At 61.7% G+C, this 57,671-nt stretch carries 42 protein-coding genes and 2 pseudogenes (2 of these 44 running past the window's edge); 27 read left to right on the top strand and 17 right to left on the bottom strand.

The features are described 5' to 3' along the window. A protein-coding gene (locus tag NQL71_RS22175) for a hypothetical protein (RefSeq protein WP_274643298.1) crosses the window boundary here: on the top strand, positions 1-94 show its 3' end. 185 nt of this gene lie to the left of the window's left edge; the window shows 94 of its 279 coding nt (coding positions 186-279); its start codon lies off the left edge, out of view; it ends in the stop codon at positions 92-94. 27 nt (positions 95-121) lie between these two features. Here NQL71_RS22175 and NQL71_RS22170 read toward each other — a convergent pair whose 3' ends face one another. After that, a complete protein-coding gene (locus NQL71_RS22170; protein WP_274643297.1) occupies positions 122-8,770 on the bottom strand; it encodes a glycoside hydrolase family 94 protein in 8,649 nt (2,882 codons plus the stop codon). A gap of 275 nt (positions 8,771-9,045) precedes the next feature. Between NQL71_RS22170 and NQL71_RS22165 the strand changes: the two genes are divergently transcribed. After that, complete coding sequence (locus tag NQL71_RS22165; protein ID WP_274643296.1) at positions 9,046-9,981, top strand: LysR family transcriptional regulator; 936 nt, start codon at positions 9,046-9,048, stop codon at positions 9,979-9,981. Here NQL71_RS22165 and NQL71_RS22160 read toward each other — a convergent pair. Together NQL71_RS22160 and NQL71_RS22155 are read right to left on the bottom strand one after the other, a co-directional pair. Next, a complete protein-coding gene (locus tag NQL71_RS22160; protein ID WP_046815096.1) occupies positions 9,966-10,412 on the bottom strand; it encodes a GlcG/HbpS family heme-binding protein in 447 nt (148 codons plus the stop codon). The two genes, NQL71_RS22165 and NQL71_RS22160, sit on opposite strands and share 16 nt — an antisense overlap. Before the next feature lie 11 nt (positions 10,413-10,423). Then, positions 10,424-11,773: a metal-dependent hydrolase family protein gene (locus tag NQL71_RS22155; RefSeq protein ID WP_046815114.1), complete on the bottom strand. Its 1,350-nt coding sequence runs from the start codon at positions 11,771-11,773 to the stop codon at positions 10,424-10,426. Positions 11,774-12,032: 259 nt separating this feature from the next. On the opposite strand from NQL71_RS22155, the gene NQL71_RS22150 reads away from it, so the two are divergent. Next, entirely contained in the window at positions 12,033-12,419 is a 387-nt protein-coding gene (locus NQL71_RS22150) for a nuclear transport factor 2 family protein (RefSeq protein WP_274643295.1), read from the top strand. Between the two features lie 544 nt (positions 12,420-12,963). Here the strand turns inward: NQL71_RS22150 and NQL71_RS22145 are convergent. Beyond that, entirely contained in the window at positions 12,964-14,121 is a 1,158-nt protein-coding gene (locus NQL71_RS22145; protein WP_248686875.1) for an alpha/beta hydrolase family protein, read from the bottom strand. 60 nt (positions 14,122-14,181) lie between these two features. Continuing rightward, entirely contained in the window at positions 14,182-15,144 is a 963-nt protein-coding gene (locus NQL71_RS22140) for a LysR family transcriptional regulator (RefSeq protein WP_046815099.1), read from the bottom strand. Positions 15,145-15,401: 257 nt separating this feature from the next. On the opposite strand from NQL71_RS22140, the gene NQL71_RS22135 reads away from it, so the two are divergent. From NQL71_RS22135 to NQL71_RS22075, 13 genes are all read left to right on the top strand, one after another. After that, entirely contained in the window at positions 15,402-16,340 is a 939-nt protein-coding gene (locus NQL71_RS22135) for a VOC family protein (protein WP_046815100.1), read from the top strand. 15 nt (positions 16,341-16,355) lie between these two features. Further along, on the top strand, positions 16,356-16,766 hold the full coding sequence (locus NQL71_RS22130; RefSeq protein ID WP_274643294.1) for a Rieske (2Fe-2S) protein: 411 nt from the start codon (positions 16,356-16,358) through the stop codon (positions 16,764-16,766). Positions 16,767-16,853: 87 nt separating this feature from the next. Further along, on the top strand, positions 16,854-17,978 hold the full coding sequence (locus NQL71_RS22125; RefSeq protein WP_274643293.1) for an FAD-dependent oxidoreductase: 1,125 nt from the start codon (positions 16,854-16,856) through the stop codon (positions 17,976-17,978). Positions 17,979-18,022: 44 nt separating this feature from the next. After that, entirely contained in the window at positions 18,023-19,720 is a 1,698-nt protein-coding gene (locus NQL71_RS22120) for a DUF1302 domain-containing protein (protein WP_077182556.1), read from the top strand. Between the two features lie 12 nt (positions 19,721-19,732). Continuing rightward, positions 19,733-21,121: a DUF1329 domain-containing protein gene (locus NQL71_RS22115; RefSeq protein ID WP_248686876.1), complete on the top strand. Its 1,389-nt coding sequence runs from the start codon at positions 19,733-19,735 to the stop codon at positions 21,119-21,121. Positions 21,122-21,182: 61 nt separating this feature from the next. Next, positions 21,183-22,286: a YCF48-related protein gene (locus NQL71_RS22110; protein WP_248686877.1), complete on the top strand. Its 1,104-nt coding sequence runs from the start codon at positions 21,183-21,185 to the stop codon at positions 22,284-22,286. Positions 22,287-22,290: 4 nt separating this feature from the next. Then, positions 22,291-24,756, top strand: a complete 2,466-nt coding sequence (locus NQL71_RS22105) for an efflux RND transporter permease subunit (RefSeq protein ID WP_274643292.1) — start codon at positions 22,291-22,293, stop codon at positions 24,754-24,756. Further along, a complete protein-coding gene (locus tag NQL71_RS22100; protein WP_274643291.1) occupies positions 24,746-25,996 on the top strand; it encodes an MFS transporter in 1,251 nt (416 codons plus the stop codon). The genes NQL71_RS22105 and NQL71_RS22100 overlap by 11 nt, the downstream gene beginning before the upstream one ends. A 13-nt stretch (positions 25,997-26,009) precedes the next feature. Further along, complete coding sequence (locus NQL71_RS22095) at positions 26,010-26,591, top strand: cupin domain-containing protein (RefSeq protein WP_274643290.1); 582 nt, start codon at positions 26,010-26,012, stop codon at positions 26,589-26,591. Further along, entirely contained in the window at positions 26,588-27,571 is a 984-nt protein-coding gene (locus NQL71_RS22090; RefSeq protein WP_274643289.1) for a fumarylacetoacetate hydrolase family protein, read from the top strand. Before NQL71_RS22095 ends, NQL71_RS22090 begins: the two co-directional genes overlap by 4 nt. A 10-nt stretch (positions 27,572-27,581) precedes the next feature. After that, positions 27,582-28,586, top strand: coding sequence for an NAD-dependent epimerase/dehydratase family protein (locus NQL71_RS22085; RefSeq protein ID WP_046815110.1), 1,005 nt, complete (start codon positions 27,582-27,584; stop codon positions 28,584-28,586). Further along, a complete protein-coding gene (locus tag NQL71_RS22080) occupies positions 28,564-29,358 on the top strand; it encodes a cyclase family protein (protein ID WP_046815111.1) in 795 nt (264 codons plus the stop codon). Before NQL71_RS22085 ends, NQL71_RS22080 begins: the two co-directional genes overlap by 23 nt. Positions 29,359-29,402: 44 nt before the next feature. Further along, on the top strand, positions 29,403-31,046 hold the full coding sequence (locus NQL71_RS22075) for an arylsulfatase (RefSeq protein ID WP_274643288.1): 1,644 nt from the start codon (positions 29,403-29,405) through the stop codon (positions 31,044-31,046). A 1,243-nt stretch (positions 31,047-32,289) separates the two neighbouring features. On the opposite strand, the pseudogene NQL71_RS22070 reads toward NQL71_RS22075, so the two are convergent. From NQL71_RS22070 to NQL71_RS22060, 3 genes and pseudogenes are all read right to left on the bottom strand, one after another. Next, positions 32,290-32,436, bottom strand: a pseudogene (locus NQL71_RS22070) (MFS transporter); the annotation flags it as partial. 70 nt (positions 32,437-32,506) lie between these two features. Continuing rightward, on the bottom strand, positions 32,507-33,574 hold the full coding sequence (locus NQL71_RS22065) for a Rieske 2Fe-2S domain-containing protein (protein WP_274643287.1): 1,068 nt from the start codon (positions 33,572-33,574) through the stop codon (positions 32,507-32,509). Between the two features lie 33 nt (positions 33,575-33,607). Then, positions 33,608-34,561 carry a PDR/VanB family oxidoreductase gene (locus NQL71_RS22060; RefSeq protein ID WP_274643286.1) on the bottom strand — a complete coding sequence of 318 codons (954 nt, stop codon included), beginning with the start codon at positions 34,559-34,561 and terminating at the stop codon, positions 33,608-33,610. 295 nt (positions 34,562-34,856) lie between these two features. On the opposite strand from NQL71_RS22060, the gene NQL71_RS22055 reads away from it, so the two are divergent. From NQL71_RS22055 to gabP, 4 genes and pseudogenes are all read left to right on the top strand, one after another. Further along, positions 34,857-35,327, top strand: coding sequence for a MarR family winged helix-turn-helix transcriptional regulator (locus NQL71_RS22055; protein ID WP_046815118.1), 471 nt, complete (start codon positions 34,857-34,859; stop codon positions 35,325-35,327). A gap of 215 nt (positions 35,328-35,542) precedes the next feature. After that, positions 35,543-36,613, top strand: a pseudogene (locus NQL71_RS36855) (HAMP domain-containing protein); the annotation flags it as partial. Next, positions 36,608-37,477: a methyl-accepting chemotaxis protein gene (locus tag NQL71_RS36850; protein ID WP_415263852.1), complete on the top strand. Its 870-nt coding sequence runs from the start codon at positions 36,608-36,610 to the stop codon at positions 37,475-37,477. The pseudogene NQL71_RS36855 and the gene NQL71_RS36850, both read left to right, overlap by 6 nt. Positions 37,478-37,628: 151 nt before the next feature. Continuing rightward, the gene (gene gabP / locus NQL71_RS22045; RefSeq protein WP_077182566.1) at positions 37,629-39,029 is read left to right on the top strand and encodes a GABA permease; all 1,401 of its coding nucleotides are present in this window, start codon (positions 37,629-37,631) and stop codon (positions 39,027-39,029) included. Between the two features lie 6 nt (positions 39,030-39,035). Here gabP and tspO read toward each other — a convergent pair whose 3' ends face one another. From tspO to NQL71_RS22030, 3 genes are all read right to left on the bottom strand, one after another. Continuing rightward, positions 39,036-39,476: a tryptophan-rich sensory protein TspO gene (gene tspO, locus NQL71_RS22040; protein ID WP_077182567.1), complete on the bottom strand. Its 441-nt coding sequence runs from the start codon at positions 39,474-39,476 to the stop codon at positions 39,036-39,038. A gap of 156 nt (positions 39,477-39,632) precedes the next feature. Continuing rightward, the gene (locus NQL71_RS22035; protein WP_046815419.1) at positions 39,633-39,998 is read right to left on the bottom strand and encodes a response regulator transcription factor; all 366 of its coding nucleotides are present in this window, start codon (positions 39,996-39,998) and stop codon (positions 39,633-39,635) included. Positions 39,999-40,042: 44 nt separating this feature from the next. Beyond that, entirely contained in the window at positions 40,043-41,035 is a 993-nt protein-coding gene (locus tag NQL71_RS22030; protein WP_248686885.1) for a response regulator, read from the bottom strand. Between the two features lie 353 nt (positions 41,036-41,388). Here NQL71_RS22030 and NQL71_RS22025 point away from each other — a divergent pair, with 353 nt between their 5' ends. Further along, on the top strand, positions 41,389-46,443 hold the full coding sequence (locus NQL71_RS22025; protein WP_274643305.1) for a trifunctional serine/threonine-protein kinase/ATP-binding protein/sensor histidine kinase: 5,055 nt from the start codon (positions 41,389-41,391) through the stop codon (positions 46,441-46,443). A 57-nt stretch (positions 46,444-46,500) separates the two neighbouring features. Here the strand turns inward: NQL71_RS22025 and NQL71_RS22020 are convergent, their stop codons facing one another. Next, positions 46,501-46,980, bottom strand: a complete 480-nt coding sequence (locus NQL71_RS22020) for a helix-turn-helix transcriptional regulator (RefSeq protein WP_274643283.1) — start codon at positions 46,978-46,980, stop codon at positions 46,501-46,503. Between the two features lie 298 nt (positions 46,981-47,278). On the opposite strand from NQL71_RS22020, the gene NQL71_RS22015 reads away from it, so the two are divergent. Continuing rightward, complete coding sequence (locus tag NQL71_RS22015; RefSeq protein WP_274643282.1) at positions 47,279-48,271, top strand: MBL fold metallo-hydrolase; 993 nt, start codon at positions 47,279-47,281, stop codon at positions 48,269-48,271. Between the two features lie 81 nt (positions 48,272-48,352). Further along, on the top strand, positions 48,353-49,372 hold the full coding sequence (locus NQL71_RS22010; protein ID WP_274643281.1) for an alpha/beta hydrolase: 1,020 nt from the start codon (positions 48,353-48,355) through the stop codon (positions 49,370-49,372). Between the two features lie 140 nt (positions 49,373-49,512). On the opposite strand, the gene NQL71_RS22005 is transcribed toward NQL71_RS22010, so the two are convergent. Together NQL71_RS22005 and NQL71_RS22000 are read right to left on the bottom strand one after the other, a co-directional pair. Continuing rightward, the gene (locus tag NQL71_RS22005) at positions 49,513-49,791 is read right to left on the bottom strand and encodes a hypothetical protein (RefSeq protein WP_046815126.1); all 279 of its coding nucleotides are present in this window, start codon (positions 49,789-49,791) and stop codon (positions 49,513-49,515) included. 72 nt (positions 49,792-49,863) lie between these two features. After that, positions 49,864-50,115, bottom strand: coding sequence for a DUF6555 family protein (locus tag NQL71_RS22000; RefSeq protein WP_077182570.1), 252 nt, complete (start codon positions 50,113-50,115; stop codon positions 49,864-49,866). 397 nt (positions 50,116-50,512) lie between these two features. On the opposite strand from NQL71_RS22000, the gene NQL71_RS21995 reads away from it, so the two are divergent. Further along, entirely contained in the window at positions 50,513-51,343 is an 831-nt protein-coding gene (locus NQL71_RS21995) for an alpha/beta fold hydrolase (RefSeq protein ID WP_274643280.1), read from the top strand. Positions 51,344-51,523: 180 nt separating this feature from the next. After that, positions 51,524-52,972: an MFS transporter gene (locus tag NQL71_RS21990; protein WP_248686889.1), complete on the top strand. Its 1,449-nt coding sequence runs from the start codon at positions 51,524-51,526 to the stop codon at positions 52,970-52,972. A 6-nt stretch (positions 52,973-52,978) separates the two neighbouring features. Here NQL71_RS21990 and NQL71_RS21985 read toward each other — a convergent pair whose 3' ends face one another. After that, entirely contained in the window at positions 52,979-53,905 is a 927-nt protein-coding gene (locus NQL71_RS21985) for a transporter (protein WP_274643279.1), read from the bottom strand. A gap of 249 nt (positions 53,906-54,154) precedes the next feature. On the opposite strand from NQL71_RS21985, the gene NQL71_RS21980 reads away from it, so the two are divergent. Beyond that, the gene (locus NQL71_RS21980; protein WP_248686891.1) at positions 54,155-54,868 is read left to right on the top strand and encodes a methyltransferase; all 714 of its coding nucleotides are present in this window, start codon (positions 54,155-54,157) and stop codon (positions 54,866-54,868) included. 100 nt (positions 54,869-54,968) lie between these two features. Here NQL71_RS21980 and NQL71_RS21975 read toward each other — a convergent pair whose 3' ends face one another. Next, positions 54,969-55,850 (bottom strand): LysR family transcriptional regulator, encoded by an 882-nt coding sequence (locus tag NQL71_RS21975; protein WP_274643278.1) that lies wholly within the window; start codon positions 55,848-55,850, stop codon positions 54,969-54,971. Between the two features lie 109 nt (positions 55,851-55,959). Between NQL71_RS21975 and NQL71_RS21970 the strand changes: the two genes are divergently transcribed. Continuing rightward, positions 55,960-56,961: a zinc-dependent alcohol dehydrogenase family protein gene (locus NQL71_RS21970; protein WP_248686893.1), complete on the top strand. Its 1,002-nt coding sequence runs from the start codon at positions 55,960-55,962 to the stop codon at positions 56,959-56,961. A gap of 124 nt (positions 56,962-57,085) precedes the next feature. Here NQL71_RS21970 and NQL71_RS21965 read toward each other — a convergent pair whose 3' ends face one another. Further along, positions 57,086-57,671 carry the 3' portion of a LysR family transcriptional regulator gene (locus NQL71_RS21965; protein WP_077182587.1) on the bottom strand. It continues 317 nt past the right edge of the window, so only the last 586 of its 903 coding nucleotides appear in the window; its start codon lies beyond the right edge, outside the window; it ends in the stop codon at positions 57,086-57,088.

Raw genomic sequence — 57,671 nt, 5'->3', positions numbered from 1 at the left:
TCCCAAGCACGGGCAGGCGGCCAACCAACCGGTTCACAGCAAACTGAGCGATGCCGTGCAGCCGCACCACCAGGGCCCGAACACTAATGCCTGAACCCTGACCCACCCAGCGTGCTGTAACTCAGCGCTCAAGATCGGCTTCGACGGTTTTGTCGTAGCCAGGCATTAGCGCCTGCTGCGCTTTTACCGGGCAGGTCACGAGCACCTGATGGTCCCTGCCATCATCCGACAATGGCAGTGCATCGTGACCCAGCAACTCGCCGTCCAGCATGATCACCTGCGTGGTGGTCGTGCCAGGGCGCACCTCGATATGGTAGGTCGTCGCCCCATGGCGATAGCGCAGCGTGTAGCCCGGCCAGCCCTGGGCCAGCAGCGGTTCGATGTGCAGCGAAGTGCCGACCCGCTGCACGCCAAGCAAAGACTCGACGATGAAGCGGTACATCCAGCCGGCCGACCCGGTGTACCAGGTCCAACCCCCACGGCCCGCATGGGGCGGCGTGCCATAGACGTCGGCCGCCATGACATAGGGCTCGACCTTGTAGGTCTCGAGCCGGTTGGCGACTGCACCACCTGCCGGGTTGATCATGTCGAGCAAGCGCCAGGCCCTGGCGCTGTCCCCCAGCTCGGCGAACGCCATGCCGGCCCAGACCGCGGCGTGGGTGTACTGGCCACCATTTTCCCGCACGCCCGGCACATAGCCCTTGATATATCCAGGCTCGAGCACACCTGTGTCGAAGGGCGGATCGAGCAGCAGCACCGCGCCGGTGTCGGGGCGAACCAGGTGCTGCTCAACCGAGGCCATGGCCGTACGGCGCCGGGTTTGCGGGGCGGCACCCGAGAGTACCGACCAGCTTTGCGCGATTGAGTCGATGCGGCATTCGTCATTGTTGGCCGAGCCCAGGACCTGGCCGTCGTCAAAGTACGCCCGCCGGTACCATGAGCCGTCCCAGGCATGTTCTTCCAGACTGGCCTGCAGCAGGGCGGCCTGCTGGGTACAGCGCTGTGCGAAAGCGTGGTCGCCATGCAATTGGGCGGTGAGGGCAAAGCGCTGCAAGACATCGAAGCTGAAGAACCCCAGCCACACGCTTTCCCCTTGGCCCAGATGGCCGACCCGGTTCATCCCGTCGTTCCAGTCGCCCGTGCCGATCAAGGGCAGGCCGTGGCTGCCGCGCTGCAGGCTGTGTTCGATGGCCCGTACACAATGCTGATAGAGGCTTTCTTCGAGGTGCGATTTGCCCGGCAGGTCGTAGTAAGACTCCTCCCCGGCATTGAGCGGCCGGCCTTCAAGATAGCCCGCGGGTTCGGCCAGCACACTGAGGTCGCCGGTGACGCTGACGTAGTTACTGGTCGCTAGCGCCAGCCACAGGTAATCGTCCGAACAGCCACTGCGTACACCGCGATCCAGCGGTGGGTGCCACCAGTGCTGCACGTCGCCTTCGGCATATTGATGGGCCGCACACAGCAACAGGTGACCACGCACGCTGGCGGGATCGGCATGGATCATCGCCATGCTGTCCTGCAGTTGATCGCGAAAGCCGATCGCTCCGCCGGACTGGTAGTAGCCACTGCGGGCCTGGAAGCGACAGGCGATCACCTGGTACATCAGCCAGCCATTGACCATCACATCGATGCTCGGGTCGGGGGTCTGGACCTGGATCACGTCCAGCTGCGAACGCCAATGCTCGCGCACCGCCTCAAGTTGCGCGGTTGCCGTCCCCAGGCCTCGGTATTGTTGAACCAGGCGCAGGGCGGATGCCGTGTCCCTGGCTGCGCCGAGGCGGAAGACCACGTCCTGCTCATCGCCGTTGTCGAGGTCCAGGGCCACCTGTATCGCCCCGCAAGGATCGAAGCCGCCACCGGTACGGCCCGACAGGCGTGCCTGCTGCAGTCCCGCCGGTGCCTTGAGGCTGCCGTTGCGGCCGATGAACTCGGTGCGATCGCCGCTAATGCTGGTGTCGGTCGAGTCGGTATCGAGGAACGCGACCCGTTCGCCAAACTCGATCGAATAGGCGTTCCTGGCGAAGAATGCGCCGCTGGTGGGATCGGCTTCCGTCACCACATGCATCGCCGATTTGCTGCGCAAGTCGCCCAGCACCCACTCGACATAGCAGGTCGTCGACAGGCGCCTTGGGCGGCCTGAGCGATTGCGAATCTGCAAGTGCGAGAATTTGATCGAAGCATCCAGCGCCACATACACCCACAACTCGGTGTGGATACCGTCTTCGTCGTGCTCGAAGACGCTGTAGCCGAAGCCGTGCCGGGTACGGTACGCGCCCGTGCCGGGACAAGGCTGTGGCGTCACCGACCAGACATGCCCGGACTCTTCATCGCGCACATAGATCGCCTCGCCGCTGGCATCGGTGATCGGGTCGTTGTGCCACGGGCTCAGGCGAAATTCGTGGGCGTTTTCCATCCAGGTGTAGGCGCCACCGCTTTCGGAAATCACCGAGCCGAAGTGCGGGTTGGCCAACACGTTGGCCCATGGCGCCGGTGTCGGCTGGCCAGGCTGCAAGGTCATGACGTATTCGCTGCCATCGGCACTGAAGCCGCCATAGGCGTTGCCCAGCAGCAAGCCGTCGAGGGCGGGCAGGGCCGTGGCCGCCGTTGCCTTGGCCTGGCGCTTGAGGGTGGGGACCAGCGCCGGGGCCACCGGGCTGGCGTGACGGCGCTGCAGCTGTTCGGCCATGCTGCCTTTGCTTTCGCTGAGCACCAGGCGCGCCACTGACAGGATCAGCGTGCGGTCCTCGTTCGACAACTGCTGTGCCGGACGCACGAATATGCCCCCGGGATGGTCGATCAGCGCGGCTTCGCTGCCGGACGTTACCACCCCCATGATCAGGTCCTGGAGTTGCTGGCGATAGCCGGCCTGGTCTTCGTTCCAGATCACCAGGTCGACCATCAGGCCCTTTTGTCGCCAGTAGGCATGGGCCTTGACCATCTGCTGCACCAGCTCGATGTTCTCCACGGTGGCGATCTGCAGCAGGACGATGGGCAGGTCGCCGGAGATCGCCTGGCCCCAGAGGCTCGATTGATTGCGCCGGTTGGCCATCAACACGCTGTTTTCGGCGCGCAATGCGGCGTTGGCGTAGAGGATCGACGCGGCCATATGTTCAAACAGGCGGGCATCTTCCGGCGTGACATTGAGTTGGCGCAGCAACACTTGGCTGTGGGTCCAGGCCAGGTCGAAGACGCGATCGGCGAGGTGGCGGTCGCGGTATTTGTTGATCAGGTACAGGCAACCTTCACGGCTGTCGGCGACGCCGGTCACCAGGTCGATGGTCGCCGTTTGCCCGGGCTCCAGGGCAATGCGGCAGCGGATCGCGACGATCGGGTCCAGCACCGAGCCGGCAGTGCCGGACAGCTGCTGGACATGGCCATCGAGCGCCGCCGGTGCTGCAACGTCGCGTCCCCGGCCGATGAAGCGCGCGCGATCGGTCTCGTAGGAAATCGCGTCGATGTCCGCGCCATGGGCGGCCAGCAGATGACACATCCAGGGCACGGCTTCCTCAGTGGAACGGCGCCTGCGGGTGCAGACGATGGCCTGCAACGCCGGCAACAGTTCGGTCTGCACGAACAGGTTGCTGAAAGCCGGGTGCATGGCATCACTGATGGCCGGTGCCAGGACCACCTCGGCGTAGGTGGTGATCTCCACGCTGCGCCGTACGCGGCCGCGGTTGGTGATGTGCAGCCGGCGCAGTTCGATATCGTCTTCGGGGGACACGACGATCTCGGTGTGCGTATCGAAGTCGAGCTCGCGAACCCGAAACTCGGCCCGCGCATCGCTGAAAATCGCCTCGTGGCTTTCTGGCCGGTGCCGGGTCGGCTGGTGCGCCGAGGACCAGAACACGCCACTGCTGACATCGCGCAGGTAGCAGAACATGCCCCAGTTGTCGCGGGTCGCGTCTTCATGCCAGCGGGTCACGGCGATGTCGTTGCAACGGCTATAACCGCCGCCGGCACTGCTGAGCATGACGTGGTAACGGCCGTTGGACAGCAGCTGGACGGCGGGGCGTTTGCGCCCGGGATCGGCGAATACGCGAAGGCTGGTTTCCTGTGCCTGTCCGTCTTGCGCAGTGGTAAGCGCCTGGGCCGCATGCAGGTAGGGCGCGGCGGTTTTCGGTACGCGTTCCTGCAGCAACAGGAGGGTCGCCTGGAAGGCCGGGATCGACTCGAAACGTCGCTGCATGGGCCGGTCCAGCAGCAGGCTGGTCAAGGCCAGCAGGCTCATGCCTTGATGGTGCGCCATGAACGACCGCACGACCGCATAGCGCTGGCCGCGAGGCAGACGCGCCTCGGTGTAGTCGACTGCTTCGTACAGGCCATAACGACCGGCCGAGCCCTGGGCCGCCAGGCGTTGCAGGTTGCGACAGGCCGCTTGCGGCTCGACCAGCAGCGCCAGGGCGCTGGCGTACGGCGCAATCACGGTGTCCTCGGCCAGCCCGCGCTTGAGACCGAGGCCAGGCACACCGAACGCCCGATATTGATAATTGGAATGGGCGTCCAGGGTGTTGTAGCCCGACTCGGACACACCCCAGGGGATGCCCAACTGGTGACCATGTTCGATCTGCAAGGCGACGGCCGCGCGGCAGGTCTGCTCCAGCAGCGTGCCTTCATAGCTGGGCATGACCAGGTTGGGCATCAGGTACTCGAACATCGAGCCGGACCAGGACAGCAGCACCGGCACCCCGCGATTGTTGCTGAGCAGGCGCCCGAGGGTGAACCAGGCCTGTTGCGGCAGCTGACCCTGGGCGATGACCACGAAATTGGTCAGGCGCACCTCGGAAGCGAGCAGGTCGTAATAGCCGTTGTCCAGCCGGCGTTCGTCGGCGTTGTAGCCGATGGAGAACAGGTCGCGCTGGGCATCGTAGAGGAAGGTGAAATCCATGCTCGCCAGTGCTGCGGACAGTTCGGCGAGGTGCTCGATCTGGCTGATGCGTGCCCGGGCCAGATGTTGGACCGCCTGCACTTGCGCCTGATCGGCGGCCAGCCACAGCGTGGTATCGAGCTCGGCCATTTGCCGCAAGGTGACTGCGGGTGTCGGTGTCGGCGGCAACTCGAAGCACAGTTGTTCTGCCCGCAGGTCTGCACACTGCGCCTGCAATGCCTGCAGCCAGTAGTGAGCTTCCTCGGCAGACCCGGCCGTGCCGTCGATTGCCAGGGCCTGCGCCTGATCGAGCAGCGGCAGGAGATTGTACGGGGTATCGCGGACAATGGCCGATTCGACCTTCTCGCGCAGTTCAAGCACGGCTTGGTCATCGAGGCCCGCGCCCTGTAGCGCTTGCTGCAGCACATCGAGGGTGTCGCCCAGCCCGCCAAGACCGCGTCGGTCGAACAGTGGGGTATCGATCAACCCCAGAAGCCCCGGCCGCAGGGTGAGCAACAGGCCCGCCAGGTTGCCGCTGTCCACGGTGGACACATACCGCGGCGCCAGCGGCAGCAGTGTCTGGGTGTCGTACCAGTTGTAGAAGTGACCCTGGTGTCGCTCGAGGCTGGCCATGCTATCAAGCATGGCCGTGATGCGTTCAAGCAGGCGCGCGGTGCTCAAGTAACCGAAATCGTGGGCCGCCAGGTGAGAGAGCAAGGCCATGCCCATGTTGGTCGGAGAGGTCCTGTGGGCAATGGTCGGCTTGGGTATTTCCTGGACGTTGTCCGGTGGCAACCAGTTGTCCTCAGGGCCCACATAGCGATCGAAAAACGCCCAGGTCTGGCGTGACAGCCTGCGCAGAAAGCGCAGGTCCTGGGCTGACGGACTGAACCCGCTCGGTGTCGTCGGCAGACTGATCCACCAGGCAATCGCCGGGCTTGCCAGCCACACCAGCAGCAAGGGCGCCGCCAGGGCAAGTACGTGGAGAGAGGGGAGTAGGGCAGCACATAGAAGCAGGGCCAGCGCAGGCGCAATCCACAGGCTTTTATACATGCCGGCCAGATCGTTGCCACTGGAGCGCTCCACCTCACGGGAAGGTTGCCATTGCAGCAGGTGGCGCTTGCTGATCAGCATGCGCCACAGTGAGCGAGCGATCGCATCGACGCTCAACAACGCATCGGAGGGCAACCAGACAATCGACAGCAGTGCCCGCATGAAATGCTGGCCCGAGGTATGCAGCGCCGCGCTCAGGTGTTGCCCCAGGGGAATATCGGCCGCTTTCTGCACCAGCGCCAGGACCGACTGCAGCACGGGTTGCAGGCACACCAGAATGACCACCGCCAACGTCCAGGAGGCGGCCTCGTCCGAAGCCAGCCAGCCCCATGCCAGCATGGTCAGGAAGGCGCCCGGCTCCAGGCTGCGGCGCAGATTGTCGAAAATTTTCCAGCGGGCCAGGTTGCTCAGGCCATTGGCCGCGAAGCCGCCCTGGGGTTTCGGTGCCCATGGCAGGGCCCAGTACAGGACTTGCCAGTCGCCGCGAATCCAGCGATGTCGGCGCTTGGCATCGGCGCTGTAGCGAGACGGGTATTCCTCATACAACTGCACATCGCTGAGCAGCCCGCAGCGGGCATAGCAGCCTTCGATCAAGTCATGGCTGAGGATACGGTTGTCGGGCAGGCAGCCCTTGAGTGCCTGTTCGAAGGCGTCGACGGCATAGATGCCCTTGCCGATGAAGGACCCGTTGCGAAACAGGTCTTGATACACATCGGAAACGGCGCGGGTATAAGGGTCGATGCCGGCATCGCTGCCGAACAGGCGGGCGTAGGTCGAGCGTGCCGTGCTGGGCAGGCTGATCCCCACGCGGGGCTGGAGGATGGCGTAGCCGCTGACGATCTTGCCGCTCTGTTGATCGAAGACCGGATGGTTCAGCGGGTGCATCATGGCACCGACGCACTGACGCGCGACATCCCGTGGCAGCAGGGTGTCGGTGTCCAGGGTGATGACGAAGCGCACCGCCATCAGCGGCGCGACATCACCGACGATCAAGGCGAAGCGCTCCCGGCCTTGGCCACGCAGCAAGGTGTTGAGCTCGGCGAGCTTGCCACGCTTGCGCTCATGCCCCATCCATACCTGCTCGGTCGAGCTCCAGTGCCTGGGCCTGTGCAGCAGGAAGAAACGGTCGACCTGGCCATCGGCATATTTGTGGTTGAGCGCCTCGATCAGTTGACGCGCCAGGGCGAGCAGTTCGCCGTCTTCGGGCATCACTTCGGCAGGGGCGTCCATGAAGTCACTGAGCAGCGCGAAATGCAGGTTGGCATCGCGATTGGCCAGGAATCGCACTTCCAGCCCTTCCGCCAGCGCCTCGATGTCGCCGGCGTTGGCAAACATCGTCGGCACCGCCACCAGGGTGCGCGCCTCGGCCGGTATGCCTTTGCTGTAGTCCAGGCGCGGCAGTAGCGACGGGACTACAGTGAGGGTCACCAGCCAGTTGACCAGCCCGATCGCCAGGCGGCTGGTCATCAAGAGTGCGGGCACGGCGAGCAGGATCAGGCCCCAGGTTGGCGTGCCGCTGTGGTATGCACTGCTGAGAAATGGCCAGGCCAACAGCAGTGTCAGCAGCAGTGCGGGGCACAGGTAGAATTTCAATGGAGCGCTCTGCAGCAGGCGCTTCCATCGATCGTGCAGCGGCACGCTGGCGTGCAGCGCTCGTTCCAGGCTGAGTAATCCGTCGGCCACCAGGTAATAGCCCACGTGTGCGCTCACTCCGGCCGTGGGGGCGGGCTTGCTGGCCAGTTCGATGGCGGCTTGTGCCACCTGGGTTTCAGACTGCAAGCAATGCCGGGCCAGGCGTTCGACCACATGGCGGTAGCGATCGCGGGTGGCAAAGTCCATGTTGGAGTAGACCGCCGCCGGGTCCGTGCACAAGACCTGTTCGACATGGCTGAGCAGCTCGACGAACTCGCGCCAGTCGGTCGCTGCCAGCAAGCGCAGGCTGGCGATGCTGTTGCTGATGGACACCTGGTCGCCGGATTGCTGCTGGGCATCCATCTGCACCAGGCGTTCTACGGTCAGGCCGGCCTCACCGAGGGTTTGTTCTATCCACGCCATGGGCAAGATCAGGGCGGCGCTTTGCCCGTGCAGGCGGCGCGCCAGTTCTGCAACGAATGCCGGCGTCATTGGCGGTGCCGAGCGCGCCATGTCGGCCACGGTCAAGACCACGCTCTTGGCGTCGCGCTCGGCCATTTCGATCAAGCGATCGGCCCAGTCATCGGCCAGGTTACGGTCATCGCGGTTGGCCATGACCCGGGACGCCACGCGCCGCAGGTTCTCGATCAGCGCCAGGCGCAGCATGATCGGGATGGCCCACAGCTCGCCCAGGGCCAGCGGCGTGATGGTCTGGTACGAGGCGATGAAACAATCCAGGCTCGGCGCGTCGACCCGGCCATCGCCGTGGGCGATGGTTTCCAGGGCGATGTCGTAGACCCGCGGCAAGCCTGCCGAAGGACCTTCGGCCAGGCGTGGCAGCTCGCGGCTATAGCCGTCGGGCAGGTGGGTCCGGGCGGTGCGGATGTTTTCTTCGATCAGGTAGAAGTTGTCCAGCAGCCATTCCGCCGCCGGGGTAGCGCGTCGGCTGGACAGTTGCACGGTCTTGAGCGCTGCGCAGCTACGTTCCAGCAGCAATTGGTTGTCCGTCAGGCGGCCCAGCAAGGCATCCTTTCTTGAAAGACGACCGAGCACGTGTTGGCGGGCCAGTACGATTCCGTGGTCGGCCATCTGCTGCGCGTTGAACAGGTCGGAACGCAGGATGGGCTCGTACTCGAACTTGTGCCGCGCGGCACTCCACCGCAGCCAGATGGCCGGTGAGCGCCAAAGGCTGGACAGGGTGCGAGTCAGGATATTTTCCATGAAATCCTTCGTACGACCCGCGCAGGGCGGGTCGCATGTGGAATGAAGGCGGTTCTACGCCAGGCTGGGTGTGCGGGGCATTGCGCCGCCGGGCGCAGCATTCCACCGACGAGTGTGAGTTATTCGAGCGGGTGGGGTCTGTTCGGTAGCGAACATAAGCGGTGCTGGAGGCAGGTATCTTCCGTTGCGATACCTTCTAGCGAAGCACGCGATTGGCCGGAGCAATACCGGGTCATTAAAGTTGCCACTGTCCATTCCTTTGCAGCGGAAACAGCATGCGCTATCGACGTCTTGACCTGAATCTGCTGGTAGCCCTGGACGCCTTGCTCAGCGAATGCAGCGTCAGCAGGGCCGCCGAGCGCCTGTGCCTGGGCCAGTCAGCGACCAGTTCGGCGCTAGGGCGCTTGCGCGAGCATTTCAATGACCCGTTGCTGGTTCAGGTCGGGCGACGGCTTGAACCGACGGCATTGGGGTTGGAGTTGATGCCCAAGGTGCAGCAAGCCCTCGCTCTTACACGGGAGATTGTCGATGCCCCGGTGAATTTCGACCCGGCCACCTGTACTCGGCAATTTACCCTGGTGGCTTCCGATTATGTGGCCGCAGTGCTGTTGCCAGCGGTCAGTCTTGCGCTGGCGCACGTCGCGCCGGGTGTGCGTTTGAGTCTGCGCGACTTGCCCGTGCCGCGCGATGGCGATGTGGTCAGCGAAGCGCTCGACTATCGCCGCAGTGATTGTGTGATTGTGCCGCAGCGCCGCTTGAACCCGGCTTATCCCCACGTTCCCTTGATGAGTGACCAGCTGTGCTGCATCGTCTGTGCGCAACAGCCGCAGTTCGCCGGGGGCTTGAGCCTGACGGGCTACTGCACCGCCGAACATGTAGTGCGTGAGTTTGCCGATGGGCGAAACCTGGCCATGGATGCGATGCATCTGCATGAGTTAGGCGTTCATCGACGCGTGGCGGTGGCCCTTGAAAGCTTCGCGTTGATGCCGGAGTTCATTGTCGGTACCGCGCGAATCGCCACGGTGTTTCGCCGGCAAGCGCAGCGCTTTGCCCAGCGTTATCCGCTGCGCATTCACCCCGCCCCCCTGGCGTTTCCGGAGGCTGTGCAGGTGTTGCAATGGCACCCGTATCAGGAGCGGGATCCGGCGCTGATGTGGTTTCGCGGCCTGTTGCTGGAACAGGCCGCGTCACTCGATCAACCCGTCGGCTGATCGCCGGTATCGGCCACCAGCCCGGCCTGGTCAATGGCTTGTACGGCGCAGCGCTCGTCATTGTCCGAGGTGTCGCCGCTGATGCCAATGGCACCGAGCATCTGCCCCTCGGTATTGCGAATCAATACACCGCCCGCCACCGGAATGACTTCGCCAGCGGTCAGGCTGTTGATCGCATCGAAGAACGCCGGCATGGCCTGCGCACGCCGCGCCAACTCCCGTCCGCCGAAGCCCATTCCCAGGCAGCCGCGCGCTTTGCCGGTGGCGATCTGCGGGCGAAGGAAACTGGCCTGTTCATCACGCAGCACCGCCAGCGGATGACCCGCCGCATCCAGCACGGCGGCGGCCAGGGGTTTGATCCCGCTTTGCCGGGCGATGCGGATCGCGTTGCTGGCGATGTGAGTGGCTGTGATCAAATCGAGTGTGTGCATGACGTCGATCCTCATACGGCCCACTTGCCCAGTTGTGCGACCCGGTCGCGGGTGTACAGGTCAGTCCACTTCAACGAATTGAAATCGGACACTTGCTTGGGGTTGTAGGGGCTGCGTTCCATGCGCACCGGCTGACCGGCCTTGTACACGGCCTTGAGGCGCGAGCGGTCTTGCAGGATGCGGATGTCGTGCAGCGGCGAGCCGTCGAGCAACAGGAAATCCGCTTGCTTGCCCACTTCCAGGGAGCCGATGGTTTCACCGCGGGGCATACAGCGCGCACCAACAGCGGTGGCGGCATAAAGGGCTTCGGCGGGCGTGAAGCCCAGACGAGTGACCAGCAGTTCCAGCTCACGCGCATGCCACTCGCCATAAGGCGTCACGGCGAAACCGCTGTCGCTGCCGCAGGCGAACGGTACGCCGGCGGCCTTGGCACGCTTGAGCACCGCCGAGCCGACTTCCAGCGTGCGTGCGCAGTAACCGGCGTACCCGGTGCTGATGGCCGGGTCGTGGGGCTGGCAAAAGTCCACGGTGTTCTGCGGGAAGGTCATGGTCGGCGCGAGGATACTGCCCGCTTCGAGCAAGGCCTCGATACAGGCGTCGTCCATGTAGAAGGCGTGGAACACCAGGTCGACACCGGCGCGGGCTGCGTACATCACCGCCTCACGGCCATAGGCATGAGTCGCTACCTTGCAGCCCAGGCGATGGGCTTCCTCGACCATCTCATGGGTTTCTTCGGCGGTGAACGCCGCGATGATTTCGCCGTTCGGGCGGCGGTGGGTGCCGTCCATGGCGATCTTGATCAGGTCTACGCCATCCTTGGCCTGCTTGCGGATTTCTGCCAGGGCTTCACTGCGGCTGGTGACCAGGCGTGCGGTGAAATATTCCGGGGCGCCCACGCGGCTGGGAAACCAGTCATTGAGGCTTTGGCGATTGGTGATGACCCGGCTGCTGGCCGCGATGCGCGGACCCTCGAACAGGCCCGCGGCAACTGCATTGCGCACGGCGATGCTGAGCTGGCCGCTATCGCCTGGGCAAACCATGCTGGTCACCCCAGCGGCCAGCACATGCTGAGCGAAGAACATGCCGCGCAGGGCGCGGAATTCGTCGCTGGTCCAGATATCGATGTCTTCTTCGCTCTGCGCGTTGCCGAAGGCCAGGTGTGTATGCACGTCCACCAGACCCGGCATGACAAAGTTATCGCCGGCGTCCACAACGCTGTCACCTGCTTGTGGTTGCGGTGCCATGGCTGTCGGGCCGACGTATGTCAGCAGGCCGTTCTCCACCACCAGGGTTTGCTGTTGGCGGGTTTGCAGGCCGGTACCGTCGAACAAGGTCTGGCATTTGAGGTGCAGGGCATTCATGGCGTTTTCACTTTGCGGATAGTTATGCAAAGCGAGGCTAGGGCGCGGCCATGAACGCCACCAGCAACTTGCATCAATGCTCACGCATTGATGGCGTCGATAGCTGCTCAATCCCAACAGCGGCGGGGCCTTTGCGGCACCGAGCGAGATCAGGGAGCGGGTATCGCGAGTGGCGATGGCTGGCATCGTGATCGACGATTTTTTACCGGCTGTATCGCACGTCTATGGTGCGCGTTCCTCACCTACAGAGAGTCGTCCCATGACCACCGCAACTGCAAGAACCGAACTCCTGGCACTTGAGCAGGAACGCCGCCGGGCCTTGGTTGAAGAAGATTACCCACGCGTTGCCGAGCTGTTCGCCGATGACCTGGTGTATGTGCACACCACCGGATTGGTGCAAGGCAAGGCGGACTACCTGGAGTACGCCAAAAGCGCCGTGCAGTATCTGGACATTGAGCGTGGCCAATTGCAGATCCGCTTCTACGGCGAACACCTGGCGGTGATGACCGGTACGCAGTGCAACACCTTGCGCAAGCGCGGCGCCGACCAGTCGATTCGCGGCGAGGGCTTTGCCACCCAAGTCTGGGCGTTCGGTGCAGAGGGTTGGCAGATCAGCTCGTTCCATGGAACGCGTGCGCCTGACTGAGTTCATTCAACGCTCAATGAAAACGCCGGAGAGCCCTAAGGACTTCCGGCGTTTTGCTGTGGTCACCCCACACATCTGAAGAAGCCCATCGCGGCGGGCCCACGGAGCAGGACCGGAGCGAGGGTATGCCGAGCATTAGCGAGGCACCGAACGCCAGGGGCAAGAGCCCTTGGTTACTTGGGGCCGGGCGGCGTTCCGTTTTTCCAAGTGACTCGCCGTAAGGGCGAAACCATAAGTGGCCGTTACCGCAGAAATGGATATGTACGCGGTCAACAAACAATAGGTCGGCTGTCAGGCCGCCTTCGCTGGCAAGCCAGCTCCTACAATGGATCGGGTACAGCCGAGAGAGATGTGGCGGTTGTGAGGCCGCCTTCGCTGGCAAGCCAGCTCCTACAATGGATCGGGTAAAGCCGAGGGAGATGTGGCGGCTGTGAGGCCGCCTTCGCTGGCAAGCCAGCTCCTACAATGGATCGGGTAAAGCCGCGAGAGGTGTGGCGGCTGTGAGGCCGCCTTCGCTGGCAAGCCAGCTCCTACACGAGTCCGGTCAAGCCGTATGGCCACCCAGGTTTTCGGCAACCCAGTCAGCGATGTACTGACCCGCGTTGATGCTGTTGTCAAAGCTCGAATGCTGCACGCCACCTTCGCGTTCGGTGAAGATCTTCAGTTCACGCTTGGGGCTGTTGACCAATTGTTCGTAAGTGCGGTGTGCCCACTTCAGCGGGATCTGCGAATCCTTTTCACCGTGGGTTACCAGGAACGGCACCTTGATGCGATCCAGCACGCCGTCCAGATGTACGTTTTCGGCGATGGCCATGAACTCTTCCATGTCTTTGGCACCCCACACCCACTGCACGTGCGCCCAATAGTGCGGTACGGGGAAGCTGCCTTCTTTTTCCAGGCGACGCTTTTGTACATCGCGCCAGTCATGATTGGCGCCCCACACCACACCGCAGGCAAACCGTGGCTCGAAAGCCACTGCGCGCGGGCAGTAATAACCGCCGAGTGAAACGCCCTCCAGGCCGATACGCTTGGCATCCACGTCGTCGCGGGTTTCCAGCCAGTCGACCACGCGGCTGGCCCAGTGCTCGCTGTCGTAACGGGCGATCAGGTTATGCAAGCGCAGTGCTTCACCGGTGCCGGGCTGGTCGATGATCAACGATGAGACGCCGCGTTTTGCCAGCCAGGCGGGCAGGCCAACGCGGTATTTCATCTCTTTGGTCGAATCCAGTCCATTGACCTGCACCAGGATCGGTGCCGGGCCGCTCACGCCTTCGGCACGCACCAGAAGGCCGGAAATATGTTTGCCCTCGTAGGGGATTTCAACGCGCTCGCAGTTCTCCCGCGACAGTTCGACTCCGCGTTTGAAGGTCTGCAAAAAGCGCTGGTACAGCTCGGTGCGACCGGGTGCACCATGGGCCTGCAAGCGCTCGCAGGTCAGGTAATAGGTGGCGGCACGGTTGTATTTTTCGCCGGCGGACAGCAGCCGGCCGTTACCTTCATCTTCCTCGGCCAGGCCGCAGAGTTTGTCGGCCATCTTCGCCCAGGTTTCGCGGAACGCCTTGGTGCCAGCGGCGTCGGGCTGCTGGGCGGCTTCCTGCAGCGGTGCGCACATCTCTTCGATTTCGCCCATGCGGGCGCCCATCTCGATGGCCAGGTTGACAGAGAGATTCCACACGTAATTGGTCGGGAAATAACGGAACATGATTGTTGTTGTCCTTGTGGTTGCCTTGAGCTTTCACAAGGCACGTTAAGGACGCCCCGGCTAATTGACCAATCGTGACTCGGGATGCGAGGTATCGCGAGCGGCGATAGGATCCTGTTCCAGATGCTGGATGAATTCGCTGATGCGCTCGCGCAGCCAGCGGTGCATTGGGTCGCCGTCCACGCTGCGGTGCCAGAGCATGACTTCGCGCATGACCGGAATCTTCACCGGCGGATTGAGGATGCGCAGCGGCAGGTGCTCGGCGTACAAACGCGCCAGGCGCTGGTGCATGGTGGCGATGCGTTGGGTGCCGACGACCAGCTGCGGCAGGGTGTTGAAGTCGTTGGTGATGACTTCGATACGGCGGTTGAACCCGTACTGGTTCATGAACCATTCTTCGATGCTCAAGTGCCGGGTGCGACCAAACCCGACGGACACGTGGCCCATGTCCATGTACTGCTCAAGGCTCAGGCTGTCGCCGACCTGGGTATTACCGTTCCACACCACGCAGACGTGTTCTTCTTCAAACAGCAGTTTGTGGGGGTGGCCGTCGATGATGTAGCGCTCGGGCACGATCATCAGGTCGACCTCGCCGCGAATCAGCAACTCACCGGAATTGTCGCCAGGGCCGAGCATCTCGAACGTGATGTTCGGGGCTTCCTGATGGATCTTCTGAATCACCTGGGCAAACAGCACGCTGATCAGGTAATCGGAGGTCACGAGGCGGAAGTGGCGCTTGCTGGTGGTGGGGTCGAACACCGGCTTGGCGGTGATCGAGGATTGAATGGTCAGCAGTACTTCGCGGATCGGTTTGGCGAGTTCCCGGGCGTAGGGCGTGGGCTGCATCTTGCGCCCCACCTGCACCAGCAGTTCGTCTTCGAAATAACTGCGCAGTCGCCCGAGCACACCACTGGTTGCGGACTGCGTCATGTGCAGGCGTTCGGCGGCACGGGTGATGTTCTGCTCTTCGAGCAACACATCGAGTGCCACCAGGAGATTGAGGTCCAGGTGGTTGAAACGCATCAGGCAGGTCCGCTCTTGTATTTATTTTCACGATACATTCCGGTGAATTGATCGTCCCGTCAACCCCGTCTTCAGGTATCGCGTTTGCCGATAGGTCGCATCCCCACTCGCGATTAGTCAGCTGCCCAGCCGCACGTCAATCTTCGCCGCAGTCGGACCTCTGGCCGACACCACCACCGGATTCCATGCATCGCCGATCGGCCTGGTCGAGCGTTCGGCAGCAGTCTCCGGATCATAATTTCAATGGAGTGGTAGCCATGAACATCATTGGCCTTGACGCCCTGATCTTTGGCGTCGATGACATCCAAGCCTGTACCGATTGCCTGCGTGACTACGGCCTGACGCCGATTGACGTCGACAGCGATGGCGGGCGTTTTGAAGCACTGGACGGCACCGCCGTGATCATTCGCCGTGCGGACGATCCGACCTTGCCGGTGGCGATCGGCCCGGCGCCGTCGATTCGTGAAACCCTTTACGGCGTGGCCAGCGCGGCGGACCTGGACGCCATCGAAGACGAGTTGGCGCGCGACCGCCAGGTCTCACGGGAAAACGGCGTGCTGCACAGCGTCGACGACATGGGGTTCGCGATCGCATTCCAAGTCACCGTGCGCAAGGCGTACAGCGCCCCGGACGACCTGACCAACGCCGCCGGCCATGCGCCGCAGCGCCCGCTGAACCAGCCTGGCATTACCCTCGACATGAGCGCGGTGCCGCGCACCTTGTCCCACGTGGTGTATTTCGTCCCCGACGCGGCCAAGGCCGAAGCGTTCTACGCCGAGCGCCTGGGCTTTCGGACCACGGACACCTTCATCGGCGCCGGGCCGTTCATGCGCCCGGCGGGCTCCGATGATCACCATTGCCTGTTCATGATCCAGACCCCGCCGCACATGAAGGGCTGCGAACACTTCACCTTTCACATGGGCAGCGGCACCGAAGTGCTGTTGGCCGGCACGCGGTTCGAGCAAAAGGGCTGGACCAGTTTCTGGGGCCCGGGTCGTCACCTCTTTGGCTCCAACTGGTTCTGGTACTTCAACAGCCCCCTGGGTTGCCACATTGAATACGACGCCGACATGGACAAACACGATGACGCCTGGGAGGCCCGTCGCGCGCCTTTGTCTGCCGATAACTCGCAGCTGTTCCTGTTCAATTCGAAGGCGAAATGGGCACCCGGCGGCCCGCCACCCAAACAGGGTTGAACACGGGTGTCTGCCATGAGCCACAGCGATTTCTACCTGTGCCGGATGGATGAATTGGTGGAAGGGCAGGCGCGCGGATTCGATCCATGGCAACGCGGCAAAGACAGTGTGTTTGCCGTAATGCACGAGGGACAGGTGCGGATTTATCGCAACAGTTGCCCGCATCTGGACGTGCGCCTGGAGTACCGCAAAGACCGTTTTTTATCCGCCGACGGCCAGTTGATCGTCTGTTACGCCCACGGTGCGCAGTTCCTGCCAAGTACCGGCGAATGCGTCTACGGCCCCTGTCTGGGCCAGACGCTGGAGGCGTTGCCCTGGCGTGCGCAAGAGGGCTGGCTGGTGCTGCAAATGCCTGGCATGGAGGCCGCGCAGCCTCAGATCGAGGTATCGCGTTTGCAGATACATCGCATCCCTACTCGCGATTAGTCAAATCCCTGGTTTGACGGGAAGCTGAACCCAACGACGCAGTGCCCGACGCTGCATCGAATCACAAGAATAACAAGTGAGAAAACCATGAGTGCAGTGAACAAAGTTCTGATCGTGGGCGGTGGCATTGGTGGCTTGTGTGCGGCCATCGCACTGCGGCGCAAGGGCATTGAGGTCGATCTGATCGAACTCAAGTCAGAATGGACGGTGTACGGCGTCGGGATCATCCAGCAAAGCAACGTGGTCCGCGAGATGGCCAAGCTTGGCGTGCTGGATGGATATCTCGATGCGGCGTACGCCTTTGAAGACGTCGCCATCTATGGCCCGGCCGGCCAACAACTGGCGCGCATTCCGGGTCAGCGCCTGGCAGGGCCTGCGTACCCGGCCAACGTCGGCATCTCGCGCCTGGCGCTGCACAAGGTGCTCAGCGAAACGGCGCTGGAACTCGGCGCGCAAGTACGCCTGGGCCTTAGCGTGGAAGCCTTGAAAGACACCGGCGACAGCGTCGATGCGCTGTTCACCGATGGCAGCAGCGCTGTCTACGACCTGGTGGTTGGCGCGGACGGTCTGTTCTCCAGGGTTCGTGATTTGCTCTTCGGCGACACCTACACACCGCGTTTCACCGGCCAGTCGGTGTGGCGCTACAACTTCCCGCGTGCCCCGCAGATCGATCACCTCGCCAACTACCAGAGTGCCGAAGGCAACGCCGGCCTGGTGCCGCTGGCCGGTGACCTGATGTACCTGTTTCTCACGTCCCACGAACCGTCCAATCCGTGGATGGACCCGGCCACGCTGGCCGAGCAGATGCGCCAGCGCTTGCAGGGTTTCACCGGCCTCATCGGCGAACTGCGCGAGCAGATCACCGACAGCAGCCAAGTGGTCTACAAGCCGATGGAAGTGGTCTTCGTCAATGAGCCCTGGTACCGCGGTCGCGTGCTGCTGATCGGCGATGCTGCCCACGCGACTACGCCGCACCTCGGCCAGGGCGCCGGCATGGCGATTGAAGATGCCATCGTGCTCAGTGAAGAACTGACCCGTGACGGCAACGTCGAGCAACAGCTGCAGCGCTTCATGGCGCGCCGTTTCGAGCGCTGCAAATTCATCAGCGAAAGCTCGGTGCTGGCCGGCGACAAGGAAATGCAACACGACCGTGAGTTCGACCGCATCGGCCTGGTCAAGCGAATGCTCGCGCTGACGGCCGAGCCCATCTGATTCACCCACAGCAGTTACCACTATAAAAACAAGAGGTTAACGCGATGGTTAGTTCCACGACTGCGACGCTTGCGCGCCGCCCGGTCAGCCCCTCTGCACCCTTTGGTTTCACCCTCGCCGCGGCGTTGGTGCTGTGCAGTCAGGCTGCCCAGGCCTTTTCGGTAGACACCGGCAATCCGGATTTCAACCTGCGTTGGGACAACACGGTGAAGTACAGCGCCGCCTGGCGCACGCAAAATCCCAGCAGCAAATTGAGCGAGGGCCAGGTAGCACTCAACCAGGACGACGGCGACCGGGCCTTCAAGAAGGGCCTGATCTCCAACCGCACGGACATCCTTTCCGAGCTGGACATGTCGTTCAAGAACGTCGGCGCGCGCCTCAGTGGCGCCGCCTGGTACGACACCGAATACCAGCAGGACAACGACAACGACGACCCGGCCCGGGCCAACGCCCGTTCCGTGGCCTATGACGAATTCACCGACGACACTCGCCATCTGCACGGCGGTAAAGGCGAATTGCTCGATGCGTTCGTGTACTGGAACGGCGAGCTGGCCGACCACGCCACGTCCGTGCGTGCCGGTCGCCACGGCTTGATCTGGGGCGAGAGCCTGTTCTTCGGGGCCAACGGCATTGCCGGTGGCATGGCGCCGGTCGACGTGGTGAAGGCGCAGTCCGTACCCAACACCCAGTTCAAGGAAATCACCCGTCCGGTCAATCAACTGTCCGGCACGTTTCAACTGACCAACGACGTATCACTCGGCGCCTTTTACCAGCTGGAGTGGGAAGAGACACGCCTGCCGGGTGCCGGCAGTTACTTTTCCACCAGTGACACCATTGGTGAAGGCAACGAACGCTTGATCGTGGGCGCGCCATTTCCGGCTTTCCTCGGTGGCAATCCCGGCAGCCCGGCGGCGTTCTTCCATGGCAATGACAAGGAAGCGAAAAGTTCGGGGCAGGGTGGCCTGCAGTTGAAGTACAGCGCCGAGACGGTCGAGTACGGCCTGTACGCGATCCAGTATCACGACAAGACACCCAAGCTGTATCTCAAACCCTCCACCGGTGCGCCGAACTTCGGCACTGGCCAGATCGGCGAGTACTACTGGGTGTACCCGGAAGACATTCGCGCCTTCGGCGCCAGTTTTTCCACCACCGTCGACGAATACAGCTTCGCCGGTGAAGCCTCGATGCGCTGGAACATGCCGCTGGTTTCCAACGGGCAAACCGTCCTGCCCGGCGTGGTCGCCGACAACGATGACGACGCCCTCTACGCGGTCGGCCGTACCGCCCACGTCAACCTCAACGTCCTGGCGTCGTTCGGACCGAACTTCCTTGCCAGGGAATCCGGACTGGTCGGTGAGATCGCCTGGAACCGCCTGCTGAGCGTCACCAAAAACCGTGCCGCCCTTGACCCCAATGCCACCGATGACGGCCTCGGTTTCAAGGTGGTCTACACCCCGACGTACCGCCAGTTCTTCTCCGGCATCGATATCAGCATTCCGGTCGGCCTCAGTTATTTCCCACTGGGCAAATCGGCGGTTGTCAGCTCGTTCGGGCCGGACAACGGCGGCGACATGAACATCGGCATCACCGCCACCTACCTGGATCGCGTCACCGCCGGGCTGACCTACACGCATTACTACGGCGCCGAGGACACCAACCTCAACGCCGCCAGCCAGTTCAATTACAAGCAATCGCTGAAAGACCGGGATTATCTGTCTTTCTCCGTCAAGACCACGTTTTAAGAGGACTTGCGCATGACCCATAACAAGAAAACCGGAGCCTTCAAGCTCAAAACCCTTTGCTTTGCACTGCTGGGAAGCCTGGCCATTTGCAGCCAGATGGCGGGCGCTGCGACGGCGGAAGACGCGGCCAAACTGTCGAAAAACCTGACGCCTTTTGGCGCCGAGCGCGCCGGCAATGCCGACGGCTCCATTCCGGCGTGGGACGGTGGTTACACCAAGGTCGATCCTTCGTTCAAGGAAGGCGGCAAGCGTTCCGACCCGTTTGCGGCAGACAAACCGCTGTTCAGCATCACCTCGAAAAACCTGGCGCAATACGCCGGCAAACTCAGCGATGGCACCAAGGAAATGTTCAAGCGTTTCCCGGACACCTATCGCATCGATGTGTACCAGACCCGTCGCACCGCCGCCGCGCCGCAGTGGGTGTATGACAACACGCTGAAAAACGCCACCCGCGCCAAACTGGTCGACAGCAGCGCCGGCCCCGTCCCCGAAGGCGCCTTTGGCGGTATTCCGTTTCCGGTGCCGAAAAACGGTGCCGAAGCCATGTGGAACCATGTGCTGAATTGGCGCGGGACCTCGCTGTCGATGCATTTTCGTCACTACCTGATGACCGCCGATGGCAAGCCGGTCATGACCACCGATGGCCAAGCCATTCAGGAGATGCCGTATTACTACCAGGACGGATCGCCGGAGACTTTTGACGGTGACTATTGGCTGTTCCGCCTGCTCAACGTCGGGCCGCCGTTGCGCGCCGGCGAGCAGATCATGGGCCGTACCAACATCAACGGCGACTTGTCCCAGGCCCACGTCTACCTGACCGGCCAACGTCGCGTGCGCAAACTGCCGAATGCCTGCTGCGATACACCGACACCGGCGACTGCCGGGGTGATGTCCTTCGACGAATTGAGCGTGTTCCAGGGCCGCATGGACCGCTTCAACTGGAAACTGGTGGGCAAGCAGGAGATGTACATCCCCTACAACACCAACAAGGTGCAAACCGCCGCCAAACCTGAAGACCTGTTCCTCGCCCATCACATGAACCCCGATTACGTGCGTTGGGAATTGCACCGGGTCTGGGTCGTGGAAGCGGAGCTGGCGCCGGGCAAGCGTCACCAGTTGCCGAAGGGCCGCTATTACCTCGATGAAGACACCTGGCAAGCCATGTTGGGCGACCGTTGGGATGCCAACGGCCAGTTGGCCAAGACCCTGTGGTCGTTGCCCGCGGTCCTGCCGGACCTGCCTGCACAAGCGCAGTTGTCTTCCGGTTTTTACGACCTGACCTCCGGCGCCTGGTTTATCCAGAACGTCTACACCGGCCAGCCCGAACAGTACGGCGTGGTGGATCGCTACAAGGCCTCCGAGTTCTCGCCTGCGGCGATGGCGGGTGCCGGGGTTCGTTGAGTCAGACCGGGTCGCGGCTGGCGCAGCGTGATCCGGTATCAAACGGTTTTTCGAGGTCGGTATGAACAGATTCTGTCAGGTGGTTGGTCGGCTGATGTGGTTGATGGCGCTGCCTCTGGCGCCGTTGAGCCTGGCGCAGGCCGCTGCGGTGGGCGACGCACTCAATACGCCGGCGATGCTGGCACCGCAAGCGCAATCCGCGGTGCTGCTGGACCTGGCCCGGGCAGGCGCGCGGCTGGTGGCGGTGGGGGAGCGGGGCATCGTGCTGCTTTCCGATGACAATGGCGTGAGCTGGCGCCAGGCAGCGGTGCCGGTTTCGGTCAGCCTGACCGCCGTGCAGTTTGTCGACGCCAACACAGGCTGGGCCGTGGGGCATGGCGGCGTCGTGCTGGCATCGCGCGACGGAGGTGAACACTGGGTTGTGCAACTGGACGGTTTGCGTGCGGCACAACTTGAGTTGGCGGCCGCCACCGAGCAACTGCCATCTGCAAGCGATCCGGATGCCGCCGCCGCGCGCGTGCAAACGGCTGAACGGCTTGCCGGTGAGGCTGCTGACAAACCGTTTCTCGCCCTGCAATTCGTCGATGACCGGCACGGCCTGATTGTTGGCGCTTACGGCCTGGCGTTTCGCACCGACGATGGCGGTACCACCTGGCAATCCATCATGGGGCAAATCGATAACCCGATGGGCGCGCACTTGTCGGCCATCGCGCAACAAGGCGAGCACTGGTTCCTGGCCGGCGAGCAGGGTTATCTGGCTCGTTCGACGGATGCCGGCAAGTCATTCACGCAGTTGGAAAGTCCTTACGCGGGCAGTTTTTTCACCCTGCAAATGCGCGATGACGGCGTGTTGCTGGTGGCCGGCTTGAAGGGCAATGCGTTTGTCTCCAGCGACCTGGGCGAAAGCTTCCAGCCCGCGTCGGTGACGATGCCGGTGTCGTTCAGCGACGGGATTCGCACCGATGACGGCCAGTTGTTGCTGGTCAATCAGAGCGGCGCCCTGTTTCGCACCAACAGCCAGCCCGGCGCACTGCTCCAGCCCTACGGCAAGCCGCTCGGCAAGCCCGTTGCCAGTGTTGTCCAGGCCGCCGACGGCAGCCTGACGCTGGCCGGTTTCACTGGGTTGACGCGCATCTCGCCGTCAATCGCTACCGCTTCGGAGTGAGGTTATGAAGTCTTTCGACAACGCCACGGCCAGCCTGGCGAATTTCGATCCGCGCTCTGGTTCCGTGGTGGAACGCACGCTGTTCAACCACCGCCTGTGGGTGCTGTTGGTGTGTGTGCTGACCACCCTGGTGCTCGGCTATCAAGCCACCCGTATCGAGCTCAATGCGAGCTTCGAAAAAATGATCCCCACACAGCAACCCTACATTGCCAACTACCTTGAGCATCAGAAACAGCTCACCGGCTTAGGCAACGCGCTGCGCATCGTGGTCGCCAACAAACACGGCGATATCTACGACGCCGAGTACCTGAAAACCTTGCAAGCCCTGAGTGACCAACTCTACCTGCTGCCGGGTGTCGACCGGGCCTACATGAAGTCGCTGTGGACACCGGCCACGCGCTGGGTAGCCGTAACCGAGGACGGCCTCGACGGCGGTCCGGTGATTCCCGATGACTACAGCGGCACCGCCGCCAACCTCGAATCGCTGCGGCGCAATGTGCAGCGCTCCAACGAACTTGGCCAACTGGTGGCTCTGGACCAGACCTCGAGCATCATTTATGTGCCGTTGCTGGCCACCACCCCTGACGGCAAGCCGCTGGATTACGCGGTGTTGTCCGAGCAGCTGGAGACGCTGCGCAGCACCTATCAAAGCGCCAACATCGACATTCGCATTACCGGTTTCGCGAAAAAGGTCGGCGACCTGATTGCCGGCCTGAAGCAGATCCTGTTGTTCTTTGCCGTCGCAATCCTGATCACCACCGCCGTGCTGTTCTGGTACACCCGCTGCCTGCGCAGTACGGTGCTGGTGGTGTTGTGCTCGCTGGTGGCAGTGGTCTGGCAGCTCGGGTTGCTGCCCTTGCTGGACTACCAACTGGACCCGTATTCGGTGCTGGTACCGTTCCTGGTGTTTGCCATCGGCATGAGCCATGGCGCGCAGAAAATGAACGGCATCATGCAGGACATCGGCCGAGGCATGCACCGGGTGGTGGCGGCGCGCTTCACCTTCCGCCGCCTGTTCCTCGCCGGGCTGACGGCGCTGCTGTGCGATGCCGTGGGTTTTGCCGTGCTGATGCTGATCAAGATCCAGGTCATTCAAGACCTCGCGGTGATCGCCAGCATCGGCGTGGCGGTGTTGATCTTCACCAACCTGATCCTGCTGCCGGTGTTGCTCTCCTATGTCGGCGTAACGCCGCGGGCGGCTCAGCTGAGCCTCAAAAGCGAACAGGCTGAGCAAAGCGGCCAGACCCGCCATGCCTTCTGGCGCTTTCTCGACCTGTTCACCCATCGCCGCTGGGCGAGCCTGTGCATCGCCATCAGCCTCGCGCTGGCTGCGCTCGGTTTTGTGGTCAGCCTGCAACTGAAAATCGGCGACCTCGACGCCGGTGCACCGGAGCTGCGCGCGGACTCGCGCTACAACCAGGACGATGCTTTCCTGACCCGTCATTACGGCGCCAGCAGCGACCTGTTCGCGGTGATGGTGAAAACCCCGGCCAGCAGCTGTGCGCGCTACGACATCCTGGCCAAGGTCGATGCCCTGGACTGGCAACTGCGCGCCTTGCCGGGCGTGGATTCGACCAACTCGCTGGCGTTGCTCAACCGGCGCATGCTGGTCGGCCTCAGTGAGGGCAACCCGAAGTGGTACGAGCTGCAGAACAACCAGGCGATGCTCAACATGATCACCGCCAGCGCGCCGCGCGGGTTATACAACGAAGACTGCAGCCTGTTGACCCTGTACGCCTACCTCACCGACCACAAGGCCGAGACGCTGACCCGCCTGGTCGAGCACGTGGAGCAATTTGCCGCGGCGAACAACACCGACGAGGTGCAGTTTCTCCTGGCCGCCGGTAACGCCGGGATCGAAGCGGCGACCAATATCGTGGTCAAGCAAGCCAACCGCGAAATGCTCGTCTGGGTCTATGGCGCAGTCATTCTGCTGTGCCTGATCACCTTCCGCTCCTGGCGCGCGACCCTGTGCGCGGTGATTCCGCTGATGCTCACCTCCATCCTCTGCGAAGCCTTGATGGTCTGGCTGAACATCGGTGTGAAAGTCGCCACGCTGCCGGTCATCGCCTTGGGCGTGGGTATCGGCGTCGACTATGCGTTGTACGTGATGAGCATTCTGCTGGGCCATCTGCGCCAAGGGTCGAGCCTGTCAGAAGCCTATTACCGTGCGCTGGTGTCCACCGGCAAGGTGGTGATGCTGACCGGTATCACCCTGGCGATTGGTGTCGCGACCTGGACGTTTTCACCGATCAAGTTCCAGGCCGACATGGGCGTGCTGCTGGCCTTCATGTTCGTCTGGAACATGGTTGGCGCCCTGGTGTTGCTGCCGGCGCTGGCGTACTTCCTGCTGCCCGCACGCAGCGAGGCGCAAGGTCCAGTGGCGGTGCGCAACGTCGCAGGTTCCGAGACGGCGGTGGTTGCCAACGTTCCTCACCTGCGCATCAAGGAGCCGTGCCATGGTCGCTAATGTCTTCGTAGCACATTCCACCCGGCAAGCCGGATGGGCGCAATCGCTGTTGTTGCTGCTGGGCAGCTGTCTGCCGGTGCTGGGCGCGGTGTTGCTGGCCCCGGTGTTGCCGCGGATGCAGGCGCATTTTGCCGACGTGCCCGGCAGCGCCGTAATGGTTCCGATCGTATTGACGTTACCAGCCTTGGTGATCGCCTTGCTGGCGCCGTTCGCCGGGCTGATCGCCGATCGCCTGGGGCGCAAGCCGTTGTTGCTGGCCAGCATGACGCTGTACGTGCTCTGCGGCGTGCTGCCGCTGTGGCTCGACTCGCTGCCGGCGATCGTGCTCAGTCGCGCGGGCATCGGCTTGGCCGAGGCGGGCATCATGACCTGCTGCACCACGCTGATGGGCGACTACTACAGCGGCGCCCGGCGGGAGCGTCTGTTTGCCTTGCAGATGGTCGCCACCTCGTTGTCGGCAGCGGTGTTCATCGCGCTGGGTGGTTTCCTCGGGCAAAACGATTGGCGTACGCCGTTTGCGCTGTACGCCGTGGGCCTGGTTTTCCTGCCGCTGATGGCCTGGAAACTGTGGGAGCCACAGGCCGCTGCGCAACCCGAGCCAACCACCCCGCCGATGCCCACGGGCAAATTCCCTTGGCGCCCGCTCGCCCCCCTGTATGTGTTGTCGCTGCTGGCAGGGCTGAGCCTGTTCATCGTGCCGGTGCAGGCCGGATACCTGCTCAACCTGCTGCAGGTGGATGCCCCGCAACAGATCGGCATGACCATGGGCGCCAATCAGCTGGGCGTACTCGTCGGTGCGTTGAGTTTTCGCTTGTTCAGCGCCATGCGTGGGCAGCACATGCTGTTGCTTGCCTATGTGCTGGCGGGCATCGGCGGGTTGTTGATGGCTGACGCCTTGACCCATGTGCAGGTCGTGGTCGCCGTGACCATCAACGGCCTGGGCATTGGCCTGATGCTGCCGACACTGATCACCTGGATCATGGCGCAAGTCGATTTCCATCAACGCGGGCGGGCGGCGGGGTGTTTTACCGCGGCCATCTTCGCCGGCGAATTCATCAGCCCCCTGGTGGTGCTCGGCATGACCGGTGGCGTCGCCACCGCGCTACCCCATGCGTTGGCCATTGTGGGCGGGCTGCAACTGTTGGTGGCAGTGTTTTGCCTGGCCGTGCCGCGGCTCGGTGGTTTGGCGCCCCACGCAAATATTGTTGTCGATGGCTCGACCATCGGCGACGGAAACTGAATGAGGATTTTCCATGCAAGCGCTTCCTGAATTCAAACGAGTGGTCACCGGTCACGATCAGCATGGCCAGGCGATTGTCGCCAGCAGCGGGCCGACGCCGAACGTGTTCCCGCTGGCGTCGGTGCCGGGCACGGTGTTTTACGAACTGTGGAACAGCAGCACCAGCCCGGCCTTGCTCGACAACGCCAGTGACCCCAGCAGCAAACCCCTGCAACTGAGCCCCGGCCCCCTGGGCAGTGTGATTCGGGTGGTGGATATTCCGCCGGACAGCGTGCAGAACCAGGTCAGCGCGGAAAGTGCCGCGGCGGCGTTCGTCGAAATTGGCGAGTCCCACGCCGGCACCGGCAAAGCGGACTCTCGACATAAACTGATGCACCGCACCGAGACCCTCGACTACGGCATCGTCACTGAAGGCGAAGTGTGGCTGGTGCTCGATGAGGAGGAAGTGCACCTCAAGCGCGGCGACGTCGTGGTGCAGCGCGGTACCAACCATGCCTGGAGCAACCGCACCGAAGCGATGGCGCGCATGGTCTTCATCTTGCTCGACGGACGCTTCGCCGATGAATTGAGCCCTGCCCAAGGAGCATCGGCATGAAACTCGCCACCCTGAAAAACGCCAGTCGTGATGGTCGGCTCGTCGTGGTCTCGCGAGATCTCGCCTGGGCACTGGATGCCGGTTCCGTGGCGCCGACCTTGCAACAGGCGATCGAGAACTGGAGCAGCGTCGAGCCGCGCTTGCAGGCGCTGTCGAGTGAGTTGAATGCGGGCGCAGCGACGGGCGCTTTTGCGTTCGACCCCGCCCAGGCCATGGCGCCGTTGCCCCGCGCCTATCAATGGTGCGACGGCTCGGCCTTCCTCAGCCACGGTGCCTTGATGCAGAAAGCCTTCAATCTTGATCCCATCGATGGCGTCGAGCACACGCCGCTGATGTACCAGGGTGCCGGTGACGATTTCATCGGCCCGCGCGACGACATTGCATTGCCGAGCGAGAGCCAGGGCATCGACTTCGAAGGCGAATTCGTGGTGCTGGTCGATGACGTGCCGATGGGATGCGACGCGCAACAGGCGCTGCAGCACATCAAATTGATCCTGCAGATCAACGACGTCAGTTTGCGCGCCCTGGCTCCGCGGGAAATGCGCACCGGCTTCGGGTTCCTGCAGGCCAAACCCTCGTCCAGTTTCGCCCCGCTGGCCATTACCCCGGATGAGTTGGGCGATGCCTGGCGCGACGGGCGGGTACATCTGCCTTTGCACGTGCACTGGAATGGGCAATGGTTTGGGCAGCCCCACGGCGGCCAGATGAATTTCAGTTTTGGCCAATTGATCGCCCATGCCGCGCTGACTCGCCGATTGGGCGCGGGCACGCTGATCGGCTCCGGCACTGTGTCCAATAGCGAGCGCAGCGCGGGGTCGGCCTGCATCGCCGAGCGCCGCGCCATCGAGATGATCGAACAGGGCGCCGCGCAAACCGGCTTCATGCGCTTTGGCGACCGCGTGCACATGGACGTCCTGGATCGCGACGGCCAGTCGTTGTTCGGCGCGATCGATCAACGTGTCGTTCAGGCCCAAGGCTGAGGGGCGCCCTATGCGTGTGTTGATAACCGGCGCCAATGGTTTTGTCGGACGAGAGCTGGTGCGTTGCCTGCTGGCGCGGGGCAGCCTGCGGGGCCAGGTCATTGCTTCGTTGCTGGTCCTGGACAGGGATTTGCAGGGCTTGCCGGATGACACCCGTCTGCGTCGTCATTTCGGCAGCGTGACCGATCCGGCGTTGATGCGCCGGGTGCTGGCCGACGGCATCGACGTGGTGTTCCATCTGGTCAGCATTCCCGGTGGTGCGGCGGAAGAGCAGTACGAGCTTGGCTATCAGGTCAACCTGCTGGCCAGCCTGGAACTGCTCAACCAACTGCGCAACAAGAACCAGCCACCGGTTCTGGTGTACGCCAGCAGCGTCGCGGTGTACGGCGGTCATCTGCCGGAACGCATGAGCGAGGCCGCCGAGTTGCGTCCCGAATTGTCCTATGGCACGCATAAGGCCATGGTGGAAAGTGCCGTGAGCGACCTGGCCCGGCGCGGCGATGTCGATGGTCGAGCGTTGCGTTTGCCGGGCATCGTCGCCAGGCCCCGCGAGCCCAATGGCTTGCGCTCGGCGTTCATGAGCGACCTGATGCGCGCGTTTGCCGAGGGCGAAGCCTATCAATGCCCGGTCTCGCCGCAGGCGACGGCCTGGTGGATGTCGGCCCGCTGCTGTGTGAACAACCTGATCCACGCTGCCGAGCTCGATGGCGCCGTGCTCGGAGCCCAGCGGGTATGGCAGCTGCCGGTGCTGCAGTTGTCCATCGCCCAAGTGATCGACGCTCTGGCCGAGCGTTATGGGCAAGAGCGCCGCAGGCTGATCAGTTTTTCCCCTGACGCCGGGCTGCAAGCCTTGTTCGGGCGCATGCCGCCGCTGAAAACCCCACAAGCCCGCGCCGCCGGTTTCAACCATGACCGCAACGCTGCCGCGCTGGTCCGCAACGCCCTTAACCCCTCGGCCCCCCGACTTCTGCCGCTGACCGGAGAGACCTTTCATGTCACAGCCAACCAAGCCTAAGCGTCGTCTCGTCGACCTCTCGGTCACGCTCGACAACAACCCCTACACCGATCCGCCACCATTGTTGCCCAAGATCGATTACATGGATCACCAGCAAGGCTGGCCGGAGATGGCCGCGATGTTCCCCGGCTTGCAACTCGAACAGATGCCGGGCAACGAGTCCTGGGCCGCCGAACGACTGCACATCACCACCCACAGCGGCACGCACATGGATGCGCCCTGGCATTACGCCTCGACCACCGACGGCGGCCAGCCGGCCTTTGGCATCGACGAGTTGCCGCTGGATTGGTGCTTGCAGCCGGGGGTGAAGCTGGATTTTCGCCACATGGCCGACGGTCATGTGGTGACCGCTGCCGAGATCGAAGCGGAGCTTAAGCGAATCGGCCACGAGTTGCGGCCGCTGGACATCGTGCTGGTCAACACCCGCGCCGGCGCGCTGTTCGGCCAGCCGGGGTATCTGGATGCCGGCGTCGGCATCGGCCGTGAAGCCACGATGTATCTGCTGGAACGTGGGGTGCGGGTGGTCGGCACCGACGCCTGGAGTTGGGACGCACCGTTCAAGTACACCCGCGAACGTTTTGCCGCCGACGGCGATGCCTCGATCATTTGGGAAGGGCACAAGGCCGGGCGCGATATCGGTTATGGGCAAATGGAAAAACTCGCCAACCTGGAATCCCTGCCGGCCAGTGGATTTGTGGTGTCTTGCTTCCCCTACAAGATCAAGCATGCATCGGCCGGTTTTGTGCGAGCGGTGGCGATCTTCGAAGAGTAAGCAACGCCTGAAACAATCCTCGATTAAACAATAAGAGAGAACACATGCCTCTTTTGCGTCTGCCGCAAACAATACTGGCGACCGCGTTGGCACTGGGCAGCAGCCTGGCCATGACGGCCAGCGCCGACTCGGCAAAGCCCAATATCCTGCTGATCGTCGCCGATGACCTGGGTTATTCCGACCTGGGCAGCTACGGCGGCGAAATCAATACGCCCACCCTGGATCAACTGGCCAGGGATGGCCTGCAGTTCACCAACCTGTACGCCGCGCCGACCTGTTCGATTACGCGCTCGATGCTGATGTCCGGCACCGACAACCACCTCGCCGGCCTCGGTACCATGGCGGAAGCCCTGCAACCCTTTCAACGGGGCAAGCCGGGGTACGAGGGTTATCTGAACCAGCGTTCCTATTCGATCGCCGAACTGTTGAAACAAGGCGGCTACAGCACCCTCATGGTCGGCAAATGGCACCTGGGCCTGGAGGCGGACCAGGGGCCGGATCAACGTGGTTTCGAGCAGTCGTTCACCTTGCTGGAGGGCGGTGCATCGCACTTCAAACCCGCCAGTGTCGACCCGGCCAAGATCGAGCAGGTGCACTACCGTGAAAACGGCAAGGCCGTGGAGTTGCCGGAGAATTTCTATTCTTCGGACTTCTACACCGACAAACTGATCAGCTACCTGCAAAACAGCCAGAAGGACGGCAAGCCGTTTTTCGCCTACGCGGCGTTTACCTCACCGCACTGGCCGCTGCAAGCACCCAAGGAGTACCTGGACAAGTACAAAGGGCGGTTCGATCAGGGCTATGACAGCGTACGGCTGGCGCGGATCGAGCGGATGAAAAAGCTCGGCCTGATGGCAGGCGATGCCCAGCCGGCTAAGCCGCTACCGGTGAATCCCAAGCTGCCGGGCTGGGAGCAACTGAGCCCTGAGCAGCAACAGGTCGAGGCGCGGAAGATGGAAATCTACGCCGCCATGGTCGACAACCTCGACCATAACATTGGCCGCCTGGTCGACTACCTGCGCAAAAGCGGGCAGTACGACAACACGCTGATCGTGTTCATGTCGGATAACGGCGCGGCGGGGGAGAATCACGCCCAGTTCTATCCGCCGGGCGCACACACCGACAATAGCTATGCCAACCTGGGGCAGAAGGGTTCCCAGATCGACTATGGCCTACGCTGGGCCGAGGTCAGCGCTGCACCGTTCCACCTGTTCAAAGGCACCACCGCAGAAGGCGGTATCAGCGTGCCGGCGATCGTTCAGTTGCCCAAGTCACTGCGTCGCCAGGGCGTGGAACGCGGCGTTGCGCGGGTGGATGACCTGGCGCCGACCTTCCTGGAACTGGCGGGCATCGAAGCGCCAACGGACTCGAATAAACATCCGATTACCGGCAAATCGATGCTGCCGATGCTCGCCGGCAAAGGCAGCCCGCACATTAACGACAGCCTGGCCGGCGAGCTGTTCGGCAATGCTTATTACCGCGAGGGAAACCTGAAGCTGCTGGGTATGCGCCCGCAGGCAGGCTTTGGCGATAACGCGCAGCCGCCGCAATGGCAATTGTTCGATCTGGCCCAGGACCGCGGCGAAACCACCGACCTGGCGGCCGCCCAACCGGAAACGGTGCAACGGCTCAAGGCTGCCTGGTTGAAGTATGCCGAGCGGGTCGGTGTGGTGTTTCCAGCGCATTGACCGGGTTGCCCTCATGCACCGTTACGGATGCATGAGGGTAGGCACTTTTCCTGACGGTCAGCCAGGCTGTTGCTAAACGGTATGCCGACCATCAACGCCGATTTGCTCGCTTTCGTCAGGAGTCAAGTAGCTGCAGGGGCAGGTGCACACATCTGTAGGAGCCGGCTTGCCGGCGAAGGCGGAGGGTCAGGCGATGGAGATGTTGGCTGTGTCGGCCTCTTCGCTGGCAAGCCAGCGCCTACAGGTTTACTGCTCGCTGCCGGAATTTGCGTCTGGCCTAATCCTCTGTAGGAGCCGGCTTGCCGGCGAAGGCGGTGGGTCAGGCGAGGGAGATGCTGGCTGTGCCGGCCTCATCGCTGGCAAGCCAGCGCCTACAGGTTTACTGGGCGCTAGCGGAATTTGCGCCGGGCCTAATCCTCTGTAGGAGCCGGCTTGCCGGCGAAGGCGGTGTGTCAGGCGATGGAGATGTTGGCTGTGCCGGCCTCTTCGCTGGCAAGCCAGCGCCTACAGGTTTACTGGGCGCTGGCGGAATTTGCGTCTGGCCTAATCCTCTGTAGGAGCCGGCTTGCCGGCGAAGGCGGTGTGTCAGGCGATGGAGATGTTGGCTGTGCCGGCCTCTTCGCTGGCAAGCCAGCTCCTACAGGTTTACGGGGCGCTGGCGGAATTTGCGCCGGGCCTAATCCTCTGTAGGAGCCGGCTTGTCAGGCGATGGAGATGTTGGCTGTGTCGGCCTCTTCGCTGGCAAGCCAGCGCCTACAGGTTTACTGGGCGCTGGCGGAAATTGCGTCTGGCCTAATCCTCTGTAGGAGCCGGCTTGCCGGCGAAGGCGGTGGGTCAGGCGATGGAGATGTTGGTTGTGTTGGCCTCATCGCTGGCAAGCCAGCGCCTACAGGTTTACTGGGCGCTGCCGGAATTTGCGTCTGGCCTAATCCTCTGTAGGAGCCGGCTTGTCAGGCGATGGAGATGTTGGCTGTGTCGGCCTCTTCGCTGGCAAGCCAGCTCCTACAGGTTTACTGGGCGCTGGCGGAATTTGCGTCTGGCCTAATCCTCTGTAGGAGCCGGCTTGCCGGCGAAGGCGGTGGGTCAGGCGATGGAGATGTTGGCTGTGTCGGCCTCTTCGCTGGCAAGCCAGCGCCTACAGGTTTGTTGGGTGTTGCCGGGAATTGCGTCTGGCGGTGATCTGAACTGGCCTAATTATTCCGGACACCTCTTAAGGGCGATATGATTTCGTGGTGGAGGCCGAGATGCCGCCGTAAAAGAACACTGAACGCCAGCCCAGGGACGGAATGATTTGCGCCGCGATGAGACCGCCGATCGTGGCGCCCAGTGCGTAGGCGGTGGATTGCAGGCTGATGGCCAGGCTGCGCCACTTCTTGTTGGCGTACTCCCCCGGCGATGGAGCATGCAAGGGCCTGGAAAATGCGCACGCACACTCAATCGGTAAGCGTGCGCCGGGGACTTCAGGAAGCGGACTGGCGCAGCTGCTCGATGATGCGGCGGGCGCGATTGGCGCCGGCATCGACATGGATGTCGATCATCGGGCGTGCGCCGAACCGGCACATGTTTCGGTACTGGGCTTCGATCACCACCTTGTCTTCGTCGAAGGTCAATATCGTCTGCTCAACCACCTTGGCCTTGATGGCTTCGGGATCGCTTTCGGGGTTGGTGGCAATGGTCCAGAAGTAGTGACTGGTGGTGGCGGTCTCGGGTGTGACCCCGTGGAACCCGCGCATATGGAAACCACCACGATCGGGGTCGTCCAGGTTGTCAGTACCGGCATCCACCGCACCGGTCCAGATGCGCAGGTGGCTGACGTGAAATTCGATTTCCTGCCAACGGTCCACGGTACCTTTGAACGGGTAGGCGGCGGTGTAGGTGGGGGGTGGAACAGAGTCCGGCATGTGGCGCACGACCCGCACTACATCGCCTTCACTCTCCACGCTCATGCGGGCATTCATGTGGATGCTGGCGTTGCCGCCGATGGTGTGCAGGTGCACATAACCCAGGTGGCTCAAGTCCATCAGGTTGTCGTGGATCAGCTGGTAAGGCGCGTCGTAGTGGTAGACGTTGCCGTCGAACAAGTACTTGCCACTGCTGTGGACAGGGTAGGTCGGTGGCTCGCAGGTCGGCTCGGGATGCGCCTCGCTGCCCAGCCAGATCCAGACGATCTGGTCCTGCTCTCGCACATGATAGGAGGGCACTTTGGCCTTGCTCGGAATCTTGTCCTGGCCCGGGATTTCCACGCATGTGCCGCGTTCATCGAACAGCAGGCCATGGTAGCCACAACGAATGCCAGACGCTTCGAGGGTGCCATTCGACAGGGGCAGTGCCCTGTGGCAGCAGCGGTCCTCCAGCGCAGCGACCTCGCCGTCGGGTTTGCGAAACAGCACGACCGGCTTGTTGAGCAGCGTCCGGCCCACGGGTTTGTCCTTCAACTCCCAACCGAGGGCCGCGACGTACCACTGGTCCAGGGGAAAGGCAGGCAAGGTCGGCGCTGCAATTTCTTCGGCAAGCGACTGGATGTTCATGGGTGTTCTCCAGGTTTGATGTTGTTGTTCGATTCAGAGATCCAGCACCAGGCGTGGTGATCTGGCGCGAGAGCAGCAGGGGGTAAAACGGTCGTTGGCGGTGCGTTCGGCCGCTGTCAGGAATTGGTCACGGTGCTCGGGGATGCCCTTCAACACACGGGTTACGCAGGTGCCGCAGACGCCTTGCTCGCAGGATGACTCGATTGTTATGCCGGCCTCGTCCAGTACTTCGAACACCGTGCGTTCGGCTGGAATCTGGAAAACCTGGCCGCTGCGTGCCAGTTCGACCTCGAAGGGCGCATTGGCGCTTTGATCGACAGGGTCTGCGGCGAAGAACTCCTTGTGTACGCGGTGCTGGGACCAGCCTGCGTTCTGCGCAGCCTCGAGGATGTAGTTCATGAAACCGCCCGGCCCACACACATAAAGGTGGGTGCCGGCGTCGGGTGTGGCGAGCAGGGCGGGCGCATCCAGTTTCTGCAGGGCCGAGCCGCTGTCGTCATGCAGCTTGATGCGATCGGCGAACGGCGTTTGTGCCAGCAGCGCCACGAACGCCGCGCGTGCGCTTGAGCGAAAGCAGTAATGCAACTCGAAGTCGGCGCCCTGGTGCGCCAGCTCATAGGCCATGGCCAGCATGGGCGTGATGCCGATACCGCCGCCAAACAACAGGTGTCGGCGGGCTGAGCGATCCAGCGGGAAAAGGTTGCGCGGAGCACTGATGGTCAGCGTTTGCCCCGACCGTACCTGCTCGTGCATGGCCCTGGAGCCGCCACGGGAACTTGGGTCCTTGAGCACACTGATCATGTAGCGATGGCGTTCCCTGGGATCGTTGCACAAGGAGTACTGGCGGGTGAGGCCCTCGGCTATGTGAATGTCGATGTGGGCACCGGCTTCGAACGCCGGCAGCGTGCTGCCGTCCGCGGCACATAGTTCGAAACTGCAGATGCCTTCGGCTTCGTCCGCTTTGCGGGTGACGTTGACTTGAAGCATGACTTATCCCTCCACACTGAAGTGGCTGCTGAAAAAAATGGGTTAGCGCTTAGGCGAGGGGACGGGTCAGCCGGGCGCTGGCGCGTGGAGGACGGTCGTTGGCTTGGGCAAGGCGAAGGCGAAGGCGATGAGATTGAAGGGGTTCATGACCAGGACCTGATAATTATTTTTATGAGTCAGGGCGACGGCCTATCATGCAGGTCCCCGCCCGTGACGTTCGGTAGAGAAATCCTCCGATTATTTAGTTGCGGTGTCAACTAATATTCAGGCCCCGCCGATCCAAGGTGTTTGCTCTATGTCCGCAGAAGCCCAACTGAACCTGACGCGTTACGTCCCTGCACTGCTGAATTTCCTCTCCAACAAGCTCTCTTCCGGGGCATCGCAGTGCTATCGCAAGCATTTCGGCATCGGTGTGGTCGAGTGGCGGATGCTCTCGATGCTGGCCGTGGAAAACGACATCACCGCCAATCGAATCTGCCAGACGATCGGCCTCGACAAGAGTGCGGTCAGCCGCTCGCTGCAGTCGCTGGAAGTGGCCGGGCACATTTGCAGTCAGGTCGATTCCAAGGATGCGCGGCGCTACACCGTCAGCCTGACTGACAGCGGAAAAGCCCTGCATGCCCGGGTGCTCAAGGTCGCACTGGAGCGCGAGCGGCGCTTGCTCAGCGGGCTGTCTGCCGAGGAAGTGGACACGCTGATCGAGTTGTTGGGCCGCCTGCATGCCCAGGTGTCCAACGTGAACGACTACGATCCGGTCGACGCTTGAGCCTGCGCATCAATACCTGAGGTTCCGCTCGCCCGTCATTGAGGTATTGTGCCTGCCGATAGGACGCATCCCGACAAGCGATTAGTCATCCCCCCCTCTGTCCCGGCAACCTGTACCCGTTGTTTGGTCTGCCAACAAAAACAATAAAAGAGGGTTCGTTCGATGGCTATTCGCTCCATCGCTGCATCGCCGCGGGTGTCAGGTTTTTCCTGCCGATGACCAGCCATTTCCTCGGTGCCTTGACGATTCGCCTGAGTGTGGGCGGCAAGCTGTCGCTCGGCTTCGGGCTGGTGCTTGCCTGTACACTGGGCATGGCGCTCAGCGCCTGGTATGCGGTGCAGGTCAGCCAAGCCAGCGCCACCCGTTTACGCGAGCTGGACCAACAGAAAGCCAGCCTCGCCCAGGCGCGGCTGGCGGAGAAGGACTTCGGTTTGCTGCCGTCGGCGGAGACTGCCGCGCAGGTCGGGCAAGCGTTGAGTCAGTTGCGCGCAGGCGTGGGCGAGGAATTCGCACCTGCGCTTTCGGACGCCGCCGAGCGTTACCTGAAGGCGTTCCAAGCCTATGCCGAGGCGCGCCAGCAGGCGTTACAGGCGCGTCTGCGCATGCAAGAGCTGGCGCAGACGGCGGGGCAGCGTTTCGGCGAGGTGTTCCTCGACCAACTGGACGATATCAACCTGAATCTCGAGCAGCAGCGGTTGCCCGATGCGCAGTCCATGCAGCAACTGGAAGAGGCGGTGGCCTTACGCGAACGCCTGGCCAACCTGCGCGACAGCGAGCTGTTTTTTTCCCTGGACCCGCAGAAGCGCTACCAGGACGATTGGGTCAACCGGGTCAGTGAGCTGTCGACGGCGCTGAACAGCCTGAATGCGCAACTCGACGGCGATCGGCATCGGGCACTGGATGAGGCCAGCGCCGCGCTCAGCGAATATCGACAGGCTTTCCTGGCTTATGCCGCCAGTGGCGAACAGGCCATGGCGCAACAGCTGAACATGTCGAGTTCGGCCGAGAAAGTGACGATGCTGCTGGAAGACGAGCGCGTCAGGGCCGCGCAATCCTACGAATTGCTCCGCCAACGTCTGCAGTTGCAACTGGCGGTGATGGTGCTGCTGGCGGTGGTGCTCAGTGTCGGTGCCTGCCTGTTGATCCGGCGCTCGATTGTTACCCCGCTGAAGTCGATGCTTGAGCTGGCGCAACGGGTGGCGGCGGGGGACCTGCAAGAGCGTCCCGGATTACTCGCTCGGCACGACGAACTGGGCCAGCTCGGCCACGCGATCGACCTGATGATGCAGGCGCTGCGCAACCTGGTCGGACGCATCGGCAGCGAAGTGCAACAGCTTGACGGTGCTGCCATCACCCTGGACGCCATGGTCGAGCGCACAGGGCAGGGCGTGCGGGCTCAGCGCGAACAGGCCGCGCAGGTCGTGCAGTCCATGCAGCATATGACCCTGGCTGCGGCACAGGTGACCCGGCAAGTCGCAGACAATCAGAAAACCCTGGGTGCGACCTGCGAGCTGATCCATCAGGGCGACGATCTGGTACGACAAGCCAGTCAAAGTTTGCAGCGGTTGGCGCTGGAAATGACCAGCAGTGCCAGCTCCATGCACCTGCTGGAACAAGAAAGCCAGGCCATTACCCGTGTGCTGGACGTGATCAGCGCCATCGCCGAGCAGACCAATCTGTTGGCGTTGAACGCGGCTATCGAGGCTGCCCGTGCCGGTGAACAGGGGCGTGGTTTTGCAGTGGTCGCGGACGAAGTGCGAGCCCTGGCCAGTCGTACGCGAGCGTCGACGGGGGAGATCGACAGCATGATTCAACGTCTCGGCCAGATGACCGCGCAGACTGCCGCCAGCCTGTGTGACAGCCAGCGCCTGACCGCCGAGGGCGTTGATCTGACGGCGCGCGCGAACCAGGTGCTGGACGCGATTACCGAGGCGATCTCGCGTGTCGAACACACCGGACAGAGCATCGCACAGGCGGCAGCGACTCAGCATGAGCTGGTTTGCAAGGTCGATGCTGCCCTGGGTCAGGTGGACCTGGTGGTGGAGCAGAATGCCGAGGAGTGTGGACGCCTGGAAATGGCCAATGGCGACCTGCAGCGCCTCAGTGCAAGCCTGGGTGCAGCCGTCGGGGCGTTTCGCGCAAACAGCTGAAAACAGCAGCTCTGCGTTGATGACCGATGAGTCTTGGCCGTGAACGAATGGCGCGCGCGTGTCGAGATCAGGTACGGAGGCGGCGCGATCAGGTAACTGATTTGACGGAAAAGCCGGGTAAGGTGGCGCATCTTTTGCCGCGGTGCACACAATGACAAGCCCGAGTTCCAAGGATTCGAACGGCCAATTGGCGCAGGGCTTCAAGCCTCGTCACGTCACCATGCTTTCCATTGCCGGCATCATCGGTGCCGGATTATTCGTCGGGTCCGGGCATGCCATTGCGGCGGCCGGCCCGGCCGTCTTGCTGGCCTATCTGTTCTCCGGGCTGCTGGTGGTGCTGGTCATGCGCATGCTCGGGGAAATGGCGGTGGCCAATCCCGATACCGGGTCTTTCTCCACCTATGCCGACCAGGCCATCGGGCGCTGGGCCGGCTTCACCATCGGTTGGCTGTACTGGTGGTTCTGGGTCCTGGTAATCCCCATCGAGGCGCTGGCTGCCGGTCATGTGCTGAACCAGTGGTTTCCCCAGGTCGATGCCTGGCTGTTCGCCCTGGCGTCGATCATTGCCTTGGTGATCACCAACCTGTTCAGTGTCTCCAAGTACGGCGAATTCGAATTCTGGTTCGCCATGGCCAAGGTGGTGGCGATCATCGGTTTCATCGGCGTCGGTTTTGCGGTGTTGATGGGCTGGGTGCCCGATCGCCAGGTCAGCGGCTTGAGCGGCCTGATGGCCGACCACGGCGGGTTCGCCCCCAACGGCCTGTCGGCGGTGGTGGGCGCCTTCATCACCATCATGTTCAGCTTCATCGGCACCGAGGCCGTGACCATCGCCGCCGCCGAATCCGACAACCCCTCGCAGAACATTGCCAAGGCCACCCGTTCGGTGATCTGGCGCATCGGCGTGTTCTACCTGCTGTCGATTTTCGTGGTCATCTCCGTGGTGCCCTGGAACGATCCGTTGCTCGCTTCCGTGGGCTCCTACCAGCGCGCACTGGAAATCATGAACATCCCCCACGCCAAGTTCATGGTGGACGTGGTGGTGCTGATCGCCGTGGCCAGTTGCATGAACTCCTCAATCTACATCGCCTCGCGCATGCTGTACTCGCTGGGACGTCGTGGCGATGCGCCGAAGGCGCTGAAGGCGACCTCCAGCGAAGGCGTGCCGCGGGCAGCGGTCATCGCCAGCACCGTGCTGGGTGCGGCGATCACCGTGTGGAGCTACTTCATGCCCGCCGGCCTGTTTGAATTCCTGCTTGCCAGTTCGGGCGCGATTGCCTTGCTGGTGTACCTGGCCATTGCCGTGTCGCAGTTGCGCATGCGGCGGATGTTGCGGCGCCAGAAGGTCGAGCTGACCTTTCGCATGTGGCTGTTTCCCTGGCTGACCTGGCTGGTGATCGGGTTCATCTGCGCAGCGTTGGCGGTGATGATGATCACCCCGGAGCACCGCACCGAAGTGAGCACGACCATTGGCCTGGCGCTGGCGATTTCCTTTATCGGCCTGGTGACATCCCGTCACCCTGCACAGGCTGCCAGGGCGACTTCAGTGGGCTAGGTGGCCTCAGCGGTTATTGCGCCAAATGGAAAAATTCAACGCGGCCGCCACACACAGCCAGACGACGTAAGGAAAGAAGATCAGGCCTGTGATGACATCGAGCCGCATGGCCATCACCACCATCACCACGGCCACCACCCAGAGCAACGCCAGGATCAGCAGGGCGGCGAGAAGGTGGTGCGCGCCGAAGAACACTGGCGTCCACAGCGTATTGAGCGCGATCTGTGCCGCCCATAACGCCAGCACCACCTGACTGCCAGGAATCAGGGTCATCCGGTACCCACCCCAGGCGAGCAGCAGGTAGATGGTCGTCCAGGCGAGTGGAAACACCCAATTGGGCGGTGTGAAACCGGGTTTGACCAGGGATTGGTACCACTGGCCCGGTTTGAACAGGATGCCAGTGCTGGCGGCCGCTGCGCAGGCGAGCAGAAAAATGAAAAAAGTCATCACGAGTCCTTGGTTGAGGGTCAGTTGTCCGGGGTAGGCAGGCCATGTCGGCCTGTCTTAAACAAGGGACGCCCGGCGAAGGGAAAAGTGCAATACGAAGCGCCGACCCAGCTGTCGCAAATCGAAAACTGGATAGCCAAGGGCATTGCGTGGACTTCAGTCGTATCGACGAAGCGCAGACTCCACAGCGCTCAGCAAAGCTTCGCCGCTGAAGGGTTTACGCAAACATTCGATGGGCTCATAGCGGCTGGTTTGGGCCAGCGTTGCGTCATCCCAGTGTGCCGACATGCAAATCACTGGAAATCTTCTGTCCTTGAGCGTCAGCGCGTGCATGACCTCGATCCCTGACAGTCCGTTCATCTTCAAATCCAGTAGCAGACACGCGATGTCATCGAAGTTTTCGAGGGCCAGGAACTCCTCTCCCGAAATGAATACCCGAGAGTGGTATCCCGCCGACCTCAGCAGATTGGCCAGGCTTTTGCGAACGGAGGCATCATCGTCCACGATACAGACGATGATCATGGCGCTGGCGGATGTCCCTGGCGCGGCGCAGTCATGGTGGGTAGTCATGCAGGACTCTGCGAGCCAAACGTCGGCTCCGAGCTAATCAACCCATACAGGTTGACCAGGCTCACCAGCGAGCGCGTTTGCATTTTTTCCATGATGTGTTTGCGATGGACCTTGGCGGTGATTTCGCTGGTACCCAGCCGGTTGGCGATGTGTTTGTTGGACAGGCCCTCCACGATCAGTGGCAGCACTTCGCACTCACGGGGGGTCAACAGAGCGGCTTTTTTACGGGCGGCCTGAGTGCGCCGCCATAGCTCGAATGCCATCGCTGCACGCTGACGGGTGGTGCGCAGGGTGTCGAGTAGTTGCTCGTCGTTGAATGGTTTGGTCATGAACTCGACCGCGCCCGCTTTCATGGCCTGCACCGACATCGGGATGGTGCCGAACCCTGTCATGAAAATCACCGGCCACGGATGCCCACGTTGTCCGAGTGCCGATTGCAGTTCCAGACCTGTCGCCTCGGGCAGGCTGATGTCCAGCAACAGGCAAGCGGGACCAATGTCGAGGTCAGCGTTGAGCAGTTCTTCGGCCGAGCTGAATATCCGGTGCGCGATGCCTTCGGCCCGCAGCAAACGACTGAGTGCTGTGCGTACGGACGCTTCATCATCCACGATGTACACCGGCACGCTGTCAGGATCGATCGACTCCTGATCCTCGGATGCGTAGGTGCCCGGTGATACCGGATGGAACAGGGGCAGGGGCGATTCACGTTCTTTCAATAATCGGTAACCTCGGCGCGGGACCGTCTGGATGAACTCTTTTTCTCCAAGCAACTTGCGCAGCGAGGAAATCTGCACCTGGAGATTGTTTTCTTCGACGACGGTGTCAGGCCAGACCTGTGTGATCAATTCATCTTTGCTGACGATTCGGCCATCGGCCTGCAACAGCACCGAGAGAATTTCGAATGCCCGGCCCCCGACACGCAGCGGCCGTCCATCCAGAAAGGCTTCACGCCGTTCCAGGGAAATAGTGGCTTGGCCGAGTCGGATCATACGTTCCTCTGCACTGCGTTGACCGGTAGTGACGCCCAAACGTCGTTTCATCAGGGCTACACGCTAGGGGACGGCCTCGCATAATGCAATTATCCCGAGGGATAACACGCAGCGATTTCAGTGCGCAAAGACTACAGGCCGGCGCGGCCCTCAACTGCCATCCTGGTGCCGATAACGGACAGGATTGCTCGAGCGCAGCCATCGGGCCAGAGCCTTGCGTATACTCACCCGCTCAGCCCGAAACGAATCTTCAGCGGTGATTGTTCATGCCCAGCAGCTCTCTCTCAGCATCCGGTTTGCACAATCTTGATGTCGTACACGATGAAGCCTGGCTGGAGCGTTGCACCTTCACCCTGCTGCGCCGGGAAAACGACCTGACCTGGTTCACGCTCCAGGATCGTGCATCGGACACCCGCTGGCTCGCCGCCCGGGCGCCGATTCAGCGGCCTTCCCTATGTCAGCGGCTGGAGCGCGATTTTCACTTGCGCCTGGATCCGGCCTGGGCGATTGCCCCTGTTGCGTTCATCCGCTCGGCCGAGGGGCCTTTGTTGATCTATCCCGTATCCGGGGTACCGCTGACTGATTTGATCAGTGAAACAGGGCTGCCACTGGCACGCTTGCTGGCCATCGCTGTAGCGGCGGCCAACGCGCTGGCAAGCGCCCAGAAGAGGGGGGTACGACATGCCAGCCTGCTTCCTCACCACTTGGTGGTGGGTGCGGGCGACTCGGTCAGACTATTGAGTGTTCACAGCCATGCCGGGGAGGCGCCCGCCGTTGAACTGCCCCCTTTGGAGCAATGGCCTTACCTGGCCCCCGAGCAGGTTCGACGCGATGCCGCCAGTTTTGATGCGCGCAGCGATATCTACGCGCTGACTGCGATTCTTTATCAGGCACTGACCGGCCACCTGCCGCTCACCGCCCGTGACCCTTCCCAATGGCTGCACGTGCATTCCGCTGTCCAGCCTGAATCACCGGCGATTCGTATCACCGATCTGCCGGAAGGCATCTGCCAGGTGCTGCTCAAAGGCCTGGCGAAAGAGCCGGGTGCCCGCTACCAGAGCGCCGAATCAATGGCCGTCGATCTGGCCTGGTGCCAACAGCAGTGGCTGGAAAATAAGCGTATCGACGCGTTCCGCCTGGGCGCTTTCGATGTGTTGCCTTCCTCGGCCCGCGGCGATGTGCTGTTTGGTCGAGAGGCCGAACGCACGCAGTTGGTCGAGCTGATGGATCAGGTGGGCAGCGATGGCATTGCTCGGGTCCTGCTGGTCGGTGGCGCGCCGGGCGCCGGAAAGTCGACGTTGATACATCAGGGTGTCCGGCCCTTGGCGCCAGGCTACTGGGCCAGCGGCAAAAGCAATCTGTTGCAGCAGGAAATTCCATTTGCACCCTTGGCACAGATCTTCAAGTCGCTGTTGACGCAGTTGCTGGGCAAGCCGGCCCTGGAGCTGCAGACGCTGGGCGAGCAACTGGTGGAACGGCTCAAGGGGCGGGGCAGGCTTCTGGTGGAACTGGCGCCCGAGGCCGAGCTGGTCATCGGGGTCACAGCTGAGCTGCCGAACATGCCGGCCCGACATGCGCTCGAGCGCGCCAACCGCACCTTGCTGGATGTATTGGAAGTCTTCGCCCAGCCGGGATGCCCCCTGGTGCTGTTCGTGGATGACGTGCAATGGGCAGACGATTCGACGCTGTCGTTTTTGCAGGCCTTCGTCGACCGGCGGCCCCGGCATCTGGTACTGATCCTGGCGTATCGCGAGGCGCAGACGCAGGCCCTCAAGCGTAAGGGGGGAGTGCTGGAGGTGCTGGGCCGCGAGCAATCGTTGCCTTGTGCAAGTGTCATGCTGGGGCCATTGTCGGTCGCCGCGGTCGCACAGATGATCGGCGCAGAACTGGGCACCGATACCAGGGAGATTGCAGCGCTCGCGCAAGTCGTGCATTACAAGACGGCCGGCAACCCTCTGTTCGTCAGCCAAGTGTTGCGCGCATTGATCGATGAACGACTGGTGCGCTTTGACGTGCAGGGTCGCCGTTGGGTCTGGAATCAACAGGAGGTCGACGGTTATCGCTACGCCGACAATGTCGCGGACTTGATGGTATTGCGACTCGAACGCCTGTCACCGATGGAGCGCGAAGTGCTGCGCACGGCCGGTTATGTCGGCGGACGCTGTGACGAATCACTGCTGCATCGGCTGTTGCCGTGTGAGGCGCAACCAATCACCCGTGATGTGCAAAGCCTGGTCGATGCAGGTTTTCTGTTGCGTGAACGCGAGCAACTGGTGTTTCCCCACGACCGTGTGCTTGAGGCGGCCTGTCAGCTTGTGGCTTCAGCGGGACGCGCCGCCGAGCATGCGCGTATCGCTGGCGCCATGCTGGATCATTGGGGCGAGCAGATCCATGAGCGTGTGTTTGAAATCGCCAGCCAGGTCCAGCGCATTGACGTCGATGAACTGGAGGCGCATCGCCGCGCCGCGTTCGTCGAGCTGTTGGTCGAGGCCGCCGAACGCGCCCGCGACACCGCCGCTGTCGAGCAGGCCATGGGCTATCTTCGCACGGCCGAGCGTCTGCTCGGCCAGACAGGTTGGTCAAGCCTCTACAGCCAGGCGTTTGCCACCCAATGGCTGGCTGCCGAGTGCGACATGCTCCTGGCCGACCTGGAAGGCGCCCAGTGCCGCCTCGACGAGTGCCTGGCCCAGGCCACCACAGTGCTCGACCGCGCGAAGACCTATCGGTTACGGGCCACCTTGCGCACGCTGCACTCCGATTACGAGGGGGCGATCACCGAGGCGTTGAGCGGTCTGGCCTTGCTGGATATTCCCCTTCAGCGCAGGCCCTCGCAGAACGATTTGACCCTGGCATTTACCCAGGTTCGCGACTTTGTCGGCGCGCGCCGCATCGCCGATCTGGTGCATCTGCCCAAGGCCGATGACCCGTCTGTCGAAGCGGCCATGGAGCTGCTCAGTACGTTGATTTCTTCGTTCTTCGTCGACGACGACATTCGTTTTCTGCATCTGGCAAAAATGGTCGAACTCACACTGTTGCATGGCACCACGCCAAGCAGCGGTTACGGTTTTGCCTGGTTTGGCGTGATGATTGCCGAACGCTATGGCGAATATGTGGACGGGCAGGCCTTCGCCGAAGTGGCGCTTGAACTCACCGACAAGCACGGCTACGAAGCAGGGCGCACAGGCACGCTGGTGGCGCTCGATCAGGTCAGCCCGTGGACGCGACCGATGGCGTACGCTCGACAGAAGGCCTTCGCCGCATTCGAGTGCGGCCAGGCTGGCGGCGACCTGGGCATGTCCTGCTACGCCTGCAACCACATCGGTTCCGACCTGCTGTTCATGGGCGAACCCTTGCCAGGGGTGTTGAGCGAACTGGAGCATGGATTGGCGTGGGTGCGGCAATTTCACTACATCGATATCGAGCGTATCCTGCTGGCGCAACAGGCCTTCGCCACCGATCTGCGTGACGGGCGCCTGCATCGGCCGTTGGCCGAACTGGATGGCGTCGAACATGACCGTTTCGGCCCCATCGACCGTACCCGTGTATCGCAGCCGACGCTGTTCTGGTCGTGGCTGTATTCAGGCATGTCGGCGTTTTATTTTGGCGATATCCCTTACGCATTAAGACGTTTCGAAGAAGCCGCCGCGCTCGCCTGGTCCATTCCGGCGCATATCAATCTCGCCGATTACTACCTGTTCTACAGCCTGGCGCTGGGGAGTGCGCAAGCGCCGGGCGAGGTGGCGGCAAAACTGGAAAAACTTGAGCGGCAACGCCTGCGGTTCCTGCCGTGGATCGAACTCAACCCGATAACCTTCCGCAATAAACTGCTGCTGATCGAGGGTGTCATCGCCCGTTTGCGCGGTCAGGAGCTGGAAGCCATCCGCTGTTTCGATCAGTCTCAGATCGCTGCGGCGGCGGCAGGTTTCATCCATGAGCAGGCGCTGGCCCATGAACAGCTGGCCGATATCTGCCTAACCAACGGGCTGGTGTCGGGTGCCAACCACCACCTGCGTGTCGCGCGCGATTGCTACAACCAGTGGGGCGCCAACAGCAAGGCACACCTATTGGAAACCTTGCACCCGTTCCTGAGTGCGCAGCCATCGTTTGAACCGGTCCGGCCCATGACTCAGGTCCGCCTCGATCTTGAAGTGGGGATCGAAGCGGCGCGAGCACTGTCGCAGGAGGTTCTGCTCGAGCGACTGGTCGAAACCCTGATGAATCACTTGATGATTCAGGCCGGTGCCGACAATGGCATGCTGATGATGGTCAGCGGCGCCGAACTGCAACTGGCTGCGACGGCTTCGGTCGAAGCCGGCAATGTGCGGGTCACTCTGGCCTGCGCGCAACCGCTCGAACTGATGGCGCCGGCCTCGGTGCTCAACGCCACGATGCGCACGCGCACGACCCTGGTGCTCGACGACGCCCAGGCCGATTGTCCCGAGGCCTACAGCACCGATCTGCAACAGCGCCAGGTGCGGTCGGTGTTATGCCTGCCGTTGCTCAAACAAGGCCTGTTGATCGGCTTGGTCTATCTGGAAAATAGCCTGGTCCCCAAACTGTTCAACGCCCAGCGCCTGACCATGCTGGAAATTCTCGCCTCTCAGGCCGCCGTGTCACTGCAAACCGCCAAGCTGTATGAACAGCTGGTCGAGGATAACCGGCTACACGCGCAAATGGAGGCGGACTTGCGCAGCTCCCGCGCGGAACTGGCGCGTAGCTCGCACCTCAAGGTCATGGGCGAGCTTTCTGCTTCGATTGCCCACGAAATCAGCCAGCCGCTGCTGGGCATCGTGTCCAATGCCTCGGCCAGCCTGCGTTGGCTCAAGCGTGATCAGCCCGATCTGGAGGAGGCGATTCAGGGGCTGGAAGACATTCACTCAGACAGCGCCCGCGCCGCGGACATTGTCCAGGCGCTTCGCGTTCTCGCCAAGCAGGCGCCGTTGCAGCGGTTGCCGGTACAAATAGACAGCTTGATCGCAGAGGTCGTGCGCTTGAGCGCCACCGACCTGGCTAACCGCAAAGTGCGCCTGGAAACCCGGCTCGATGCGCAATGCCAGGTGCCGGCGGACGAGGTGCAGATCCAGCAGGTGGTGTTCAACCTGATTACCAATGCGCTGGAGGCCATCGCCGGAGCAGGGTTGTCCGATGGACGCATCATCATCGGCTCTGTTGTAAAGGACGCACATGTCCAGGTCTGCTTCCAGGACAATGGCCCCGGAATTGATGCTCACCAGCGCGAGCAGATTTTCGATGCGTTCTACACCACCAAAGGCAGCGGCATGGGGATGGGACTGGCCATCTGCAGGTCGGTGATCGGTGCACACGGCGGGACACTGGTGGTTCAGGACAGCGAGCAGGGCGCACGGATTTGCTTCAACCTGCCCCTGGCACCGGCCAGCGCCGGATGAAAAAAGGCCGCATGAGCGGCCAAGGGGAGGCGTTCGTTTTAGTTGATCTCGATCATTTCACGCGTGTAGTTCTCGCCCGTCGACCAGGCTATCGCGAATGCTCCAGTGGGGTATGTCTCGATCAATTACGGGTGGCGGGGCAGGGTGGCTCGTTGCTTGATCATAGGCCCGGCGCCATGCCTTGGGTGTTATCCCTTCCAGGCGGCTGAAGGTGCGGGTGAAATGCGAGTGGTCCGCGAAACCGCATTCATAGACGACATCGGTGATCGGCATCGAGGAGATCAGCAGGCGTTTGGCCTTTTCGATTTTCATCATCACCAGCCAGCCTTGCGGCGAGTGGCCGGTAACCTTTTTGAACGCCCGGGAAAAATGGCTACGGGACAGGTTGCAGTGTTCGGCAATCGCGCTGATGCGAACGCAGCTGCCCATGTCACGCAGCATCAGTTCCTTGGCCCGGTGCTCCTGCCAGCCGGACAGGGCGCCCAACGGCCGTACACCAGGGCATGGATGGTTTGTATTCACCGATTGCGGGTTCATGGTGGCTCTCCTGATCGTTCAGGAAAGTCTGTCCGCCGGCGACATTTAAAGTCCTTAAGCAAACCTTAAGAGTTATGAAGTGAGCCTTGTCACAGGCGTTGGACAGCACACCGCTACAGGCGGGTGAACCGTTGCGGATTTTCGACAGATCCGATGGTCGACGTCCATTCATATGCCGTGTCATACCCCTGCGCAAAATTAGCACATCGCTGCAATTTTCAAGGTGTTGGGCAGGTGCATGATCGAGTTTACTCGGCTGACGTGATCAGCCGCTTTCTGACTCGATCAAAGGTGAGGCATGAAGCATTCTCTGGTTTGCACACTGCGTGGATTTGGCCTGGCATTGGTGCTGACTTCGGCTGGCGCCCAGGCTCAGGCGCCGATTCAGTCCACTCAGGTCCCCGGCTACTACCGGTTGGCGGTGGGCGATTACGAAGTGACGGCGCTGTTCGACGGTTACAACGATCTTTCACCGAAGCTGCTGCAGGGCATGAGCCAGGGTCAGATCCGCGCGCTGCTCGCCCGTCGTGCGATTGAAACACCGGGCGTGCAGACGGCGTTCAACGCTTTCCTGATCAATACGGGCAAACAACTGATTCTGGTCGACACCGGGGCCGGGCAGTGCATCGGTGCCACCGCCGGCCAGCTCTCGGCCAACATGCAAGCCGCCGGCTACAAGCCGGAGCAGGTCGATGCCATCCTGCGCACGCACCTGCATCTGGATCATGTCTGCGGTCTGGTGGATGGTCAGCAGCAGCCGATCTTCGCCAATGCCACGGTGTACGCCGCCAAGGCCGAAGCCGATTACTGGCTGGACCCGCAGGCGCTGGCTAAAGCTGCGGAGGCGGCCAAAGGCTTCTTCAAGATCGCGCAGGACTCCACCGCACCTTACATCGCTGCGGGGCGCTTCAAAACCTTCTCCCCGGGTCAGTCGCCTTTGCCGGGTGTGGTCGAGGCCCAACTGGAGACCGTACACACGCCGGGCAGCAGCACTTACCGCTTCACCTCCCAGGGGCAGAGCATCCTGTTCATGGGGGACCTGGTGCACAACCTCGCCGTGCAGTTCCTGCACCCGGAGGTGTCGATCGGGTTCGACGTCAACAATCAGCAAGCGATCAAGAGTCGCAACCAGGTGTTCAGTGCCGCTGCCGCGAGCAAAACCTGGGTGGCGGCCGCGCACTTGCCGTTCCCCGGTATCGGTCATATCAGCGCCGTGGACAAGCATTTCGAGTGGGTGCCGTTGGAGTACGGACCGTACAAACGAGCCGCCAACGTTCCGCTGATCGAGTAACAAATCAATAAAAAGCGCCGGCCGAACTTGCCGGCGCCATCGTTGGATCATTCAAACTCAAACAACTAAAAAGGATTACCCATGGGCACCATCCAGAAAACTCTGGCCACCACCCTCTTGGCTCTTTCCCTGGACAATGCCTTTGCCGCAGGCAGCCCTGGCGTCGAGCACAATACCCAAGCCTTCCTTGAAGCCCTGGCGGCCGGTGGCGGAAAACCGCTGGAGCAACTGAGCCCGAAGGACGCCCGTGCGGTTCTGACCGGTGCACAGGCCTCGGTGAAGGTTGATCTGTCCGGGGTCGAAGTCAGCGACCGCTCAATCGCGGTGGGAGAGCAAATCATCAAGCTGAAAGTCGTCCGCCCGGCCAAGGTCAAGGGTGAGTTGCCGGTGTTCATGTTTTTTCATGGCGGTGGCTGGGTCTTGGGCGACTTCCCAACTCACCAACGCCTGATTCGCGACCTGGTGGTTGGCTCCGGTGCCGTCGCGGTGTACGTCGATTACACGCCGTCCCCAGAGGCGCAGTACCCGACCGCGATCAATCAGGCCTATGCCGCGACCCGCTGGGTGGCCGAACATGGCAAGGACATCGGTGTCGACGGTAAGCGGCTGGCGGTAGCCGGCAACAGTGTCGGCGGTAATATGGCGGCGGTCGTGGCGCTGATGGCCAAGGAACAGAAAGCCCCCGCCCTGCGCTTTCAGTTACTGATGTGGCCGGTGACCAATGCCGGCTTCGACAGTGGCTCGTATCAGCAATTTGCCGAGGGCCACTTCCTGACGAAGGGCATGATGCAGTGGTTCTGGGACAACTACACCACCCACCCGGCCGAGCGCGCACAGATTCACGCCTCACCGCTCAACGCCAGCGCCGAACAACTTGAAGGGCTGCCGGCAGCCCTGGTGCAAACAGCCGAGTTCGATGTATTGCGTGATGAAGGTGAAGGTTATGCCCGCCATCTGGATGCGGCGGGTGTGCCGGTCACCTCAGTGCGCTACAACGGCATGATCCATGACTTCGGCCTGCTCAATCCGCTGAGTTCGATTCCCGAGGTCAAGGCTGCGGTGCGTCAGGCAGCACTGGAGCTCAAAACGCATCTGAACTGAGCCCCCAAAAGAAGCCTGCCGTGTGGCAGGCTTCTCAGTGATCTGGCCTCACTCAATACAAAGCACAAGGGGGCGAGCCTGGCAAAGTCGAACACTTCAAAGTCATTGGGAAGTTCACTGACCAAACGGGAGCGAAAACCTCAATAGATCTGGTTGCGGTGTTTCAGCATCAGTTTCACCATGGTCTTGTACGCAAGCTTGCCCTCGCTTTGCGAAAAATAGTGGTCGATGTCTACCACTCGATATTCCTCTTCGTCGGTGGCCGTCCTGCCCCAGGCAACGTCAAGACCTACGTGATTGAAACGATCACCTATCGACACAGCGGGGAAGGGCGTTGATGCTTCAACGCTCCAAACAGGGGCATTGGTGAAAGACTCCTCGTAGACCTCGAAATGGTACTCAATTGACTGCGCGCTCATAAAACCTCCTGACACCTGGTTTGTTCGCAAAATAGGCAGTTCATCAATACCTGCCGTAAAAAAGTCTGCTCATCAAGTTGCCACCTCTGTCCAGTTCAAGGTTGCTGTCTTGCGCCATGTCACGTCACTGATCCCGTACTTCTCGGCTTGAGGCTTGGAGACGACCTTAAGCGGCGGCCTTCCCGGTTTGGGTATGGGTGCCACTCCTGCATCACAACTTGCCCAGTGCCATGCATCAGCGCTGCGCTTGATCGTCGTCCTGATAATGAATGACTTGGGCTCCCCATGAAGCTTGTATTCAATGACAAAAAGACCCGTGTTCATGAGATCCCCCTCCATTCGCTCATAGACAAAGGAGTGGCGGTGTCAGAAAAAATTCAAAGAAATTTCGAGAACGACATGGCCTGTCAGATCATGGTTTTGGCGGGGGCTGGAATAGTGGTTCCCACTAACAACGACTCGCTTATTTTCGTGAAAGCCGCTCTCTGTGCAGTGCTTGGAAGTAGAGGTCGGCAGCAACGCATAATTCATTGTTTCCGATGCCGAGCACATCGAGCGACTGTCCGGCAGTCGTGATTCTCAATGGTTTGAACATCTGCCGGTTTTCGCCAGTTCGCCTATTCTCACACTCCAGCCAAAACCCATTGACCTTGAAGTTGTCGTTAGTCCCAAGGTGTTTTGGCGGCCAAGCGGTGTAACCTTTCATTGAGGAGACGCGAACATGGGGTATGTCACAACGCAGGACGGTGTCGAGATCTTTTACAAGGATTGGGGGCCGCGCGATGCCCCGGTGATCTGGTTTCATCACGGATGGCCATTGAGTGCCGACGACTGGGATGCCCAGATGCTGTTTTTCCTGGCGAACGGCTACCGGGTGATTGCCCACGACCGGCGCGGCCATGGGCGCTCCAGTCAGGTATGGGATGGGCACGACATGGATCACTATGCCGATGACGTCGCCGCCGTGGTCGACCATCTTGGCGTGAACGGGGCCGTGCATGTGGGGCACTCCACCGGCGGTGGGGAAGTCATCCATTACATTGCCCGCCACGGCGAAAGCCGCGTGTCGAAGGCGGTCATCATCAGCGCCGTGCCACCTTTGATGGTGCAAACCCCAGGCAATCCGGGCGGCTTGCCCAAGTCGGTGTTCGATGACCTGCAGGCGCAGCTCAAGGCCAACCGCGCACAATTCTACCGTGACATTCCGGCGGGGCCTTTCTACGGGTATAACCGCCCGGGTGCGAAACCGTCCGAGGGCAACATCCAGAACTGGTGGCGACAAGGCATGATGGGCTGTGCCATTGCCCATTACGACGGGATCGTGGCCTTCTCCCAGACCGACTTCACCGAGGATCTGAAGAGCATCACGATCCCGGTGCTGGTGATGCATGGCGATGATGACCAGATCGTGCCTTATGAAGACTCCGGGCCGTTGTCAGCCAAGCTGTTGCAAAACGGCACGCTGAAAACCTACTCCGGCTACCCCCACGGCATGCCGACCACCCACGCCGATACCATCAACGCCGACCTGCTGGCTTTCGTCAGAAGTTAAGCAACACGGATCTGCAGGAGCCGGTTTGCCGGCGATGGCGTCGTTGGGATCGCCATCGCTGGCAAGCCAGCCTTTACAGAATCAATCCTGCCCCTGCCTTGTGCGGCAGTGGAATTTTGAACTCCCGATCCTGGGGCTGACTCCTAACTCACAACGCACTGCACATGACCCGTTGTGGCGATGACCCACCAACAAGCCGGCACGATATTCGAAACCGATCTTCCAGCCCGCCTGGACCGCTTGCCGTGGGGCCGCTTTCATACCCTGCTGGTGGTCGCGCTGGGCATCACCTGGTTGCTCGACGGCCTGGAAGTGACGCTGGCTGGCTCGGTGTCCGGCGCGCTGAAAAACAGCCCCGACCTGCGCATGAGCAACTTCGATATCGGCCTGGCCGGCGGCATCTATATTGCCGGCGCGGTGATCGGCGCGCTGCTGTTCGGCTGGCTGACCGATCGCCTGGGGCGGCGCAAATTGTTCTTCATCACCTTATGGCTGTACGTGGGCGCCACGGCGGCCACGGCGTTCTCCTTCAACCTGGAAAGCTTCCTGCTGCTGCGCTTCTTGACGGGCATGGGCATCGGGGGCGAATACACGGCGATCAATTCGACCATCCAGGAATTCACCCCGGCACGCTACCGCGGCTGGGTCGACCTGACCATCAACGGTACCTTTTGGTTAGGCGCCGCGCTGGGCGCCGGCGGAGCCATCGTCCTGCTGGACCCGCAGGTGGTCGGCGGCGACCTGGGCTGGCGCCTGTGCTTTGGCATCGGTGCCATGCTGGGCCTGGTGATCCTGGTGATGCGCCTGTGGCTACCGGAAAGCCCGCGCTGGCTGCTGATCCATGGTCGACACGATGAAGCGCAACTCATCGTCGAAGGCATCGAAGCGCGTCTGCGCGAACAAGACCATGAGTTGCCGGCCGTAACCCATCAACCCCTGCGCCTGCACGCGCGGGACCATACGCCGCTGGCGGAGATCTTCCATACCCTGTTCGTCAGCTTCCGGCGCCGGGCGCTGGTGGGGATGACCCTGATGGCCGCGCAGGCCTTTTTCTACAACGCGATCTTCTTCACCTATGCGCTGGTGCTCACCGATTTTTACCAGGTGCCCGCCGAGCAGGTCGGTTGGTACGTCTTGCCCCTGGCACTGGGCAATTTCTGCGGGCCGCTGCTGCTTGGGCGTCTGTTCGACCTGATCGGCCGACGGGTGATGATCAGCTTCACCTACGCGACATCGGGAGTTCTGCTGGCGCTCAGTGGCTATGCCTTCCAGCAGGGTTGGCTGGATGTTACCCAGCAAGCCGCGGCATGGATGGTGATCTTCTTTTTCGCTTCTGCGGCGGCCAGCTCGGCCTACCTGACCGTTGCAGAAACCTTCCCACTGGAAATCCGCGCCCTGGCCATCGCCGTGTTCTATGCGTTTGGCACGGGCCTGGGCGGCATCATTGGGCCGATGCTGTTTGGCCAACTGATCCAGACCCAGCAGCGCAGCAGTCTGTTGATCGGTTATCTGATCGGCGCGGCGCTGATGTGTGTGGCGGCGCTGGTGCAAGCGGTGTGGGGCGTGGCGGCTGAGCGTCGGGCGTTGGAGCAGGTGGCCAGGCCTTTGTCCCAGGCTAAAGGCCCATGAACAGCGTCAAAGCCCACCGCCGAAGCGATACTGCCAGACCATGCCAACCGCATCGAAATCGCTGCCCGTGCGGGTATAGCCCCCCTTGCTCGCGTTGAGCTTTATGGAATGGTTGCGGTTCAAGGGCAGCGTGAGGGTACAGCCGTAGCGGGAGTTTTCCTGATAATCGTGGTTACTGATCCCATCGACAGCGCTTTTCCCACCTTCGAACCAGGTCGCATCCAGCGAAGCCCAGATCCCGTTTTCAAACGCATAGATAAGATGCCCCTGTACCTGGTAAATCGGGTCCTGGGACAGTACGTGGTTGCCGAGCAGCTCGTCATTGTCGGTGAAAAAGGTTCCCGCACCGGACAACTCCAGGGTCACTTGCCCCACACGCTTGGACACCCCGAGTTCAGGCTTGAATGACCAGCGATTGTTGCCGAGATTGATCAGCCTGCTGTCGTCGTATTGGCCCAATGGCGCCGTGATCGCCAGGCTGGTGCCGATAATCACATCCTGTTGGTAACTGGGGAACTCGGCCAGGGACATCGCCGGGGCGCCATACAGGTTGACCGAGAAGCGAAATCTTGGATCGATCAACCCGGTGACATCACGTTTCCTGGGTTCACCGGCCAGCAAGGCTGAGCCGGTCAATTTCGCCTCGGGCACGACGATATCGAACTTTCCCGAGCGGCCCCAGACATCCAGGGACCTGGCGTAGGCAAACACGACTGTCTGGATGTTGAGCTTGGCATCCTCAAGCGGGATCGAGGGATTGGCCGTCACGTTGCCATGGAGATCGCTGTAGCCCATGAGCAGGAAATTGATACCGACCGGTGTATTGGCGTAGGACCTGGGTTCGAGATCCTCTGTCACTGCACCGGTGGCCAGCATGACGAGCGAAGCAGATGCGAACCGGACACACCTGACGACGCAGAGATTGCGTTTCATCCACATTCGCTCGCTTTCTGTGAGGACTCCGACGTTCTATGAGTTGTAGCGCATCTGCATTTGTTTGGCACACGCAGTGACCACTTGCATTGCGTGGGCGCACCTGCAATTTGAGGACCAGGCCAGCACCTGATCAAAGGCCTGCCGCGGTGCTTTGACATTCCTGGTGGGAATGCAGTGGATAAAATTAATGAATTTTTATTATCGATCTTTATGACCTAAGTTAATTCAAGGACATGGAGAACCGCCTTGAAATCACCACTTGAATCAGCTGAAAAGTTTGATAGCGCTCGGGCCAATGAGTACGGACGACAGAGCCGTATTGCACTGGCCGGTTATGACGCCTGCCAGGATTTGGTGGCGTGCATGCTCGCGGCAAGCCTTGAAAATGTCGGCTCGGCCAAAATACTGGTCGTCGGCGCTGGCGGTACGGCGCAGGAGATCATCGCGATGGCCAGGCTTGAGCCGGGCTGGCGCTTCACCGCCGTTGATCCATCTGAGCCGATGCTGCAAACCGCGAAACAGCAGTTAGCCGTAAACAACCTGCTTGAAAGAACGGACGTGCACCTTGGGCACGTTGAAGACTTGCCCGCCGATGAGTCCTACGACGCAGCCACTTTGATCGGTGTACTCCATCATCTCGATGGGGATGATGCCAAGGGAGAAATTCTGCGATCCATTCGGGCTCGACTCAAACCGGGAGCTGCGCTGATTGTCGCCGGCAATCATTATGCTTATGCCAGCCAGCCCTTACTCCTCGCTGCCTGGGGGCAACGTTGGCGGCAGCACGGAGCCAGCCCGGATGAAGTGAAAGTCAAACTTGGGAAAATTCTTCAAGGCGCTGACCCTCCACATTCTGAGGCGGCTGTTCAGAAGCTTTTGCATGATGCGGGTTTTGGGGACGCTACCCGTTTTTTCAGCAGCCTGTTCTGGGGTGCCTGGTTAACGTGTAAAACAGTCTGAGCGGCGATCTGGGTGGCAACTCCTGGTCGATTAACGGCCTGTCTGAAGGGGGGAGTCGAGCCAACGCGAACGCTCGACAGAAGCCTGGTGATAGGCGGTTTTACGATAAGCGCTCGCGGAGAAAATCGATGAATGCCATCGTCCGCGCTGAACGTCGTCGCTCACGACTGAGCACAGCGCTGACAGGCAGTGCGGTGGTCTGATAATCGTCGAGCACGATACGAACGCTGCCCTGTTCGACGTCAGCTGCAAACAGCCATTCTGGAGAAAGGGAAATACCCAAGCCGCAGAGAACCATTTCACGGATGGCCTCGCTGCTATTGCTGGTGACGTTGCCTTTGATGGCTACATCGAGCTCTTGCCCGATGTGCGTGAAATGCCAACTGTCGTAATGCTCCAGCAATGTGAAACCGATGCAGTTGTGGCCTGTCAGCTCATTGGGCTCGCGTGGCAGTCCGTGTCGATCCAGATAGGTGGGCGCGGCATAGACCCGCCGCGCGCTGGTACCCAGTGGCACGGCCACCAATCCCTCGTTCTTCACCGCGCCAATCCGGATGGCCAGGTCGATATTTTCCTTGAGCAGATCTTCGTTGTGATCGCTCAGCCGCAGGTCGATCCGGACATCTGGATGGCGCTGCAGGAAAGTCCCTATGAGCGGTGCTATGCACAACCTCCCATAGCTGACCGGTGCAGCGACTCGCAGAGGGCCGGCGATCTGCTCCTGACCGCTGGTAAAGCTGCGTGTGGCGGTTTCGAGGTGGCCGAGAATCTCCTGGCAGTGGCTGTAGAAGCGTTGCCCTTCGTCGGTCAGGGCCAGGTGCCGGGTGCTGCGGGCGAACAATGGCCCGCCCAGATACTGCTCCAGAGCGCGCACCTGCTTGCTCACTGCCGGCTGCCCCATGTTCAGCTCGCGAGCAACTGCAGAAAACGACCCGCGTTCCACGACCCGTACAAAGATGTGCATGGTGTCGAACAAGTCCATCGGCGATTAGACCTCTTTGTGGAATAAGTTATATGCCAATTTAGTCTCTTATCGGAATGATGAACGCGCGGCAATCTGTAAGCGTCCACTTGATCAGAGGTTGCCCATCATGAATCACTCCATGCTTGCCGCTATCGCCGAGTCCGCTCAGGCCCCTCTGGCTGTCCGCCAAATCGATCGCCCTGTACCCGGTAAGGGGCAGGTGCTGGTCAGGGTTCACGCGGCAGGGGTCAACCCTCTCGATACCAAGATCGCCGCCGGCGCAGGGGCTCACGCCCGTCAGGCACTACCCGCAGTGCTCGGCCTGGATCTCGCCGGCACGGTTATCGAGTTGGGCGGGGCGGTTGAAGGTTTCAACCTGGGCCAGGAAGTCTTCGGTATGCCCGGCGGGATCGGCGGTGCCCAGGGTACTATGGCCGAATACATTGCCGTGGATGCCCGGCTGATCGCGGCAAAGCCGACCACTCTCGACATGCGTGAGGCGGCTGCATTGCCTTTGGTATTCATTACCGCATGGGAAGGTTTGGTAGATCGTGCCAATGTCCGTGCCGGTCAGCGTGTGCTGATTCATGGCGGCGCAGGTGGGGTCGGCCAGGTGGCTGTGCAACTGGCCAAGGCTCGCGGTGCCGACGTCTACGCCACCGGTTCGGCGGCGAGTCTCGACTTCATTCGCTCGCTGGGGGCTACGGCCATCGACTATCAGGCGCAGAGCGTAGAGGACTATGTCGAGCACTATACGGCTGGTGAAGGTTTCGACATCGTCTACGACACCGTAGGCGGTAGCACGCTGGATGCGTCATTCAAGGCCGTGAAGCCTTATACCGGGCACGTGCTGAGCTGCCTGGGTTGGGGGCAGCACAGCCTGGCGCCGTTGTCGTTCAAAAGTGCAACCTACTCGGGTGTATTCACCCTGGCGCCTTTGCTCACCGGCAAAGGACGCGAACACCATGGCGCTATTCTGCGCGAGGCCGCCGCGTTGGCCAATGCCGGTCAACTGACGATCCGCGTGGATCAACAGCACTTTGAGCTGTCAGAAGTCAACGAGGCATTTCGCCAGGTCGCGCAAGGCCGCGGCAAGGGCAAGACGGTAATCCAATTGGTGAGTGAATAATCCTCGCCCTTGACCAGGCCGGCGTCGATGCAGCGACGCAGCAGATCGATATCAGGCCTGTGGGTGAAATCCGCAGCTGAAACTAATGTCGATCTCGACGCTGGCGTTCGGACTGTTTCTGGACTCACCCTTCTGCGAAAATCTCGATCAGCTCCGCCAGGAATGCACCCACCAACTCCCGTTGCCGCGCCGAATGGCGAACGGCCGCATGAAAGCCGACTTCATAGCGCAACAGCTCAGGATTGAGCGGATGCAATTGCCCCAGTTGTTCATGTTTGGCCGCGTAGTGCTGGGGCAAAAAGCCCACATGCTGGCCCGACAGGATCAGCAGAGCCGCGCCGTCCATGCTGTCAGTGAGCACCGTCAAGCGTTCGATGCTGGTGGGTGGGGGCATTTCCGGCAAAGGATGACTGGGCCAGACCCAGTCGTAATCGCGCACGTCATCGCGGGTCAGTGCACCCACGTGGGCGAACAGCGGGTGCGCAGGGGCGCAGTAGGCGATTTGGGTTTCCTTGAACAAGGGGTAGTAATCGATGTTGGGCAAGCGGTGCCAAAAGTAACCGATGGCCAGGTCGATGTGGCCGTTGATGATTTTCTCTTCCAGCAAGGAGGACGACAATTCAGTGAAGTGGAAGTACAACCCCTCATGTCGTGATCGCAAACGGGCAATGGCGAGGGCGATGTTTTTGTTGGCGGACGGATCGATTTGA

It is taken from the genome of Pseudomonas serbica (assembly GCF_028823535.1).
GTDB lineage: Bacteria > Pseudomonadota > Gammaproteobacteria > Pseudomonadales > Pseudomonadaceae > Aquipseudomonas > Aquipseudomonas serbica.
The sequence above is the reverse complement of the archived record's forward strand: the minus strand, read 5'-3'. Positions and strand labels throughout refer to the sequence as shown.

What these genes read in the sequence shown, in the direction of transcription:
- NQL71_RS22080 (WP_046815111.1), top strand. Translation starts at nt 28,564, where the DNA reads ATGTCACAGCCAACCAAGCCTAAGCGTCGTCTCGTCGACCTCTCGGTC.
- NQL71_RS22000 (WP_077182570.1), bottom strand. Translation starts at nt 50,115, where the DNA reads ATGAACACGGGTCTTTTTGTCATTGAATACAAGCTTCATGGGGAGCCC.
- NQL71_RS22005 (WP_046815126.1), bottom strand. Translation starts at nt 49,791, where the DNA reads ATGAGCGCGCAGTCAATTGAGTACCATTTCGAGGTCTACGAGGAGTCT.
- NQL71_RS22060 (WP_274643286.1), bottom strand. Translation starts at nt 34,561, where the DNA reads ATGCTTCAAGTCAACGTCACCCGCAAAGCGGACGAAGCCGAAGGCATC.
- NQL71_RS22170 (WP_274643297.1), bottom strand. Translation starts at nt 8,770, where the DNA reads ATGGAAAATATCCTGACTCGCACCCTGTCCAGCCTTTGGCGCTCACCG.
- NQL71_RS36850 (WP_415263852.1), top strand. Translation starts at nt 36,608, where the DNA reads ATGATGCAGGCGCTGCGCAACCTGGTCGGACGCATCGGCAGCGAAGTG.
- NQL71_RS22155 (WP_046815114.1), bottom strand. Translation starts at nt 11,773, where the DNA reads ATGAATGCCCTGCACCTCAAATGCCAGACCTTGTTCGACGGTACCGGC.
- NQL71_RS22135 (WP_046815100.1), top strand. Translation starts at nt 15,402, where the DNA reads ATGAACATCATTGGCCTTGACGCCCTGATCTTTGGCGTCGATGACATC.
- NQL71_RS22145 (WP_248686875.1), bottom strand. Translation starts at nt 14,121, where the DNA reads ATGTTCCGTTATTTCCCGACCAATTACGTGTGGAATCTCTCTGTCAAC.
- NQL71_RS22140 (WP_046815099.1), bottom strand. Translation starts at nt 15,144, where the DNA reads ATGCGTTTCAACCACCTGGACCTCAATCTCCTGGTGGCACTCGATGTG.
- NQL71_RS22150 (WP_274643295.1), top strand. Translation starts at nt 12,033, where the DNA reads ATGACCACCGCAACTGCAAGAACCGAACTCCTGGCACTTGAGCAGGAA.
- NQL71_RS22125 (WP_274643293.1), top strand. Translation starts at nt 16,854, where the DNA reads ATGAGTGCAGTGAACAAAGTTCTGATCGTGGGCGGTGGCATTGGTGGC.
- NQL71_RS22035 (WP_046815419.1), bottom strand. Translation starts at nt 39,998, where the DNA reads ATGATCATCGTCTGTATCGTGGACGATGATGCCTCCGTTCGCAAAAGC.
- NQL71_RS22165 (WP_274643296.1), top strand. Translation starts at nt 9,046, where the DNA reads ATGCGCTATCGACGTCTTGACCTGAATCTGCTGGTAGCCCTGGACGCC.
- NQL71_RS22085 (WP_046815110.1), top strand. Translation starts at nt 27,582, where the DNA reads ATGCGTGTGTTGATAACCGGCGCCAATGGTTTTGTCGGACGAGAGCTG.
- NQL71_RS22160 (WP_046815096.1), bottom strand. Translation starts at nt 10,412, where the DNA reads ATGCACACACTCGATTTGATCACAGCCACTCACATCGCCAGCAACGCG.
- NQL71_RS22030 (WP_248686885.1), bottom strand. Translation starts at nt 41,035, where the DNA reads ATGATCCGACTCGGCCAAGCCACTATTTCCCTGGAACGGCGTGAAGCC.
- NQL71_RS22115 (WP_248686876.1), top strand. Translation starts at nt 19,733, where the DNA reads ATGACCCATAACAAGAAAACCGGAGCCTTCAAGCTCAAAACCCTTTGC.
- NQL71_RS22105 (WP_274643292.1), top strand. Translation starts at nt 22,291, where the DNA reads ATGAAGTCTTTCGACAACGCCACGGCCAGCCTGGCGAATTTCGATCCG.
- NQL71_RS22120 (WP_077182556.1), top strand. Translation starts at nt 18,023, where the DNA reads ATGGTTAGTTCCACGACTGCGACGCTTGCGCGCCGCCCGGTCAGCCCC.
- NQL71_RS22015 (WP_274643282.1), top strand. Translation starts at nt 47,279, where the DNA reads ATGAAGCATTCTCTGGTTTGCACACTGCGTGGATTTGGCCTGGCATTG.
- NQL71_RS22065 (WP_274643287.1), bottom strand. Translation starts at nt 33,574, where the DNA reads ATGAACATCCAGTCGCTTGCCGAAGAAATTGCAGCGCCGACCTTGCCT.
- NQL71_RS21995 (WP_274643280.1), top strand. Translation starts at nt 50,513, where the DNA reads ATGGGGTATGTCACAACGCAGGACGGTGTCGAGATCTTTTACAAGGAT.
- NQL71_RS22110 (WP_248686877.1), top strand. Translation starts at nt 21,183, where the DNA reads ATGAACAGATTCTGTCAGGTGGTTGGTCGGCTGATGTGGTTGATGGCG.
- tspO (WP_077182567.1), bottom strand. Translation starts at nt 39,476, where the DNA reads ATGACTTTTTTCATTTTTCTGCTCGCCTGCGCAGCGGCCGCCAGCACT.
- NQL71_RS22095 (WP_274643290.1), top strand. Translation starts at nt 26,010, where the DNA reads ATGCAAGCGCTTCCTGAATTCAAACGAGTGGTCACCGGTCACGATCAG.
- NQL71_RS22100 (WP_274643291.1), top strand. Translation starts at nt 24,746, where the DNA reads ATGGTCGCTAATGTCTTCGTAGCACATTCCACCCGGCAAGCCGGATGG.
- NQL71_RS22055 (WP_046815118.1), top strand. Translation starts at nt 34,857, where the DNA reads ATGTCCGCAGAAGCCCAACTGAACCTGACGCGTTACGTCCCTGCACTG.
- NQL71_RS21990 (WP_248686889.1), top strand. Translation starts at nt 51,524, where the DNA reads ATGACCCACCAACAAGCCGGCACGATATTCGAAACCGATCTTCCAGCC.
- NQL71_RS22010 (WP_274643281.1), top strand. Translation starts at nt 48,353, where the DNA reads ATGGGCACCATCCAGAAAACTCTGGCCACCACCCTCTTGGCTCTTTCC.
- NQL71_RS22075 (WP_274643288.1), top strand. Translation starts at nt 29,403, where the DNA reads ATGCCTCTTTTGCGTCTGCCGCAAACAATACTGGCGACCGCGTTGGCA.
- NQL71_RS22020 (WP_274643283.1), bottom strand. Translation starts at nt 46,980, where the DNA reads ATGAACCCGCAATCGGTGAATACAAACCATCCATGCCCTGGTGTACGG.
- NQL71_RS22090 (WP_274643289.1), top strand. Translation starts at nt 26,588, where the DNA reads ATGAAACTCGCCACCCTGAAAAACGCCAGTCGTGATGGTCGGCTCGTC.
- NQL71_RS21985 (WP_274643279.1), bottom strand. Translation starts at nt 53,905, where the DNA reads ATGAAACGCAATCTCTGCGTCGTCAGGTGTGTCCGGTTCGCATCTGCT.
- NQL71_RS22130 (WP_274643294.1), top strand. Translation starts at nt 16,356, where the DNA reads ATGAGCCACAGCGATTTCTACCTGTGCCGGATGGATGAATTGGTGGAA.
- gabP (WP_077182566.1), top strand. Translation starts at nt 37,629, where the DNA reads ATGACAAGCCCGAGTTCCAAGGATTCGAACGGCCAATTGGCGCAGGGC.
- NQL71_RS21970 (WP_248686893.1), top strand. Translation starts at nt 55,960, where the DNA reads ATGAATCACTCCATGCTTGCCGCTATCGCCGAGTCCGCTCAGGCCCCT.
- NQL71_RS21975 (WP_274643278.1), bottom strand. Translation starts at nt 55,850, where the DNA reads ATGGACTTGTTCGACACCATGCACATCTTTGTACGGGTCGTGGAACGC.